At 70.3% G+C, this 42,425-nt stretch carries 40 protein-coding genes and 2 pseudogenes (1 of these 42 running past the window's edge); 28 read left to right on the top strand and 14 right to left on the bottom strand.

The window, feature by feature from the left end:
• Both ACFWV8_RS18400 and ACFWV8_RS18405 read left to right on the top strand, forming a co-directional pair.
• Positions 1–592, top strand: partial view of an RNA polymerase sigma factor gene (locus ACFWV8_RS18400; protein ID WP_384202871.1) — the 3' portion only. The gene continues 137 nt to the left of window position 1, outside the view; 592 of the gene's 729 nt are visible here — the last part of the coding sequence; its start codon lies beyond the left edge, outside the window; it ends in the stop codon at positions 590–592.
• Positions 592–1,791, top strand: a complete 1,200-nt coding sequence (locus tag ACFWV8_RS18405; RefSeq protein WP_384202874.1) for a hypothetical protein — start codon at positions 592–594, stop codon at positions 1,789–1,791. Before ACFWV8_RS18400 ends, ACFWV8_RS18405 begins: the two co-directional genes overlap by 1 nt.
• Before the next feature lie 306 nt (positions 1,792–2,097).
• Here the strand turns inward: ACFWV8_RS18405 and ACFWV8_RS18410 are convergent, their stop codons facing one another.
• On the bottom strand, positions 2,098–3,060 hold the full coding sequence (locus ACFWV8_RS18410) for a L,D-transpeptidase family protein (RefSeq protein WP_384202877.1): 963 nt from the start codon (positions 3,058–3,060) through the stop codon (positions 2,098–2,100).
• Between the two features lie 292 nt (positions 3,061–3,352).
• On the opposite strand from ACFWV8_RS18410, the gene ACFWV8_RS18415 reads away from it, so the two are divergent.
• Both ACFWV8_RS18415 and ACFWV8_RS18420 read left to right on the top strand, forming a co-directional pair.
• Complete coding sequence (locus ACFWV8_RS18415) at positions 3,353–4,270, top strand: class I SAM-dependent methyltransferase (protein ID WP_384202880.1); 918 nt, start codon at positions 3,353–3,355, stop codon at positions 4,268–4,270.
• Positions 4,271–4,308: 38 nt separating this feature from the next.
• Positions 4,309–5,949, top strand: a complete 1,641-nt coding sequence (locus ACFWV8_RS18420) for a methylmalonyl-CoA mutase (protein WP_384202883.1) — start codon at positions 4,309–4,311, stop codon at positions 5,947–5,949.
• A gap of 17 nt (positions 5,950–5,966) precedes the next feature.
• Here ACFWV8_RS18420 and ACFWV8_RS18425 read toward each other — a convergent pair whose 3' ends face one another.
• The 3 genes from ACFWV8_RS18425 to ACFWV8_RS18435 form a co-directional block, all read right to left on the bottom strand.
• Positions 5,967–6,359, bottom strand: coding sequence for a VOC family protein (locus tag ACFWV8_RS18425; protein WP_384202885.1), 393 nt, complete (start codon positions 6,357–6,359; stop codon positions 5,967–5,969).
• A complete protein-coding gene (locus tag ACFWV8_RS18430) occupies positions 6,356–6,658 on the bottom strand; it encodes an ArsR/SmtB family transcription factor (protein WP_384202888.1) in 303 nt (100 codons plus the stop codon). The genes ACFWV8_RS18425 and ACFWV8_RS18430 overlap by 4 nt, the downstream gene beginning before the upstream one ends.
• A 99-nt stretch (positions 6,659–6,757) precedes the next feature.
• On the bottom strand, positions 6,758–7,174 hold the full coding sequence (locus ACFWV8_RS18435; protein WP_384202891.1) for an ATP-binding protein: 417 nt from the start codon (positions 7,172–7,174) through the stop codon (positions 6,758–6,760).
• Between the two features lie 123 nt (positions 7,175–7,297).
• Between ACFWV8_RS18435 and ACFWV8_RS18440 the strand changes: the two genes are divergently transcribed.
• The 3 genes from ACFWV8_RS18440 to ACFWV8_RS18450 all read left to right on the top strand — a co-directional run bounded on the left by ACFWV8_RS18440 (position 7,298) and on the right by ACFWV8_RS18450 (position 8,623).
• Positions 7,298–8,119: a Scr1 family TA system antitoxin-like transcriptional regulator gene (locus ACFWV8_RS18440; RefSeq protein WP_384202894.1), complete on the top strand. Its 822-nt coding sequence runs from the start codon at positions 7,298–7,300 to the stop codon at positions 8,117–8,119.
• Complete coding sequence (locus ACFWV8_RS18445) at positions 8,106–8,309, top strand: DUF397 domain-containing protein (RefSeq protein WP_384202897.1); 204 nt, start codon at positions 8,106–8,108, stop codon at positions 8,307–8,309. Before ACFWV8_RS18440 ends, ACFWV8_RS18445 begins: the two co-directional genes overlap by 14 nt.
• A gap of 113 nt (positions 8,310–8,422) precedes the next feature.
• Entirely contained in the window at positions 8,423–8,623 is a 201-nt protein-coding gene (locus tag ACFWV8_RS18450; RefSeq protein ID WP_384202900.1) for a DUF397 domain-containing protein, read from the top strand.
• Positions 8,624–8,649: 26 nt separating this feature from the next.
• On the opposite strand, the gene ACFWV8_RS18455 is transcribed toward ACFWV8_RS18450, so the two are convergent.
• Positions 8,650–9,012: a MerR family transcriptional regulator gene (locus ACFWV8_RS18455; RefSeq protein WP_384202903.1), complete on the bottom strand. Its 363-nt coding sequence runs from the start codon at positions 9,010–9,012 to the stop codon at positions 8,650–8,652.
• Between the two features lie 110 nt (positions 9,013–9,122).
• Here ACFWV8_RS18455 and ACFWV8_RS18460 point away from each other — a divergent pair, with 110 nt between their 5' ends.
• Entirely contained in the window at positions 9,123–10,055 is a 933-nt protein-coding gene (locus tag ACFWV8_RS18460) for an NmrA/HSCARG family protein (RefSeq protein ID WP_384202906.1), read from the top strand.
• A gap of 8 nt (positions 10,056–10,063) precedes the next feature.
• Here the strand turns inward: ACFWV8_RS18460 and ACFWV8_RS18465 are convergent, their stop codons facing one another.
• Positions 10,064–10,405 (bottom strand): winged helix-turn-helix transcriptional regulator, encoded by a 342-nt coding sequence (locus tag ACFWV8_RS18465; RefSeq protein ID WP_384202909.1) that lies wholly within the window; start codon positions 10,403–10,405, stop codon positions 10,064–10,066.
• On the opposite strand from ACFWV8_RS18465, the pseudogene ACFWV8_RS18470 reads away from it, so the two are divergent.
• Positions 10,389–11,140 (top strand): annotated as a pseudogene (locus ACFWV8_RS18470) (NADP-dependent oxidoreductase); the annotation flags it as partial. The gene ACFWV8_RS18465 and the pseudogene ACFWV8_RS18470 overlap by 17 nt on opposite strands.
• A gap of 221 nt (positions 11,141–11,361) precedes the next feature.
• Entirely contained in the window at positions 11,362–11,823 is a 462-nt protein-coding gene (locus ACFWV8_RS18475; protein WP_384202912.1) for a hypothetical protein, read from the top strand.
• Positions 11,824–11,861: 38 nt separating this feature from the next.
• Here the strand turns inward: ACFWV8_RS18475 and ACFWV8_RS18480 are convergent, their stop codons facing one another.
• Together ACFWV8_RS18480 and ACFWV8_RS18485 are read right to left on the bottom strand one after the other, a co-directional pair.
• Complete coding sequence (locus ACFWV8_RS18480; RefSeq protein ID WP_384202914.1) at positions 11,862–13,262, bottom strand: CocE/NonD family hydrolase; 1,401 nt, start codon at positions 13,260–13,262, stop codon at positions 11,862–11,864.
• 28 nt (positions 13,263–13,290) lie between these two features.
• Positions 13,291–13,665 (bottom strand): winged helix-turn-helix transcriptional regulator, encoded by a 375-nt coding sequence (locus ACFWV8_RS18485; protein WP_384202916.1) that lies wholly within the window; start codon positions 13,663–13,665, stop codon positions 13,291–13,293.
• Between the two features lie 87 nt (positions 13,666–13,752).
• Between ACFWV8_RS18485 and ACFWV8_RS18490 the strand changes: the two genes are divergently transcribed.
• From ACFWV8_RS18490 to ACFWV8_RS18500, 3 genes are all read left to right on the top strand, one after another.
• Positions 13,753–14,733 (top strand): zinc-dependent alcohol dehydrogenase family protein, encoded by a 981-nt coding sequence (locus ACFWV8_RS18490; RefSeq protein WP_384202919.1) that lies wholly within the window; start codon positions 13,753–13,755, stop codon positions 14,731–14,733.
• Positions 14,734–14,867: 134 nt separating this feature from the next.
• Positions 14,868–16,406: a hypothetical protein gene (locus tag ACFWV8_RS18495; RefSeq protein WP_384202922.1), complete on the top strand. Its 1,539-nt coding sequence runs from the start codon at positions 14,868–14,870 to the stop codon at positions 16,404–16,406.
• Complete coding sequence (locus ACFWV8_RS18500) at positions 16,403–18,784, top strand: glycosyltransferase (protein ID WP_384202925.1); 2,382 nt, start codon at positions 16,403–16,405, stop codon at positions 18,782–18,784. The genes ACFWV8_RS18495 and ACFWV8_RS18500 overlap by 4 nt, the downstream gene beginning before the upstream one ends.
• Before the next feature lie 76 nt (positions 18,785–18,860).
• Here the strand turns inward: ACFWV8_RS18500 and ACFWV8_RS18505 are convergent, their stop codons facing one another.
• The 3 genes from ACFWV8_RS18505 to ACFWV8_RS18515 form a co-directional block, all read right to left on the bottom strand.
• The gene (locus tag ACFWV8_RS18505; protein ID WP_384202928.1) at positions 18,861–19,721 is read right to left on the bottom strand and encodes a hypothetical protein; all 861 of its coding nucleotides are present in this window, start codon (positions 19,719–19,721) and stop codon (positions 18,861–18,863) included.
• Between the two features lie 146 nt (positions 19,722–19,867).
• The gene (locus ACFWV8_RS18510; RefSeq protein WP_384202931.1) at positions 19,868–21,235 is read right to left on the bottom strand and encodes a polysialyltransferase family glycosyltransferase; all 1,368 of its coding nucleotides are present in this window, start codon (positions 21,233–21,235) and stop codon (positions 19,868–19,870) included.
• Positions 21,235–22,215 (bottom strand): glycosyltransferase family 2 protein, encoded by a 981-nt coding sequence (locus ACFWV8_RS18515; RefSeq protein WP_384202934.1) that lies wholly within the window; start codon positions 22,213–22,215, stop codon positions 21,235–21,237. Before ACFWV8_RS18515 ends, ACFWV8_RS18510 begins: the two co-directional genes overlap by 1 nt.
• 187 nt (positions 22,216–22,402) lie before the next feature.
• Between ACFWV8_RS18515 and ACFWV8_RS18520 the strand changes: the two genes are divergently transcribed.
• From ACFWV8_RS18520 to ACFWV8_RS18575, 12 genes and pseudogenes are all read left to right on the top strand, one after another.
• A complete protein-coding gene (locus ACFWV8_RS18520) occupies positions 22,403–23,728 on the top strand; it encodes a DUF6716 putative glycosyltransferase (protein WP_329382630.1) in 1,326 nt (441 codons plus the stop codon).
• 194 nt (positions 23,729–23,922) lie between these two features.
• Positions 23,923–25,140 (top strand): cytidylyltransferase domain-containing protein, encoded by a 1,218-nt coding sequence (locus ACFWV8_RS18525; RefSeq protein WP_384202999.1) that lies wholly within the window; start codon positions 23,923–23,925, stop codon positions 25,138–25,140.
• 10 nt (positions 25,141–25,150) lie between these two features.
• Positions 25,151–26,089 (top strand): N-acetylneuraminate synthase family protein, encoded by a 939-nt coding sequence (locus tag ACFWV8_RS18530; RefSeq protein WP_384202937.1) that lies wholly within the window; start codon positions 25,151–25,153, stop codon positions 26,087–26,089.
• Positions 26,090–26,094: 5 nt separating this feature from the next.
• Positions 26,095–27,162 (top strand): hypothetical protein, encoded by a 1,068-nt coding sequence (locus tag ACFWV8_RS18535; RefSeq protein ID WP_384202940.1) that lies wholly within the window; start codon positions 26,095–26,097, stop codon positions 27,160–27,162.
• A 259-nt stretch (positions 27,163–27,421) separates the two neighbouring features.
• Complete coding sequence (locus tag ACFWV8_RS18540; RefSeq protein WP_384203002.1) at positions 27,422–28,663, top strand: amidohydrolase; 1,242 nt, start codon at positions 27,422–27,424, stop codon at positions 28,661–28,663.
• A 159-nt stretch (positions 28,664–28,822) separates the two neighbouring features.
• Positions 28,823–29,872, top strand: a complete 1,050-nt coding sequence (locus ACFWV8_RS18545; protein WP_384202943.1) for a BMP family protein — start codon at positions 28,823–28,825, stop codon at positions 29,870–29,872.
• Between the two features lie 239 nt (positions 29,873–30,111).
• Positions 30,112–31,641: an ABC transporter ATP-binding protein gene (locus tag ACFWV8_RS18550; protein ID WP_329392282.1), complete on the top strand. Its 1,530-nt coding sequence runs from the start codon at positions 30,112–30,114 to the stop codon at positions 31,639–31,641.
• Entirely contained in the window at positions 31,638–32,834 is a 1,197-nt protein-coding gene (locus ACFWV8_RS18555; RefSeq protein ID WP_384202946.1) for an ABC transporter permease, read from the top strand. The genes ACFWV8_RS18550 and ACFWV8_RS18555 overlap by 4 nt, the downstream gene beginning before the upstream one ends.
• Positions 32,831–34,102, top strand: a complete 1,272-nt coding sequence (locus ACFWV8_RS18560; protein WP_384202949.1) for an ABC transporter permease — start codon at positions 32,831–32,833, stop codon at positions 34,100–34,102. Before ACFWV8_RS18555 ends, ACFWV8_RS18560 begins: the two co-directional genes overlap by 4 nt.
• Entirely contained in the window at positions 34,099–34,506 is a 408-nt protein-coding gene (locus ACFWV8_RS18565; protein ID WP_329382616.1) for a cytidine deaminase, read from the top strand. The genes ACFWV8_RS18560 and ACFWV8_RS18565 overlap by 4 nt, the downstream gene beginning before the upstream one ends.
• 30 nt (positions 34,507–34,536) lie before the next feature.
• On the top strand, positions 34,537–35,814 hold the full coding sequence (locus ACFWV8_RS18570) for a thymidine phosphorylase (protein ID WP_384202952.1): 1,278 nt from the start codon (positions 34,537–34,539) through the stop codon (positions 35,812–35,814).
• 88 nt (positions 35,815–35,902) lie between these two features.
• Positions 35,903–36,109 (top strand): annotated as a pseudogene (locus tag ACFWV8_RS18575) (hypothetical protein); the annotation flags it as partial.
• A gap of 122 nt (positions 36,110–36,231) precedes the next feature.
• Here the strand turns inward: ACFWV8_RS18575 and ACFWV8_RS18580 are convergent.
• Both ACFWV8_RS18580 and ACFWV8_RS18585 read right to left on the bottom strand, forming a co-directional pair.
• A complete protein-coding gene (locus tag ACFWV8_RS18580) occupies positions 36,232–37,230 on the bottom strand; it encodes a sigma-70 family RNA polymerase sigma factor (protein WP_384202955.1) in 999 nt (332 codons plus the stop codon).
• Between the two features lie 111 nt (positions 37,231–37,341).
• The gene (locus ACFWV8_RS18585; RefSeq protein ID WP_384202958.1) at positions 37,342–38,646 is read right to left on the bottom strand and encodes an MFS transporter; all 1,305 of its coding nucleotides are present in this window, start codon (positions 38,644–38,646) and stop codon (positions 37,342–37,344) included.
• Positions 38,647–38,708: 62 nt separating this feature from the next.
• On the opposite strand from ACFWV8_RS18585, the gene ACFWV8_RS18590 reads away from it, so the two are divergent.
• Positions 38,709–39,716 (top strand): LysR family transcriptional regulator, encoded by a 1,008-nt coding sequence (locus tag ACFWV8_RS18590; RefSeq protein WP_384202961.1) that lies wholly within the window; start codon positions 38,709–38,711, stop codon positions 39,714–39,716.
• Between the two features lie 29 nt (positions 39,717–39,745).
• Here the strand turns inward: ACFWV8_RS18590 and ACFWV8_RS18595 are convergent, their stop codons facing one another.
• A complete protein-coding gene (locus tag ACFWV8_RS18595) occupies positions 39,746–40,426 on the bottom strand; it encodes an alpha/beta hydrolase (protein WP_384203004.1) in 681 nt (226 codons plus the stop codon).
• A 241-nt stretch (positions 40,427–40,667) separates the two neighbouring features.
• Between ACFWV8_RS18595 and ACFWV8_RS18600 the strand changes: the two genes are divergently transcribed.
• Complete coding sequence (locus ACFWV8_RS18600) at positions 40,668–41,813, top strand: adenosine deaminase (protein ID WP_384202964.1); 1,146 nt, start codon at positions 40,668–40,670, stop codon at positions 41,811–41,813.
• A gap of 138 nt (positions 41,814–41,951) precedes the next feature.
• Positions 41,952–42,281: an ATP-binding protein gene (locus ACFWV8_RS18605; protein ID WP_384202967.1), complete on the top strand. Its 330-nt coding sequence runs from the start codon at positions 41,952–41,954 to the stop codon at positions 42,279–42,281.
• Positions 42,282–42,425: the final 144 nt, after the last annotated feature.

The following is a 42,425-nucleotide window of genomic DNA, read 5'->3' on the forward strand; positions in this document are numbered from 1 at the left end:
TGCCGAGGACGTGGCTTCTGAGGCCTGGCTCCAGATAGCCCGCGACCTTGAACGCTTCAGAGGCGATGCCGACCGCTTCCGCGGCTGGACCGCGCGGATAGCCCGTAACCGCGCCCTCGACCACATACGGATGCGCGGCAGGCGCCCGGCGGCCGGCAGTGACGAGACGGAGCTGGCCGGCAAGCCCGCCGATTCGGACACCGCCGACGAGGCGATGGAGGCCCTCTCCACCGGCACGACCATGGCGCTGATCGCCCAACTGCCGCAGGACCAGGCGGAAGCCGTTGTGCTGCGGGTCGTGGTCGGGCTCGACGCGAAGAGCGCGGCCCGGACGCTCGGCAAGCGGCCCGGCGCCGTACGGACGGCGGCGCACCGCGGGCTCAAGCGGCTCGCCGAGTTGCTGGGCGCCGACAGCCCGGTACCGCTGGAGGACCCCGAGGTCCCCGACGGCCCCGACCGTGCCACCCCGCACGGCGGTAAGGTCACCGGTCTGGAGCTCGGATCCGTACCGCCGCAGCGCGGCCGTCATCAGGACGCTCCCGAGCCCGCCGGTGTGACGCATTCGCCCCCGGGGACGCAGAAGGACATGTGATGGCGCACGAGCGTGAGACGTGGCTCAACCACGGCGTCGCGGAGCTTCTGCTGCGCGGGCGGCCGGTCGAGACCGCCGACGAACACGCCCAGGCGCAGGCCGACCGGCTGGCCGGGGTGCTGGCGGAAGCCGTGGACGGGGGCGCAGACGCGGGCTCGGGCGAACTGCCCGGTGAGGCCGCCGCGCTGGCCGCGTTCCGGCAGGCCGTCGGGACGGCGGGACGGACCGTTTCGCGAAGCAAGGGCGTCGTCGCCGCCTCCGCCGCCGATGCCGACGGGATCGGGACCGTACGCCTCGGGCCCGAGCCGCGGCGGGTACGGCTGCCCAGCTTCGGACGCCCGATCCGGCTGGGTGTGGCCGCGGCCATGGCCGGATGCGCGCTCAGCGGGGTGGCCGCGGGAGCCGGATATCTGTACGCGCCGTCCGCCGGTGAGAGTTCCCCCCGGCCGTCGAACTCCGCCTCGGGAGCCGTGACTCCGGAACCCCTGGTGTCCGAATCCCCGAGCCCCGGTGTCAGCCGGCCGCCGCCCCTTCCGGGCGAGTCGCCGGAGAGCGACGCGGGCTCGGTCGTGCCCGGAGCCACGGGCTCCCACTCGACGGCGGGTGCGGGCGGCGGCCCGAAGGGCGGCCAGGACAAGGACGAGAGCGGCAAGGGGCGGACGTCCGGCGACGGCTGGAAGAGCGGAGACGGCGAGAAGTGGTACGCCAAGCTCGTCCAGGCCTGCCAGGAGTACCGCAACGGCACGATCGCCGTGGGAAAGAAGAAGCAGCTGGAGGAAGCGGCCAGAGGGCCGGCGGGTGTCAAGCGCTTCTGTGACGGGTTGCTGAGCGGCAGCTCGGGCGGCGACGGTCATTACGGGGGCGTTCCCGGCGACGACGGCGGCGGCACCGGTGGCGATGACGGTGACGACGGTGGTGGTGGCAGCGGCGGTGGTGACGGGCCGCAGCACGGCGGCCCCGCCGACGGCGGCGGTACCGATGGCGGTATCGGCGGCGGCAGCGACGGTGGTACGGACATCGGTGGTACGGACGTTGGTGGCACCGATGGCGGTGGTACCGACGGTGGTTCCGGACCGCCGCCGACCGACTGGCCCGGCGGCGACTCCGGAGACTCCGGCGAGACTGTCGCACCGTCGTCCCAGCCCCCGGTGACGCCGGACGACGGCACGAACTCCGGTACGGACCAAGCGACCCCGTAGGCACGCCCGGAGGCCCCCTACACATGGCCGGTTCCCGTCATCCGCTCGCGAAACCCATTCCGGTCATCGCGCCCGCATCCACTCGAACCGCCCGCGTTTTCCTCGATTTTCGGCCAGGATCGGCCCCCGAGACACCGGTGTGACGTTTTTCTGCCCCGTGGCGCAGTAAAGAGTGAGCCGACTGGTCATCGGCCGCGTCTGAGCCGGGGTTCCCCCCGTACCTTCGGCTCGACGCACAATTGGCGCGGGCGGGATACGTTCCCCCGGTCCCGCCCGCGCCTCTCCCCTCGGCTCCGCCCGTCACCCTCACCAGTAGACGACGACCTTGTCGCCGGTCCGGACCTGGTCGAAGAGCGACGCGAGCTTCTTCTCGTCCCGTACGTTGACGCATCCGTGCGAAGCCCCGCTGTAGCCCCTGGCCGCGAAGTCCGCCGAGTAGTGCACCGCCTGGCCGCCGCTGAAGAACATCGCGTACGGCATCGGGGTGTCGTAGATCGTCGAGACATGGTGCCGGGACTTCCAGCCCACCTTGAACGTGCCCTCGCGGGTCGGCGTGTACTGCGAGCCGAACCGGACGTCCATCGTCGACATCACCTTGCCGTCGATCATCCAGGACAGCGACCGGCTCGTCTTGCTGATGCACATCACCCGGCCCGTCATACACCTCGGGTCCGGCTTGGGCGCCGGCTTCTCCACGGCCGGCGGGCGCAGCTCGGCAGCAGTCGGCTTCCTTGTCATCCCGAGCAGCCGCTCCCAGGTGACGGTGTCGGTCGTGCCGCTGCGCGGCAGCCCGCGCTTGGCCTGGAACGACGTCACGGCGGACGCGGTGACCGAGCCGTAGTAGCCGGTGGGGGCGCGGTTGAAGTGGGCGATCTGCCGGAGCCTGGCCTGGAGTTCACGTACCTGGTCGCCCTCGGCGCCGCTCGCCAGAACGATCTTCGGCTTCGGCGGCGCGGGCTTCGGCGGCGCGGGCTTCTCGCTCGCGCTCTTCGACGGCTCGGCGGACGGGGTGACCGGCGGTTTCGACGCGGCGGCCGGCTTCGCCGAGGGGCTGCTCGACGCGGGCCCCGCGGGCTCGATCGTGACGCCGCTGCCGCTGCCCGGCTTGTCGTCGGCGGCACCCGCCGGATCGGTCACCGCCTGGGCCGAGCAGCCCACGGTGACAGCGAGCACGGCACCGGTGGCGAGCGCGGCGCGCAGCGCGGCCGTGCGCGGTCGGCGCGGGCCTGTCCGCGCCGGAGTCCCGGGCCGCGTTGATGGTCTGGGCACGTGTGGTCCCCCTGTCTGCCACTGAGCTGTCCGATGGCGAGTATCTCCGAGCCGGCTGTGCCGGCATGCATCTACTGAGACAACTCAGAGCCCGTTCCGGTTGCCCTGATGACCTCGCCCTCGCGGAAAACTTACCGGCAGATGAATTTCACATTGCCGGTCCGCGAAAGAAAAGCATGTCTCGACCGATGAGCCTTCCTGACCGACGCGGTCGCGCGCAACCATGCGAAACCGGAAATGACCAACCGGAGTCCAGGAGAGCGCGCCCCGACCACCGAAGGTTCATATCGCCATGACGACCGTTCACGACGACAAGCCGCGTCCGGGCGAACTCGCCGACGTACGAGGCTGGTTCCCCAATCTCGACCAGCTGATTTTCGGCACACTGCTCGACCGCCAGGAGGAACACGGAGAGCCGGGTGATCTGCTCGAACTCGGTGTCTTCATGGGCAAGAGCGCGATCTTCCTCGGGCATCATCTGCGTGACGGCGACCGCTTCACCGTCTGTGATCTCTTCGAGTCCGACGCCCTGGACGCCGCGAACAACGCCGAGACGTCCCGGTCCTACCGGACGCTGACGCGCGAGGGCTTCGAACGGAACTACCTCTCCTTCCACGACACACTCCCGCGTGTGCTCCACGGACCCAGTTCCGTCGTCCCCGGCGAGGTCGAGCCGCGCTCGTGCCGGTTCGTCCACATCGACGCCTCGCATCTGTACGAGCACGTCCGCGGCGACATCGTCGCGGCCCGCGAGATCCTGCTGCCCGGCGGCATCGTCGTCCTGGACGACTTCCGCTCCGAGCACACCCCGGGCGTCGCCCTCGCCACCTGGGAGGCGGTGCTCGACGGCGATCTGCGCCCGATCTGTCTGACCACCCAGAAGCTGTACGCCACCTGGGGCGACCCCGAGCCGCTGCGCAAGGCCATGATCGCCCTGGCCGACAGCCGCACCGACTGCGACGTCAGCGTCCAGGACGCCGCGGGCCACCAGCTCGTACGGCTGAAGTCGCGTGGCATGGAGGCGCCGCCGTTCCCCCGCTCGAAGTACTACGAGGAGCCTCCGGCGCCCGAGCCCGACCCCCGGCCCGCCCGGCGGTCGCCGCGGGCGCGGGCGCGCCGCGTCGCCATCGACCTCCTGCCGCCGCTGGTGACACGCGCGGTGATGCGCTCGCGTGCACGGCGACGCGAGTCGGTCGCGCGCAAGATGTAGCGGGAGGGGGATGCAGAGCGAGCGATGGAGGCGGAGCGATGGCACCCGAGCCCGGCGACGGCGGCAGCAGCGGCGGCAGCGGCGGCGGCGACGAGGGCGCGATCCGGCGGACGGAGAGCGGCGTGCCCGTCGAGCCGGTCTACGGCCCCGGCGCGCTGGCCGGCTGGGACCCGGCCGAGCGGCTCGGCGAGCCGGGCTCGTACCCGTACACCCGGGGTGTCTACCCGTCGATGTACACCGGCCGGCCGTGGACGATGCGCCAGTACGCGGGCTTCGGCACCGCCGTCGAGTCCAACGCCCGCTACCGGCAGCTGATCGAACACGGCACGACCGGCCTCTCCGTCGCTTTCGACCTGCCGACCCAGATGGGCCACGACAGCGACGCGCCGATCGCGAGCGGCGAGGTCGGCAAGGTCGGCGTCGCGATCGACTCCATCGACGACATGCGGGTCCTCTTCGACGGCATTCCGCTGGACCGGGTCTCCACGTCGATGACGATCAACGCGCCCGCCGCGCTTCTGCTCCTCCTCTACCAACTGGTCGCGGAGGAGCAGGGCGTACCGGCCGCCGCGCTCACGGGCACCGTGCAGAACGACGTACTCAAGGAGTACATCGCCCGCGGCACGTACATCTTCCCGCCGAAACCCTCACTGCGGCTGATCGCGGACATTTTCCAGTACTGCCGGACGGAGATTCCCCGCTGGAACACGATCTCGATCTCCGGCTATCACATGGCGGAGGCGGGGGCGACGCCCGCGCAGGAGGTCGCGTTCACGCTGGCGGACGGTATCGAATACGTACGTACGGCCGTGGCCGCCGGAATGGACGTGGACGACTTCGCGCCCCGGCTCTCGTTCTTCTTCGTCGCCCGTACGACGATTCTCGAAGAAGTGGCCAAATTCCGTGCCGCGCGGCGTATTTGGGCGCGGGTGATGCGCGAGGAATTCGGTGCGCGGAATCCCAGGTCCCTGATGCTCCGCTTCCACACCCAGACGGCGGGTGTGCAACTCACCGCGCAGCAGCCCGAGGTCAACCTCGTACGGGTGGCGGTGCAGGGACTGGCCGCCGTCCTCGGCGGTACGCAGTCCCTGCACACGAACTCCTTCGACGAGGCCATCGCGCTCCCGACGGACAAGTCGGCGCGGCTCGCGCTGCGTACGCAGCAGGTGCTCGCGTACGAGACGGATGTCACCGCGACCGTCGACCCGTTCGCCGGTTCGTACGCCGTCGAGAGGATGACGGACGACCTGGAGGAGGCGGCACTGGCGCTGATGACCCGCGTCGAGGACCTCGGCGGCGCGGTCGAGGCCATCGAACGCGGCTTCCAGAAGGGCGAGATCGAGCGGAGCGCGTACGCCGTCGCGCGCGAGCAGGACAGCGGTGAACGCGTTGTGGTCGGGGTCAACCGCTACCGGCTTGACGAGGAGGACCCGTACGAACCGCTGCGCGTCGACCCGGCGATCGAGGCCCAACAGGCGGCGCGCCTGGCCACGTTGCGCGCGGAGCGCGACGCTGGCGAGGTGGCAGCGGCGCTGGCCGGGCTGCGGCGGGCGGCGGAGAGCACGGACAATGTGCTCCCTCCGATGAAGCGCGCGCTGAAGGCGCGGGCGACGGTGGGGGAGGTGTGCGACGCGCTGCGGGAGGTGTGGGGCGCGTACGTCCCGCCGGAGACGCTCTGACGCGCGGGGCCGGCTTCCTACGCGGGCACCGACGCGATCTGGATCAGGTTGCCGCAGGTGTCGTCGAAGACCGCGGTGGTGACGGGGCCCATCTCCAGGGGCTCCTGGGTGAAGCGCACACCGAGGCCCGTCAGACGCTCGTACTCCGCAGCCACGTCGTCCACCGCGAACTGGGCGAGCGGGATGCCGTCCGAGATGAGCGCGTCGCGGTACGGCTTGACGGCCGGGTGGCCCGAGGGCTCCAGGAGGAGTTCGGTGCCCCCGGGCTCGTCCGGCGAGACGACGGTCAGCCAGCGGTCCGTCTCGCCCACGGGGACGTCGTGCTTCTTCACGAAGCCGAGGATCTCGGTGTAGAAGCGCAGGGCTTTGGCCTGGTCGTCTACGAAGACGCTGGTGAGATGGATCTTCATGGTGCGTTCTCCTTCGGTGCGGACGCGCTGGGCGCGGGCCATCGCTCGGCGATCTGCCGCAGCGGGGCCGTGTTCAGGTCATGGAATTTGTAGCGGCCTTCCCGCCTGGTCTCGACAAGACCGGCGGACTCCAGCACGGTGAGGTGCTGGGAGACCGCCTGGCGCGACATGCCGAGGCGGTGCTTCATGCTCAGTCGGGAGCAGATCTCGAAGAGAGTCTGTCCGGACTTGTCCATGAGCTCGTCAAGAATGATGCGGCGGGTCGGGTCGGCCAGCGCTTTGAAGAGGTCGTCGGCCACGCCCACAGCATAGGCAAGTTGTTACTTGCCTATCAAGCTCCCTGGCGCGTTGTTCCTGGGTTTCGCGGCGAAGCTGTCGCTGAGTGGCGCGTAGCGAAGTCAGCGGAGTTCGGGAAGCGAGAGCTCGGCCCAGACGGATTTCCCGGGCCCGTTACGGTCCTTGACTCCCCAGCTGTCAGCGAGCGCGGCGACGAGCGTGAGCCCCCTGCCGCCGGGCGCCTCCAGATCCGGTTCGCGGACCTCGGGCCAGTCGGACGACGCGTCGTGCACCTCGATGCGGAGCGTGTCGGACAACCGCAGGTACCAGGTCTCGATCTCCCGCCCCGGCGAAACGCGGGCGTGCCGCCCGGCGTTGGTCAGCAGCTCGGACAGCACGAGCACGGCGGCCTCTTCGAGCGGCGCGAGCCCCCACCCGGCGAGAGCCTTCCGCAACTCCCACCGCGCGAGCCCGACGCAGCGCGGATGCCGGCTCCAACGCAGCACCACGGAATCCCCGTGGTCGGGGTTCAACAGCATGGGGAAGCCACCTCCTAGGTTGCACTCTGTGACATTTCACTTACAGAGTGGGGTGCCGAGGGCTACCGTGGAAGGGGTTCGATCTTGACAACGCACAGTTCAAGGCCAGGAGTTGATCGCGTGATGGAGCAACGGGTGCCGCGCAGTCCTCGGGAGAAGTACGGGGAGGAATTGAAGCTGCGGCGTATCGCGGCGGGCATGACGCAGGAGGCTGTGGCCCGGGAGATGATGTGCTCCCCAACGCTGATCAGCCACTTCGAGGCGGGGCGACGCCTCCCGAGCCCGGCGGACGCGAAGCGGATCGACCAGGCGCTGGGGACGGATGGGTTCTTCGCGAGGTGGCTGGAGGACCTGGACGCGAAGTTCGCCCAGTTCTACTCCGCTGTGGCGGAGTTGGAGAAGCAAGCAGTGGAGATCCGTCATTGGGCTCTCACACTGGTACCCGGCCTGTTGCAGACCGAGCCATACGCGCGTGCGGTGTTCCGCTCGTACGACCCCAACTACCGCACGGACGACGTTGACCGGAAGGTAGTCAACCGGATGGAGAGGGCCCGAATCCTTGAAGGAGTCTCAGGCCCCGTACTTTGGACGCTGCTGGACGAAGCCGTGCTCCGACGTCACGTCGGAGGGGCGGCCACGATGGCCGCTCAACTGAACAAGATCGTTGGCATGGCCGAGACGGGACGGCTGAGGCTGCATGTGCTGCCCTTCGGAGCAGGGGAACACGCCTTGATGGAAAGCTCGCTCGAACTAATGAGCTTTGAGGACGCCGCTCCGATTGCGTACGTTGAGGGTCTGAACACCGGGAACCTGATGGACGATCCAGCCCTGGTGAGCAAATCCCAGGCGGCGTACGATCTGGCGCTGAGTGACGCGTTGCCTCACAGAGAATCACTGGCCCTGTTCCGGGCCGTAGCGGAGGAATACGAACATGGTCAACAGTGAGAGCTTCGCGGGGTGGCGTAAGTCGAGCTACAGCGGCGGCAGTAACGGCAGTTGCCTCGAAGTTGCTGACGGCCACCCCGTCATCCCCGTTCGGGACTCCAAGTTCCCGCAGGGTCCCGCGCTTGTCTTCGCCAGCCATGGCTGGACGTCCTTCGTCTCGGCGATCAAGACCGGGTCGCTCGACCACTGACGAAGCGACTGTCTACCTACCGTCGTCCCGAAGTCCGACGCGAATTTGGCTCGTTGGGTGGCGGTAGGGCGGCCTACGGTTTGTGTTCCGTACCGTAGCGAAGGGATCCGAACGTGGTCAGCGGTGAGCGGTTCACAAGTTGGCGCAAGTCCAGCTACAGCGGCGGCGGCAACGGCGACTGCCTGGAGGTCGCCGACGGCCACCCCGTCGTCCCCGTCCGGGACTCCAAGTTTCCGCAGGGTCCCGCGCTTGTCTTCCCGATCCCCGGCTGGTCCTCCTTCGTCTCGGCCGTCAAGACGGGGGCCCTTGCCTGAGCTTGGGGAGCGAGCCGCCGCGTGCCTCAGGATGAACTTCCCGTTCCGTCCTGATGGCGCGCCTCGGTGATGCAGTCGTGCAGCCGCCTGCGCACGGCCCGCAGGTCCGTCATCTGCCGGTCGAGGCGGTCGCGTTCGGCCGCGAGCAACTCCAGCAGTTCCGGTGAAGCCCCACCGGAGTCGGCGAACGGCAGTACCTCGCGAATGGTTCTGCTGGGCAGGCCCACGGAGTAGAGCCGCTGGATCAGCCTGACCCGTTCGACGGCAGCGGCCGGATACTGGCGCTGGCCACCCGGGTTCCGGGAGGAGTGCAGTAGGTCCTGCTGCTCGTAGTAGCGCAGCGCCCTGACGCTGACGCCCGCCTTCGCGGCGACCTCTCCGATTCGCACCCCGACCTCCTGGCTCGGCTCCATGTCCCGCTTGCACCTGACGTCGGCGTCAGGTTTTAGCGTAGCGGAGACCGGTACGAACCATCCCATCCGGACTCTGGAGCAGGCCTATGACCAGCACGTCTCCGACGCACCCCTCAACCAGCGTCAACAAAACCGTCGTCGTCCTGGGTGCCACGGGGCAGCAGGGAGGAGCGGTCGCCGCGGCGCTGCGGGCGGATGGCTGGGGGGTGCGCGCGGTCGTGCGGGACCCGTCCGGCAACCGGGCCCGCGCCCTCGCCGCCACTGGCGTCGAAACCGTCCGGGGTGACCTCGGAGATCGGGAGTCGCTCCGCGCGGCTTTCTCCGGCGCCCACGGTGTCTTCAGTGTCCAGCCGAACTCCGGCCAGACCGGGGCCGAGGTGACCAACGAGGACGAGGTCCGCTTCGGCGCGGCGGTGGCCGAGATCGCCGAGCGCTGCGGGGTCGCCCACCTCGTCTACAGCTCGGCGGTCACCGCGGGCTCGACAACGGGCGTGGACCATCTCGACACCAAGAGCCGTATCGAGGCCCATGTCCGGAATCTGGACATCGCCGGCACCATCATTCGGCCGGCGACGTTCATGGAGCTCCTGGTGACCCCTGAAATGGGCCTCGACCGGGGGCATCTGTCCTTCCTCATGCGCCCCGACCGGGCTATGCAGTTCATCGCGGTGCGCGACATCGGCAGCATCGTCGCAACGGTCTTCGGCTCACCCGATCGTTACGCCGGCCGCACCATGGAGATCGCCGGTGACGCTCTCACCGGCGAGGCCCTGGCCGAGGATCTGACCCGGGCCGCTGGCCGCCCGATCAGCTACAGCCGCCTGCCGACACAGGACGAGGTCCTCGGCAAGCTGGCGGCACTCGTGGACGACGGCAGACTGGCGGGAAACGCGAACCTCGACGCGCTGCGCGCGGAGTTCCCCTTCCTGCTGCGCTTCGACCGCTGGCTGGCGGGCCCTGGTGCGAGCCTCCTCGATGAGACGCTCCGCTCCTCTGACACGGGCGTCGCTCCGCGCTGACCAGGGCCTCAGTCGCTGTGGGCGACCGGCTCGGGATCGGCGTCGAGTGCGTCGAGTGCGTCGAGTACGGCGTCGCCGTTCGCCCTCGCCCACTTGGTCAGCATGTGGATCGGATCGATCAACGTCGCCCCGAGCGGGGTGAGTTCGTACTCGACGCGGGGCGGCACCTCGGCGTAGGCGTGGCGGCGGATGAGTCCGTGCGCCTGGAGCCGTCGGAGCGTCTGGGTGAGCATCTTGCGGGAGATGCCGCCGATCAGGTCGATCAACTCGCCATGGCGCACCGGGCCCTTGCTGAGGCCGTAGAGCACGACCGCCGTCCACTTGTCGGAGAGCATCCTCGGCTGGGACATCAGCGGCGTGGTCGAGGAGGCGCCGCAGACGTGGCGGTTCAGGCCCGGCGACGAGGTGTTCGGGATGCCGCTGTTCCCGCGGGCGGCGAGCGCGTACGCCGAGGTCGTGTCGGCGCCGGCGTTGCACCTGGCGCACAAGCCGGCGTCGCTGTCGCACGTCGAGGCGTCAGCGCTGCCGGTCGTCGGGCTGACGGCGTGGCAGGGCCTCGTGGATCTCGGTGGCGTGACCGAGGGCGACCGTGTCCTGGTCCACGGGGGTGGGGGCGGCGTCGGCCATGTCGCGATCCAGATCGCGAAAGCGCTGGGCGCGTACGTGATCACGACGGCCGGTGGGAGCAAGCGGAGGTTTGTCGAGGAGTTCGGCGCGGACGAGGTGATCGACTACACGGCGGTCGACTTCACCGAGGCGGTCCGCGACATCGACGTCGTGCTCGACACGATCGGCGGCGACACCGTCGAGCGGTCGCTCGAAGTGCTCTGCCCGGTCGGGCACTTGGTGACGGCGGTCGCGGAGGAGAATTCGGAGCTCGCCGCCACGTACGAGGCGGCCGGCATGCGCTTCAGCGGCATCGCGGTCGACCCCGATCCGGTCGCTCTGTGAGGTCTGGTCGAACTCGTCGAACGGGGCAGACTCCGGGCCACGTGCAGGAGACGTTCCCGTTCGAGCGAGTCGCCGACGCGCACAGGCTGCTCGACGGCGGCCACCTCCAGGGCAAGCTCGTCCTCACCGTCTGATCCCGTTGTGGGGACAGAACTCGTTCAACGCACCTCGTACTCCCCTATCGGTCACCAACAGAACGCGAAGGGCTCTCATCCGGACCAGTGCGTACCGGGAGATGCGACACGTCGACCCGGTCGACTCGGCTGCGGACGTAGCCATCGCCGCACCTTTCCTGGCGGGAGGACCTTCAGGAACAGCTCCACCGGGACATGCCAGATCTGACAGGCTCCGTCGCGTGATCGACGCTTCGAACGACGTCTACATCGGCCTTGTGCTCCTGCTGAGCCTGATCGGCGTCGTTGTGACGCCAGGGCTTGCCGTCCTCGGGGTGGTGTTGCTGTTCCGCACCGGCGACAGGCGGACCACGCACACCGTCGTCAAGGGCGTCGCCGCCTTGGCTTGGGCTTGCGTGGCCGGAATGTACACCTGGGGTGTGCTCCACTTCCTGGTGCTGGATGAAAGCCGGCAAACGCAGGAATGTGAAGAGAAGCTGGGGCCGGAGCGTGCCGAGCTCGTCGAGGGGCAGGGGTTTCAATTTGTTCCCTTGCGTTTCGAGTGTCGCATCACGAGCGGGCAGACATACCAAGCCGTCGTGCCCGGATACGTGAATCCGGCGACGGGGGTCTTCGGAGTAGCCGCAGCCGGCTTGACGTTCGCCGCGCGTTCCCGGAATCAGCGCGAGGAGACGAAGAAGTGACGAGCGTCAAGACGGGAACACTTGCCTGAGCGGGAACGTCAGGTCGTCGGCGGTCCCGGGATCGTGACGTACGACTCCGGCCCCAGTTGGACCTTTCCGTGGGCTTCGTGGTTGGTGGCGTAGCGCCTGTGCGGGGCCCGGACGCGGAGCGCGAAGCGGTCGCCCGGGTCCGTCGTGCGGGAGATGAACGGGAAGGTCAGCTCGACGGGGCGGGACAGGTCGCGGTGGCTGGCGCGGAACACCGTCTCGCCGAGGAGCGTCGCGTCGTCCCGTAGCAGGTAGAGGCCCACCAGCAGGTCGAAGTCCGGCAGGTCCGAGGTGAGCGTGAGGGCGGCGCGGGGGCGGCCCGAGACGTCGTGCGCCGGGGCGATGACCAGATACGCGTCCTCGTCCAACTTCTCGCGGAAACCGTCCGGTTCGTCGCCGACCAGCGTGGGGTCCAGGGTCAGTGTGGTCTCCGGGAGGCGCAGCGGGGTCGACGGGCCCTGGGGGAGTGAGGGGGCGTGCCGCCATCCCTCGCCGATGTGGAAGTACGCGACCCGGTCGGCGAGGAAGGCGGGGGACGGGCCCCGGCCGAGGACCCAGTCGTACCAGTCGGCGTGCAGGGCGCGCAGATCGATCTCGCTGTCCTCGGCGAAGGTCAGCCCGCCGAAGGAACGGGCCGCCGACCGCGTACCGGCGTGGTCCCACGGGCCCATGACGAGGTGGGTGGCAGGGTGCCGCTCCTCGTAGGTCAGCGCGCCGAGTTGGTCGTCGTCGTACTGGCCGGTGATCGCCAGCACGGGTACGCCGACGGGCTCGTACGGGACGTACGACGCCCAGTACGCGTCGTACGTGGGGTGGTCGAGCCACTCCTGGAACGCGGGCAGCCGTTCTCCGACGGACGCGACGTCCAGATCCCGGAAGGGGCGGTCGCCGTGATCGCGGTGGATGTCCCGCCAGTACCGGTCGTCGCTCCACGGCCCGGTGTTCATCCGCCGCCCCCGGTTGAAGGCGAGCCACTGCACGGCGTACGCGGTCGGGACGCCACCGGCCATGGGGAAGTCGACCCCCGGATACACCGACGCCACGGGCGCGACGGCACGCAGGGCGGGCGGCCGGGTGGAGGCGACGGCCCACTGCGCGAATCCGCTGTACGACCCGCCGTAGGTGACGACGTCGCCCGTGCTCCACGGCCGGCCGGCGAGCCAGGCCACGGCGTCATGACCGTCGGCCCCGTCGTCGGCGAAGGGCTTGAAGACCCCGTCGGAGTCGCCGCGCCCACGCGAGTCGAGGCTGACGAAGTGAAAGCCCCGCCCGGCGAAGAACCGCCCGTCCCGGTGATACCGATCGGCCCCGTACGGCGTCATGACGAGCACCACCGGACCGGATTCGGCGGCAGGATGGTGAATCCCGCGCAGTACGGTCCCGTCCCTGGTCGGCACATCGATGAATCTCATGTAACTCCAACTGCCCCCGGGCCAGGGTTTATTCCCTGCCCCCGCCCGGCCCCGCCTCCGCCGCCTCCTGGAAGTCCGCGATGGCCCCGCCGTGGTCCCTCGCCCAGGTCGTCAGGACCTCGATGGGTTCCACGAGGGTTCGGCCGAGGTCGGTGAGGTGGTACTCGACCCGGCGTGGCGGTTCCGTGTGGCGTTCGACCAGACCGTACTGCTGGAGCCGACGCAGTGTCTGGGTGAGGACCTTGCGCGAGATGCCGCCGATGAGGTCGGCGAGCTCACCGTGCCTGCGGGGCTGGTGGCTGAGCCCGAAGAGCACGAGCACGGCCCATTTGTCGGAGATGATCTCGACCGCCAGGCGCGTGGGGCAGTCGGCGAGGAAGCCTGATCCAGCCACGTTCTGCATGGGAATCGAAGGTACCAAAAGGTAACCCGCCGCTCCGTAACGTCTTCCGCGAGCAAGAGAACCAGCACCGGACACGGAGGAGTCACCATGCCACGAGTCGTCGTATACGACGAGTTCGGCGGGCCGGATGTCATGCACATCGCCGAGGGGCCGGTTGTGGAGCCCACCGTCGGCGAGGTACGGGTCAGGATCGAAGCGTTCGCCGTCAACCCGCTCGACCGGATGATGCGTTCCGGTAACTCGCCCGCGCCCGTACCCCTGCCCCACGCTCGCCTCGGCGTCGAGGGAACCGGTGTCATCGACGCGCTGGGCCCCGGGGCCACCGGGCTGAAGATCGGCGATCCGGTCATCCTCACGGCCGTTCCGGACGCGAGCGTCAGGGGCAGCTACGCCGAGTACACCACCCTCCCCGCGAGCCAGGTCGTCGCCCGGCCGGCCGGGCTCGGGATCACGGAGGCGGCGGCGGTCTGGGTCGCGTACTCCACCGCCTACGGCGCGCTCGTGGAGAAGGCGGGAATGCGACCCGGCGACCACGTCCTCATCAGTGCCGCGTCCGGCGGCGTCGGCCGGGCGGCGATGCGGATCGCCCATCAGATCGGCGCCGTGCCCATCGCCGTCACCCGGCACAGCGCCAAGACGGACGACCTGCTCGCCGCCGGCGCCGCGGCGGTCGTCGCCACCGACAAGATGGACGTCGCCGAGGCCGTCCACCGCCACACCGGCGGGGCCGGCGCCGACATCGTCCTCGACCTTGTCATGGGCCCCGGCCAGCAGGATCTCCTGAAGGCGGCCCGCCCCGGCGGGACACTGGTCGCCGCGGGCTTCCTGGACCCCCGGCCCACCCCCTTCCCGAGCGGCCCGCCCCTCACGATCTTCAGCTACCGGAGCTTCGAGCACACCCTCGACCCCGTCGTGGTGAAACGCATGGCGGCCTTCCTGAACGCGGGTGTACGCCTTGGCGCACTGCGCCCCGCCATCGACAAGGTGTTCGCCCTTGACGACGTCGTCGAGGCGCACCGCCACCTTGAGAAGGGGCTCCACACCGGGAAGATCGTCGTCACGACCTGACGCCCGCGCGACCATTGATCGGGCTCCACTCGTTCCTCCTGGCTTCGCAGTCAGTTCACCTTCCCGTCGCGCGGGTTTCCTAGCCTGTCGCCGACCCGCAACCTGACGGCGGGCAGACAGACGCTGGGAGCACCATGACGAAGGTCCGCAACCGATGGCTCAGGCCGCGCGACGGGGACAGCCCGGCCGGGCCGCCCGACGGGGCCGGGCCGGCCCCGGGGCGGGGGGACCGGATCACATCGACGGAGCTGGACGTGTGCCTGCGGGCCTGCGCCGCGCACAGCGGGAAGATGGTCGGCAGCCTCGACCGCAAGCGCGGTGAGCTCGCCGAGAAGCTGCGCCTCGTGCTCGCGGCCCACGCCACCGGTTCCGGCGAGAGCGCCCAGGCCGCACCCGCCGGTACGCCGCTGATCCGGCGGGCGGCCAAGAAAGTCGTCGCCGGGCCGACCGGCTCGCTCAGCGGTGAGCTGCTGGACGCGCTGCTGGCCGTCGGCAACAAGTCGCTGGAGACCGGGTACGACGACGAGCTGAAGCTCGCGCTGCTCATCAGCGACGCCGTGCTGACCCAGCGCAAGAACTCGCGGGCCGGCTGGCGGCTGCGCGCCCGCACGCTGGAGGCCATGGGCGACGAGCCCGCGACCATCGCCGCGTACCAGCGCTATCTCGACCTGACCGAGGAGGACGGCTTCGGTGTCGCCCCCCGGATCGCCGGCCTGCACACCGCCGGCGAGCAGCAGGACGAGATCCTGCGGCTGCTCGAACGCGGCTGCCCGGGAGCCTCGGTGTACGCGGACGGCCCCGCCACCGACGTCTGGGCCGACGGTGTCGCGCTCCACGACGCGGGCGACCTCGCCGGCGCCGAGGCGCGGCTGATCGGCGCGCTGCTCGCGATGCGCGGCGAGGGCAGCCCGGTGACGGACCTTCAGGTCTCCATCGGGCAGTACCTCGACCTGCGCCTGAGCCGTGCCGACGCCCTCACCACCGACGGCGACGTACGCCAACTGGCCGAGCTCTACGGCGAGATGCGCCGCAACCGGCAGCGCGGCCCGGTCCCCGACCCCACCTTCGGCGACGTCCAGTGGCTCACCCTGGGCGAGTTCCGCAACCAGGTCGCGGGCAAGTCCATCTGCTTGATCGCCAACTCGCAGAGCGTCGGCCGCAGTTCGCTCGGCGCCGAGATCGACTCGTACGACCTGGTGGTCCGCTTCAACTCGTACAAGATCGACGCGGCGGCCACCGGCAGGCGCACCGACATCCACGCCTCGATCCACAAGCACGGCTTCAACTGGGAGAAGAAGGTCACCACCCGGCTGATCTTCGGCGGCCTCAGCGGCGACTGGAAGAACTCGCTGCGCAACCGGCTCGTCCCCGGCGCGCAGGACTACGTCAACGACGAGTCCCTGCGCTGGCCGCTGCGGAACATCGGCCGCGTCGGCAACGACGAGTGGCCCGCGATCCCGACCAGCGGCTTCAACATGCTCTGGCTGCTGGACTTCCTGGACGCCAGCCCGAAGCTGGACCTGTTCGGCTTCGACTTCTACGAGAGCGGCGCGTACCGCATCAAGGAAGCGATGCGCATGCCCATCACGTCCGTGCACGAGTACACCAGCGAAAAGGCGTGGGTCATGGAACGCGCCCAGAGCGTGACCGACACGAGGATCTCCCTGCGATGACCGCCACCCCCCATGCCCCGGCCGGGGCGGCATCGGCCGCTGCCGCGCCGCTGTCCGCCAACGCCCTGACCGGCAAACGACGTCTGGCGTTCGCGTCCTTCGTCGACGAGAACTATCTGCCCGGTTTCCTGGCGCTGCTGCGCAGCCTCGCGCTCTCCAACCCCGGTGTGTGCGAGGACTTCATCGTCCTCCACGACGATCTGCGGCCCCAGTCGGTCGCCTCGATCCGGGCACTGCACCCCCGGGTCCGGTTCCACCGTGTCGACGCCGCGCGCTACGACAGCTACGAGAAGGGCGACCAGGACAACTACCTGGTCCGCAAGGCGTACTTCATCCTCGACGTCTTCCGGCTCCGCGACTACGACACGATCATCACCCTCGACACCGACATGGTGGTCCTCGGTGATCTGTCCGAACTGCTCCAGCTGCGCGAGGGTCTCGCCGCCGTTCCGCAGTTCTTCTACGGGCAGCACAAGCTCAACAGCGGACTGCTGGTCATCCAGCGCGAGTATCTGAGCGACGAGTTCTGCGCGCGGATCGACGCCACCGGACGCAGCGGCGACTACGAGCTCGACAAGCACGACCAGGGCATCCTCAACTCGGTGCTCGACGGCGACTTCGTCCATCTCGACTCGCGCTACAACTTCGTCAAGCGGCGGCTCTCCGGCGACAAGCCCGTCCCCGACGACACCGCGATCCTGCACTTCACCGGGCGCCACAAGCCGTGGCAGGGCGGCGAGTCCGGCTACACGCAGGCCGAGGACCGCTGGCGGGAGTCCGAGCTGACGAACGCGGAGTTCTACGCCGCGTACATGGGACTCTCCGGCACCATGCACCACGATCTCGTCGTCAAGTACGGCACCGAGCACGTCGCGCGCACCGGTGACGTCGAGAGCGCCCGCAAGGTCGCGCACGCGCACATCAACGCCGGCGGGTTCCAGGAAGCCGCCGACATCCTCGGCAGCGTGCACATCCCGGTCGACGACACCTGGCCGCACGAGGTGCTTGGCCACGCCCTGATGAGCGTCTCCCGCTACGAGGAGGCCAAGGTCCAGCTGCACCTCGCGGCGGGCTCGCCCGTCCGCGCCGCCACCTCCTTCGGGCGGCTCGCGCAGATCGCCTGGATCCACGGCGACGACTCGGCGGCGCACGCGTACGCCATGCGGGGTCTGGCCGTCGACCCCACGCACCGGCCCAACCGGCTGATGCGGCTGCGCACTCAGGGCCATGATCTGCCGGCCCCCCGCGAGGGCATGCCCGACGACCAACTCGCCCATGTGGCCTTCTACATGCCGCAGCAGGGCAACGCGGGCGACAAACTGCTGCCGGAGTCCGTACGGCTCGCGGTCGGCACCAGCACCGGTGCGAACGGCGGCGCCGACACCGAGACCGGCCCGCGCCGCTGGCACTCGATCCACGCCCACCGGCTCTTCGACAAGGCGGCGCTGGAGCGCGTCAACGCACGTCGCGGTCTGGTCATCGGCGGCGGCGGACTCTTCATCCCGGACACGGCGCCCAACGGCAACAGCGCCTGGCAGTGGAACGTCCCCGACGAGAACCTGAACGGCATCGACGTACCGATCGTGGTGTACGCGGTCGGCTTCAACGCCTTCGACGGCCAGTCCTACCGCGCCGGGCGCTTCAACTCCTCGCTGCGCCAACTGGTCGAGCGCAGCGCCTTCTTCGCGCTCCGCAACCACGGCTCGATCGAGAAGGTCCGCGCGCTGCTGCCGGCCTCGCTCCAGGACAAGGTGCGCTTCCAGCCGTGCCCGACGACGGTCACCCGGCAACTGGTCGACGGCTGGTCGGACCCGGCCCCCGGGCAGCGCGAGAACACCGTCATGATCAACGCCGCCTACGACCGGGCGGGGCTGCGCTTCGGCCACGACTACGCGCACTTCCTCGCCGAGATGGCGAAGGCGGTACGGGCGCTGGACAAGCACGCCGAGGTCCAGTGTGTGGCGCACTCGCTCGACGACGAGAAGATCGCCTTCGACCTGCGGCGCGAGCACGACGTGTCGCTGCCGGTCATCCCGATGTACGACTTCGACAACGACGCGATCAGGGACACCTACGCCCGTACGAAGCTGGTCATCGGTATGCGCGGCCACGCGGGGATGATCCCGTTCGGCTGCGGCACCCCGATCATCTCGCTGATCTCGCACCCGAAGATGGCGTACTTCCTCAGCGACATCGACCGCCCGGAGTGGGGAGTCTCGGTCCATGACAAGAACCTCGGCGCGGTGCTGACCGAGCGGGCGCTGGGGCTGCTGAGCGACCACGCCGCGTCGGTCGCCGATGTGCACGGCCGGCAGCAGGAGCTGTGGAAGGTGACGCAGTCGAACGCGGCGGACCTGCGGGCGATCCTGGGAGCCTGATCCCCGGGGACGTGGACAACGCGAAGGGGGCGGGCCGCCGAAAGCGGCCCGCCCCCTTCGCGCTGTCGTCCCGCCGTCAGTAGTGGACCTGCGTGGGGAACGTGGCCGTGGGGGTGAAGAGCGACGCGTAGCCCTCCTCGTAGTGTCTCCGGTGCCGGCCCGACCGGTTCGCGTCGACGGTCTGGGGGGACGCCGGGGTCAGCATGCCGTTGTCGGCCAGGGCCTGTACGCGCAGCAGCAACGCCCGTACGTCCAGCCCCAGTTCACCGGCCACCGTCTGGAGGTCGAGCCCGGACTGCCAGCTCCAGAGCAGCACCGAGTCCATGCTCGACGACCAGACCACCGGGTTGCTCTCGGCCTCGGACATATGGAACAGGGAGGAGTCGGCGTCCTGGTGGTGAGGCATCTCGTGGAGCGGCGAGGCCTCGGTGCGCGGATGCGGCAGATGGACCTCCGCGGGACCGCCCAGGGGCGCCTGGTGCTGGTGATATGCGTGTGATGTCTCGGTCGCCTGAGGTGGCTGGGCCGGCGGGGAGACCTGTGATGTCTGCGTGGTGAAAGGTTCCTCCACGGGCTGCGCGGGCGGTGGCGGCTGGGGCGCCGGCTGAGGGGCCGGCGCCGCCGCGGGGGCGACCTGCGCCTGCGGGATCGGCTGTGTACTGGCCTGTGGGAAGCGGTCGAGCAGCTCCTCGGCGACGCTGCGCGCGTTGGTCTTGCCGACCGTGCGCCGCGCCAGCCGTACCTCGCGCTCGTTCAGCCCCATCAGATCCGCGACCGCTCCGTCGTTGCCGACGGTGACGGCGAACGCGGCGAGCGTACGGCTCCGCTCGGCCTGTGCCTCGTCCAGCACGGCCTGGGCCTGCTTCACCTGTTCGTCGCTGGCGCAGAAGGCCTCGGCGAGGACGCTGTTCCGATCCCAGAGTTCACGTGGTTCCACGTGGCTATCAACGCCGTTACGGCGGTGAGGAAAGCGAATTTCCTTCAATTACCGCCAGATGGATCAAAAAATTCACTATCGTCCGAATGGATGGCAGATTAACGGTTAGCGGATGAACGCATGGGAGAAGCCGCCCGGAACGCCCGTCAGGCGCGCAGTCTCAGGACCGCCCTGCGCAGCCGCCTCGCCCTGCGCACCACCCGCTGCGCAGCCGCGTTCTGCGGGATCCGTACGAGCTGCGGGCCGACCGCCCCCGGCAGTCCGAGCGTGGTGAGCCGGCGCCGCTTGAAGTACCGCAGCGTGTGCGGGTCCAGTCGGCCGGCCAGGAACTTCTCGGCCGCCGGGCGCAGTTCGGGGTGCATCTGCGGCTGCATCACAAAGCCGACGGCCGCGACCAGCTCGGCGGGCTCCGGCTCCGGGCTGTACGTACCGTCGTCGTCCAGCGGCGGGACCAGGGCGTCCACGAGCGTCACTGGCACCCGGTTGCTGTTCTGGTACGGCGAGAGCCGGTCGAGCAGCATGTCCGTGCCCGTGCGGGCCACCGGGAGGCCGTAGAACGCCGACGCCGTGAACAGCGCCGTGGAGAAACAGCCCACGACCAGCGCCGGCTTGAGCCGCTGGTACAGCACCTCGGCGAGCACCGGGCTGTCCAGCACGGTCAGTTCGGCGCCGAGCCTCGTCGCCTCCTCCTCCAGCCGCCGGGACCAGATCGCCGGCGCGGTGGGGTGGGGCTTGAACACCACGTTCTTGTGGCCGAGTTCGACCACGCCGCGCACCATCCTCAGGTGCAGTTCCTCCTCCTCGCGCTCGGTGATGATGCCCAGAGTGGAGAGGTACTGCCCGAGCAGCAGCGCGGGGGCCACGGCCGGGGTCTCGAAGTCCCGTGCGGCGTCCGCAAGTTGGTCCAGCACCCGCAGGAAGTCCGACGTCGGCACCGTCTCGGCGGGAACGCCGAACTCGGTGAGCAGCAGCGGTTTGAGGCCGGGCACCAGATCGAGATGGAGCAGCCTGCGGATCCGCGCGCCGACCTGGAGGTCGAGCCGGTTACGGGTGGGGCCGTAGCTCATCAGCCCGTCCGCGTACACCTCGATCCGGGCGGCCGTGAAGATCTCGGCGAGCGTCAGCGCGGGGCTGACCTGGATCGATTCGAGGACCAGCTCCACCGTGTCGTCGCCAAGGCCCCAGGCGAGCCGCAGATGGCGCTCCCAGATCGGCAGGTCGTCCTCGCGGGGGACCCAGCCGCCGGGGTGGAACGGCGCGATGGTCTCGTTCCACGACAGGATGTCGTCGAAGCGGTGGCGCAGGCGCGCGAAACCGGGCATCTCATGCACGGCCGGGGTCAGTTCGGGCGTACCCGCGTTGTTGCTCACGACCAGGACGGTCCGGTCGGCGGCCGGGAAGAGCCCGGCGTCGGTGGCGGCGGTGAGCGTGGCGGCGCCGTAGAGGGTGGAGGCGTAGAAGACCCGCGTCGTACGGGAGCCGGAGCCGAAGGCGCCGGAGAGGGAACCGGTCATCAGGCCGCCGCCTTCCCGTTCGCGCCCTGGCGCCTGCGCAGCCTGCGCAACTGGGTCGAGCGGTCCAGGTCCATCGAGTTCAGCGCTTCTTTCAGTACGCCCTGCGGCAGCCGTCTCATGGCGGCGGCGCTCATCGTGCGCAACTTCCGTGCCACGGCCGGTTCGAACCGGTCCTTCGCCGCCAAGTGGTGGGAAATGATGGCCAGATAGGTCCGTACGGCCTTCAGCAGGAACCGCTCGCCCTCCGGGTCGGCCGCCGTCTCCTCGATGACCTGGTCGAAGGCGCGGATGAAGTCCAGCTGCCGTACGTCGCCGATCTGGGTGAGCGACGAGGCGACGCCGCGCCGGTAGAAGAGCCCCAGCAGCCCCACGGCGGCGAAGGAATCGGCCTCCCGGTGCAGCCGCCAGATCCACGGCCGGTCCTCGGCGGTCCGCAGCCCGTCGGTGAAGTGCAGCAGCCCCCGGTCGGCGAGGCGGCGGTGGTACACGCCGGCCCAGGCGTACGCGTAGTCCACGGATGTCGTCTTGTCGGCGGGCAGGATCGTCTCGCGCGGCTTCAGGACCTCGCCGCGGGGGCCGACCGGCACCCGGTGCACGGTGCGGACCCGGCCGGTGAACTGGACATGGTCGGTGCGCACGAAGTCGCAGCCCAAGCCCTCGATGGCGGCCAGCAGTCGCTCGAAGTAGCCCGGCGCCACCCAGTCGTCGCCGTCGAGGTAGGTGATGTACTCCCCGCGCGCCGCTTCGAGACCGGTGTTGCGCGCGGTGGCCAGTCCGCCGTTCTTCTCGTGTCTCAGCAGGACGGCGCCGGGGAGATCTCGCTCCGCCCGCCGCAGAAGTTCAGGGGTCCCGTCGGTCGAGCAGTCGTCGACGAGGAGGAACTCGAAATCTTCCCGTTTGTTCGCCGAGAGGCTTCGAAGGGTTTCTGGGACGTATGTCTGCACGTTGTAGAACGGCACGACGACAGAGAGCTTGACCACCCGGGTGACGGTAGGCGGCGGCTCGTCTTTCGTTCCGACATCCGCGGGTACGCCGGGTGAACGAAGCATGGCGGGATGGTTAACCTGCGCCGTTCCTGGGCCATTTCGCTCGCTGTCGACCCTCTGTTAACCCTTTATTGCTGTTCCGTTGGGCCGCCAAACGGAATGCCTTCCTAACGTCCAACACGTGCCATCACGTACCAGCAACGCGGTCCGGGTCGCTGTGCTCGCCGACTCCGACACACGGTGGAAGTGGGGCGCGCTGACCGCGCGCCGCATCACGCCCGAAGGCCGCGACATCGAGCTCAGCGGGTTCCTGCTGCGCGGACGAGCGACCCCCACCGCCCGCCAGCTTGAGGAGGTGGGGGCCGAGGCCGACGCGCTGCGCGAGATGACCGGCACGGACTTCCTGGACCTGCTGCGCGCGGAGTCGTACGACGTCGTCGTCCTCGCCCTCGTCGGCGGTGCCGTACAGGCGATGCTGCACGGGATATCCGCCCTCGGCCTGCCCCAGCGGCCGGCGCTGGTCACCGGCTACGTGGGCGTCGTCTACGAGAAGCTGTCCGACGGGCTCCTGCTGCGCCACGGCGCGGACATCGTCCTCGCCAACTCCCGCCACGACGCGCAGCGTTTCCGCGCCGTCTACGAGGGCGTGGGCGCCGGGTCCGACTCGGTGACCGAGGCCGCGCTGCCCTTCCTCGGCGGCGCCCGGTACACCCCCGAAGAGGGCCGGGACACGGTCGTCTTCGCGGCCCAGCCGTCCGTCCCGCTGACCCGGTCCGACCGCATGTATCTGCTGCGGCGCCTGGTCGAGCACGCGAGACTCCACCCCCGCCGTGAGGTCCTGCTCAAACTGCGCAGCCGCGTGGGGGAGCAGACCACGCACGTCGAGGAGTACCCGTACCAGCGCCTCGCCGAGAAGCTGCCCGGCGGTCTGCCGCCCAACTTCCGCCTGGTGTACGGGAACATGGGCGAGGTCCTGGACGGCACCGACCTGCTGGTCACCGTCTCCTCCACGGCGGCGCTGGAGTCCCTGCACCGCCGGATCCCCACCGCGATCCTCACCGACCTCGGCATCCGCGAACCGCTCGGCAACCACCACTTCATCGGCTCCGGCTGCCTCGCATCCTGGGACCAGCTCGACGGCGGGCAGCGGCCCAAGGCCGACCCCGTCTGGGCGGACCGGCAGGGCGTCGCCGCCGACGGTTCGTACGCTTCCGCCTTCGACCTGGCCCGTGAGCGCGTCGCGAAGCTGCTCGCCGACAGCGATCTGCCGCCGATCACCCCGTACTACACGGCGACCACCGCGCCCGGCTATCTGCCAGGCCTCCTCGCCCGCTACCACCTGGCGCCCGACGGCAACCCGCTGTCGGCGTCCAACCGTACGGCGGCGGCCGGTGCCACCGGCGTGCGCCGCGTCGTCCGCGACACCGTGCGCGCCGCCGCCCGCGGTGCCTACCGCCACGGGGTCCAGCGCGTGGCCCCGGTGATCCGCCGGATGGGCGAGCTGTGAGCGCGGACCGGCCGGGCCCCCGCGGCGTCCCCGTGCCCCGCGTACGCCGCAGCCCTCTGCCGGCCGACGTACTCGCCGGTTACGGCTGGTCCGGCTGGACCACCGAGACCCCGAACGCCGCGTCGGGGGAGCGCCCGTCGGGCCGGACCGACGCGGAGAACCAGCAGGACGCAGTGAACCAAGGAGAACCGTCCATGTCCGTCCTCGCCGTGATCCCCGCCCGCGGTGGATCCAAGGGCGTCCCCGCCAAGAACCTCGCCCAGGTCGGCGGCGTACCACTCGTCGTACGGGCCGTGCGCGCCTGCCGCGCCGCCCGGCTGGTGACCGACGTCGTCGTCTCCACGGACGACGCGGCCATCGCCGACGCAGCCCGTGCCGCCGGGGCCGAGGTCGTGCTGCGGCCCGCCGCCATCGCGGGCGACACCGCCACCAGCGAGGCCGCCGTCCTGCACGCCATGGACGCGTACGGCGCGATGCGCGGCGCCGCGCACCAGGCCGATGTGGTCCTGCTCGTGCAGTGCACCAGCCCCTTCATCACCCCGGGCGACCTCGACGGCGTCGTGTCCGCCGTGACGGAGAAGGGCGCGGACAGCGCGCTGACCGTCGCCCCGACCCACGGCTTCATCTGGCGCTCCGAGAGCGACGGCTTCGGCGTCAACCACGACAAGTCGAACCGTCCCCGCAGGCAGGACCGCCCCCAGGAGTACCTGGAGACGGGCGCCGCCTACGCGATGCGCGCCGAGGGTTTCCGCGAGGCCGGCCACCGCTTCTTCGGGCGCACCGAGCTGGTGAGCACCGACCCCGAGCGGGTGCTGGAGATCGACGACCCGCACGACCTGGAGCGCGCCCGCGCCCTCTCGCCGCTCCTGGACACCCCCGTGCTCCCCGGCCGCGCCGACATCGACGCGGTCGTCCTGGACTTCGACGGCACCCAGACGGACGACCGGGTGCTCGTCGATTCGGAGGGCCGCGAGACCGTCGCCGTACACCGCGGTGACGGCCTCGGCATCGCCGCCCTCCGCCGCGCCGGCCTGGAACTGCTCATCCTCTCCACCGAGCAGAACCCGGTCGTCGCCGCACGCGCCCGCAAGCTGCGCGTGCCGGTGCTCCACGGCATCGACCGCAAGGACCTCGCACTGAAGCAGTGGTGCGACGAGCACGGAGTCACACCCGAGCGGGTGCTGTACGTCGGCAACGACGTCAACGACCTTCCGTGCTTCGCGCTCGCCGGCTGGCCGGTGGCCGTCGCGAGCGCACACGACGCCGTACGCGCGGCGGCGCGTGCCGTCACCACGACCCCCGGCGGCGCCGGCGCGATCCGTGAGATCGCCACCTGGCTCCTCGGACCCGGTCTGGACGTCAACACCCCCACCGCCCCCCATGGCACCTCCGCCGACATCTCGACCAGTTAAGGACCCTCTGATGAGCCTGCTGAGCACCAACTCCCGCCTGCGTACCCTCGGAACCCGTACCGCGGGTCCCGGCCGCCCCGTCTACGTGACCGGTGAGATCGGCATCAACCACAACGGTGACATCGACAACGCGCTCGCGCTGATCGACGTCGCCGCCGAGGCCGGCTGTGACGCCGTCAAGTTCCAGAAGCGCACCCCGGAGATCTGCACCCCGCGCGATCAGTGGGACATCGAGCGGGACACCCCCTGGGGCCGGATGACGTACATCGACTACCGGCACCGCGTCGAGTTCGGCGAGGACGAGTACGCGACGATCGACGCGCACTGCAAGAAGCGCGGCATCGACTGGTTCGCCTCGCCGTGGGACACCGAGGCCGTCGCCTTCCTGGAGAAGTTCGACGTGCCGGCCCACAAGGTCGCCTCCGCGTCGCTCACCGACGACGAGCTGCTGCGCGCCCTGCGCGCCACCGGCCGCACCGTCATCCTCTCCACGGGCATGTCGACGCCGAAGCAGATCCGGCACGCGGTCGAGGTGCTCGGCAGCGAGAACATCCTTCTCTGCCACGCCACTTCGACGTACCCGGCCAAGGCCGAGGAGCTGAACCTGCGGGTCATCAACACCCTCCAGTCCGAGTTCCCGAACGTGCCGATCGGCTACAGCGGCCACGAGACCGGTCTCCAGACGACCCTCGCCGCCGTCGCCCTCGGCGCCGCGTTCGTCGAGCGTCACATCACCCTCGACCGCGCCATGTGGGGCTCCGACCAGGCCGCGTCCGTGGAGCCGCAGGGCCTCACCCGCCTCGTCCGCGACATCCGCACCATCGAGGCGTCCCTCGGTGACGGTGTCAAGAAGGTCTACGAGTCGGAACTCGGCCCGATGAAGAAGCTCCGCCGGGTCGCCGGCGTCATCGCCGAGTCCGCGGACGGCGCGAAGCCCGTGGCGGTCTGAGGGCCATGAGCCGTCCCTCCGGGCGCGCCCCGTCGCCTCGCGCCATCGCATTCGTGGAGAGCCCGGTCCAGCTCCTGAACGTGCTGGAGTGGGCGCGCGCGAGCGCGACCGGTGCGGAACTCACCGTGATCGTTCTGTCGCCCACCGACCCCATGTCGCGCGGCCAGCTCAGGCGGATGGCCGAGCTGGCCCGTGACGCTGGCTTCACGGTGCGCTGGCAGGAGGCCCGCGGCGGCGCGAGCGCGCCGCTGCGGACGATACGGGAGCTGGCTCCGCTGCTGCGCAAGGCGGAGCGCATCGTCATCGGGGACCCTTTCTCCCGATACGTACAGCTCATGCTGACCCTCGTCAGCAGCAAGGAGCTGACCGTCGTGGACGACGGGACGGCGACGATGGAGTTCATCGCGCAGCTCGTCCACGGTGAACCGCTGGTGCGCTGGCACCGGCGGGGCGGCAGGCGCGGGCCGCGCGAGCTGGCGCTCGCGCCGGTCTCCGCCGTGGCGCGGCGCCGGCTCACGCCGTCGCGCACCCGCAACGTCGAGGTGTTCACCTCGATGCCCGTGGAGGCACCGCCGGGCATCACGGTGACGGCCAACACCTTCGAGTGGACCAAGGCGACCTTCGGGCCGCCGCGGATCGCGAAGGGCGCCGACATGGTCGGCACCTCGCTCGTCGAGACGGGCGTGGTCGACCTGGAGCAGTACGTGACGGCGGTCGGCTCGCTCGCCCGCACGCACGGCGCGACGCGGTACTTCGCGCACCGCAGGGAGAGCGTGGAGAAGCTGCACCGCCTCGCCACGGAGACGGGTCTGGAGATCGTCAGGCCCGATCTGCCGCTGGAGCTGATCGCACGGCGCGGCCCGATCGGGTCGACCGTGCTGAGCTTCCCTTCGACGGTCGTGCACACGCTGCCGCTCGCGCTCGCCGGTACGGGCGTGCGGGTGGCCGTGTGGGACATCGCACCGGAGTGGCTGAAGGACAACGCGTCGCCGCGTGCGCACGGCTTCCTGTCCGGCGTCACGGGCACGGCGAGGGACGTACACAGGCTGCCGAGGCTGCCCGCCTCCGCGTGAGGTGGCGGGCAGCCGCAGCCAAGGCCCCTGGCCGAGCCGCAGCCAAGGCCCCGAGCGCGCACCCCGGAATCCCGCCGTCCGGTAATCGACGGTCGTCACTTTCTGTCGTCACTCCGCGACGGAGGCGCGAGCTTACCCATCGGGACAGGCGGCTATTCGCCCGCCGCCCGTTTTTCTTACGCCTTTCGGGCTGAAGTTTTGTTGATCGTCGGGCAGTTGCCCCCCGAAGGGGCCTACCCTTCAACAGGTGAACCAGTTGATGTCCCGTGAGTCCCAGGCCGACCTTTCCGGTGAGCCCAGCGCCGTCGCGCTGCCCGGCACGCTGTCCGAAAACCTGCGTACCGAGCTGATCGCCTTCCGCCGCGACATGCACATGCACCCGGAGCTCGGCAACCAGGAGTTCCGTACCACCGCCGCGCTGAAGCACCGCCTGGAGCGGGCCGGCCTCACGCCGCGGGTACTGACCACCGGCACCGGACTCTTCTGTGACATCGGCACCCGCGAAGGCGCCACGGGCGTACGCCCCATGCTCGCCCTGCGCGCGGACATTGATGCCCTGCCCATCCCGGACACCAAGGCGGGCGTGGCCTACCGCTCCACCGTGCCCGACCGCGCGCACGCCTGCGGCCACGACGTCCACACCACCGCCGTCCTCGGCGCCGGTCTGGTCCTGGCCGAACTCGACCGCGAGGGCCTGCTGCCCCAGCCGGTGCGGCTGATCTTCCAGCCCGCCGAGGAGGTCCTGCCCGGCGGCGCGCTCGACGCGATCGAGTCCGGCGTCCTGGAGGGCGTCGGCAGGATCATCGCGGTGCACTGCGACCCGCGCGTGGACGTCGGCACCATCGGCCTGCGCACCGGCCCGATCACCTCCGCCTGCGACCGGCTTGAGGTCGCCCTCGACGGCCCAGGCGGCCACACCGCCCGCCCGCATCTGACCACCGACCTGGTCACCGCCGCCGCGAAGGTCGCGACCGAGGTGCCCGCGCTGCTGGCCCGCCGCGTCGACGCCCGCTCCGGGCTCGCCCTCACCTGGGGCCGTATCGCCGCGGGCCACGCCTGCAACGTCATCCCGCAGCACGCCGAGCTCTCCGGCACCGTCCGCTGCCTGGACCTGAAGTCCTGGCGCGAGGCGCCGGACCTGGTGCACGCCGCGATCGACGAGATCTCCGCGCTCTACCACGCCAAGTCGCAGATCAACTATGTGCGCGGGGTGCCGCCTGTCGTCAACGACCTGGTGATGGCGGAGCTGCTGCGCGACGCCCAGACCGCGCGCCGCGGCGCGCAGTCGATCGAGGACACCGAGCAGAGCCTCGGCGGCGAGGACTTCTCCTGGTATCTGGAGCAGGTCCCCGGCGCGATGGCACGCCTCGGCGTACGGACACCGGGCGACACCGCCCGGCGCGATCTGCACCGGGGGGATTTCGACGCGGACGAAAGGGCGATTCAGGTCGGCGTGGAGCTTTTCACCGCCGCCGCGCTGATCGACGGCGACCGTTCGTAACCGGGGGTGCCTCTCCCCGTAATCGGACGTCCCACCTCCTGTTCGCGACGATCCGATAACGGCTTCCGTACGGGGCTTTATCTGACATCTACGCGCGTTACGATCGCGGCGAAACCAGCGCCGTGAAGAGGCGCTTAGGTCGCTTTGAAGGAGCCTCCCTTGCGCCGGATCACCAGGATCGCAACCGTGGGCGTCGCGTCCGCGGCGCTCGCGCTCACCGCCACCGCGTGTGGCAACACCTCCTCGTCGGACGCCGCGTCCGACTCGAAGGAGAAAAGCGTCGCCATCGCGTACGACATCGGTGGCCGGGGTGACCAGTCCTTCAACGACGCCGCCTACGCGGGTCTGGCGAAGGCCGAGAAGGAGCTAAAGGTCAAGGGCAACGACGCCGAGCCCTCCGACGGCGAGGCCGACGCGGACAAGATCCAGCGTCTGACCGAGCTGGCCCGTTCCGGCAACAACCCGGTCATCGGTGTTGGTTTCGCGTACGCGCCGGCCATCAAGAAGGTCGCCCCGAAGTTCCCGAAGACGACCTTCGGCATAATCGACGACTCGTCGGTGACCGGCGACAACATCGCCAACATGGTCTTCAACGAGGAGCAGGGCTCCTACCTCGCCGGTGTCGCGGCGGCCAAGGCCACCAAGTCCAAGACGGTCGGCTTCATCGGCGGCGTCGAGACCCCGCTGATAAAGAAGTTCGAGGCGGGCTACGCGCAGGGCGTCAAGGACACCGACCCCTCGGTGAAGGTGCTCTCGCAGTACCTGACCCAGCCGCCGAACTTCGACGGCTTCTCCAAGCCCGACCTCGGCAAGGCCGCGGCCCAGGGCCAGCTCGACAAGAAGGCCGACGTGATCTACGCGGCGGCCGGTCTGGCCGGCTCCGGCTCGATCGAGGCGGTCTCGGCCGCGGGCAAGTGGAGCATCGGCGTCGACTCCGACCAGTACCAGCAGGCCGGTCTCGCCCAGTACAAGGACAGCATCCTGACCTCCGCCACCAAGGACGTCTCCGACGCGGTCTACAACCTGATCAAGTCGGTCGCGGACGGCAAGCCGGAGAACGGTGAGATCCGCTACGGCCTGGACAAGGACGGCGTCGGCCTCACCGACACCAACCCGGCCTACGTCAAGCTGACCGAGGTGACCGCCGCCGTGGACAAGGCCAAGCAGGAGATCATCGACGGCACGATCACCGTCAAGACCGCTCCGTAACCAGTGTGGTGCACGGGGCCCGGAGCGACGGCGGCAGCTGCCGCCGCTCCGGGCCCCGGTCACGACAGCGGGTGTGGTTCCTCCGCAAGATCTACCCTCACGATTCGGCAGCGCTACGCGTGTAGACGCCCCTCCGGCGCGATAGCTTCACCCCCGCCCTGCCCTCCGCCCAGCCCCAGCTCCTTTCCGGCCAAGGAGAGTGCGTCATCAACGCGTCCAGCAGTCCCCCCGCCGTAGAACTGCACGGCATCACCAAGCGGTTTCCCGGCGTCGTCGCCAACCACGACATCGGCATCGCCGTCGACAAGGGCACCGTGCACGCCCTCGTCGGTGAGAACGGTGCCGGCAAGTCGACCCTGATGAAGATCCTCTACGGCATGCAGAAGCCGGACGAGGGGACCATCACCGTCGACGGCACGCAGGTCACCTTCAACAGCCCGGCCGACGCCATCGCGCGCGGCATCGGCATGGTGCACCAGCACTTCATGCTGGCCGACAACCTCACGGTCCTGGAGAACGTCGTACTCGGGGCCGAGAAGCTGCACGGCATCGGCCAGGGGGCGCGGGACAAGATCGACGAGATCTCCGGCGCGTACGGTCTCGGCGTCCGTCCCGACGCCCTCGTCGAGGAACTCGGCGTCGCCGACCGCCAGCGCGTGGAGATCCTCAAGGTCCTCTACCGGGGCGCCCGCATACTCATCCTGGACGAGCCCACCGCGGTGCTCGTCCCGCAGGAGGTCGACGCGCTCTTCGACAACCTGCGTGAGCTCAAGGCCGAGGGCCTCACCGTCATCTTCATCTCGCACAAGCTGGGCGAGGTGCTCTCCGTCGCCGACGACATCACCGTCATCCGGCGCGGTACGACCGTCGGCACGGCCGACCCCGCGAACACCACCACCAAGCAGCTCGCCGAGCTGATGGTCGGCACCGAACTCCCCTCGCCCGAGACCCGCGAGTCGACCGTCACCGGCATACCGGTGCTCGACGTCGCGGACCTGCGGCTCACCGCCACCGACTCCGACGGTGTCGTACGCGAGGTGCTCGCCGAGATCGGCTTCACCATCCACCGCGGTGAGGTCCTGGGCATCGCGGGCGTCGAGGGCAACGGGCAGACCGAGCTGATCGAGACGCTGATGGGCCTGCGCGACCCCGACGGCGGTGTGATCACCCTCGGCACGGCCGACATCTCGCACGCGCCGACCCGCGAGCGCCGCGAGAGCGGCATCGGCTACATCCCCGAGGACCGGCACCGGCACGGGCTGCTGCTGGAGGCGCCCCTGTGGGAGAACCGCATCCTCGGCCATGTCACCGAGCGCCCCAACAGCCGGCGCGGACTCCTCGACCCCAAGGCCGCCAGGACCGACACCCGGCGCATCGTGGTCGAGTACGACGTCCGCACCCCCGGTATCGACGTCACGGCCGCGTCCCTGTCCGGCGGCAACCAGCAGAAGCTGATCGTCGGCCGCGAGATGAGCCACAGCCCGAAGCTGCTGATCGCCGCCCATCCGACGCGAGGCGTCGACGTCGGCGCGCAGGCCCAGATCTGGGACCAGATCAAGGCCGCGCGCCGCGACGGACTCGCGGTGCTGCTGATCTCCGCGGACCTGGACGAGCTGATCGGGCTCTCCGACACCCTGCGCGTGATGTACCGCGGCAGGCTCGTCGCCGACGCGGACCCCGCGACCATCACCCCGGAGGAGCTGGGCACCGCCATGACCGGCGCGGCCGGCGGTCATCTGAAGGCAGCCCCGGAGGACGAGGCCCGATGAAGAAGTTCGACAAGGACCGGCTGATCCTGGGCCTGGCAGGCCCGGTGCTCGCGCTGGTCGTCGCCATCGCCCTCACCACGGTGGTGCTGCTCGTCTCGGGCACCAACCCGTGGGAGCCGTACCGCATCATGTTCGAGTCGGCGAGCTACGTCGACGTACAGGTCCTGATCGTCAACCAGGCCGGTACGTACTACCTCGCCGCGCTCGCCGTCGCCGTGGGCTTCCGGATGAACCTCTTCAACATCGGGGTCGACGGCCAGTACCGGCTCGCCGCGATGATGGCCGCGCTCGTCGGCGCCAGCGTGAGCCTGCCGGGACCGCTCCAGATCGCCCTCATCGTCGTCACGGCGATGCTCGTCGGCGCCTTCTGGTCCGGGATCGCGGGCATCCTCAAGACCACGCGCGGGGTGAGCGAGGTCGTCTCGACGATCATGCTCAACTCGATCGCGACCAGCCTCGTCGCCTGGCTGATCCTGCCGAAGAACTTCGGCGAGCAGCCGCCCGGCTCCAATAACCTGACCACCGGCGAGATCCCGGAGTCCGGCTGGTTCCCCGGGCTGTCCATGGGCGCCGAGGCCGGCGAGATCTACGGCTTCACCTTCGTCGCCGCGCTCTGCGGAGTCATCTACTGGTTCGTCCTCGGCCGCACCCGCTTCGGCTTCGACCTGCGCGCCACCGGCGCCAGCGAGAGCGCCGCGCAGGCGTCCGGCGTCGACGCCAAGAAGATGGTCCTCACGTCGATGCTGATCTCCGGCGGGATCGCCGGTCTGGTCGGTATGCCGACGCTGCTCGGCGACACCCACACGTACAGCCTCGACTTCCCCACCGGTATCGGCTTCACCGGCATCACCATCGCGCTGCTGGGCCGTAACCACCCGCTGGGGATCGCGTTCAGCGCGCTGCTGATCGCGTTCCTCGACAAGTCGTCCGCCTCTCTCGACCAGTTCGGGTACGAGAAGGAGATCGCGACGATCATGCAGGGCCTGATCGTGATCTCGGTCGTGGTCAGCTACGAACTGGTCCGCAGGTACGGGCTCCGCCGCCAGCAGCAGAAGGTCGGCGAGGAACTGGCGGCGGGCGGCGCGATCCGGACCGAGGCCGATCCGGGACCGGGTGCCGGGCCGGAGTCCGGGACGGGCTCCGATACCGATTCCGGTGCCGATGACAAGAACGACAAGGGGGCTGTCCTGTGAGCACCAGCACCAGCACGGTGACCGCGGCGAGCGCGGCTCCCAAGAAGGGCGGCGGGCGGCGCAAGCTCACCCTGCCCGTGATCCTGCTGATCATCGCCGGCGGTCTTGCCCTGATCTCCCTGGTCCGGCTCATCAGCGGCGCCGAGGACATCACCTCCGTAGGACAGGTCGCCGGCGCGCTCGAACTCGCCGTACCCATCGGCCTCGCCGGACTCGGCGGCCTGTGGGCCGAGCGCGCGGGCGTCATCAACATCGGCCTCGAAGGGATGCTGGTCCTCGGCACCTGGTTCGGCGCCTGGGCCGGCTTCCAGTGGGGCCCCTGGGTCGGTGTGCTGTTCGGCATCCTCGGCGGGGCGCTCGGCGGTCTGCTGCACGCGATCGTCACCGTCACCTTCGGCGTGAACCACATCGTCTCCGGTGTGGCGATCAACATCCTCGCCGTCGGCGCGACCCGCTACCTCTCCAACTTCACCTTCGCCAACGAGCCGGGCGGCTCCTCCAAGCAGTCCCCACGCATCGACTCGATCACCGAGATCACCATTCCGGGACTCTCCGACGGGCTGGTGGATCTCCAGCAGAAACACTGGTTCCTGATCTCGGACCTGGCCGGAGTGCTCGGCGGTCTGGTGACGGGCCTGTCCCTGCTGACGATCGTCGCCCTGCTGCTGATCCCCGGCACCTGGTGGATCCTGTGGCGTACGTCCTTCGGGCTGCGGCTGCGCTCCTGCGGCGAGAACCCGATAGCCGCCGAGACGCTCGGCGTGAACGTCTACAAGTACAAGTACATAGCCGTCACCGTCTCCGGCGGCCTCGCGGGCCTCGGCGGCGCGTTCCTGGCGATCGTCGCGACCGGCATCTACCAGGAGAACCAGACCGGCGGGCGCGGCTACATCGGTCTCGCCGCGATGATCTTCGGCAACTGGATGCCGGGCGGCATGGCGCTGGGCGCCGGCCTGTTCGGTTTCACCGACAGCCTCAAGCTGCGCGGCGGCGCCGAGAACGTGCACGCGATGCTGCTCCTGCTGGCGATCCTGCTGGTGCTCGTCGTGGGCTGGCAGCTCTACAAGCGCCGGTACGTCTCGGCCGTGATCTCGGCGGCCGTCTCGGCGCTGCTGTTCGTCTGGTACGCCCTGACGGACCAGGTGCCGAGCCAGTTCGTCGACGCCGCACCGTATGTCACGACACTGCTCGTCCTCGCCCTGTCCGCGCAACGGCTGCGGATGCCCAAGGCGAACGGCATGACCTATCGAAGAGGCCAAGGCACATGACGAACGACCACGCAGGCGGGGGCATGGACTGGGAGACCCTGCGCGCGGCGGCCCGGGACGCCATGTCCCGTGCCTACGCGCCGTATTCGGGCTATCCCGTCGGCGCCGCCGCCCTCGTGGACGACGGCAGGACCGTCACCGGCTGCAACGTCGAGAACGCCTCCTACGGCGTCGGGCTCTGCGCCGAGTGCGGGCTGGTCTCCCAGCTCCACGCGACGGGCGGCGGCCGGCTCACGCACTTCACCTGCGTGGACGGCGCGGGCGATGTGCTCGTGCCGTGCGGCCGGTGCCGTCAGCTGCTCTCCGAATCCGGCGGCCCCGGCCTGCTGCTGGAGACCCCCGCCGGGATCCTCCCGCTCTCGGAGATGCTGCCCCAGGCCTTCGGCCGGCAGCACCTCGGATAACCCCCACTCGCCCCCGGCCTGAGGAAAACCATGGACGTCATCTCCGTCATCCGTACCAAGCGGGACCGCGGCGAGCTGAGCCCCGAGCAGATCGACTGGGTCATCGACGCCTACACGCGCGGCGCTGTCGCCGACGAGCAGATGTCGGCCCTCGCGATGGCGATCCTGCTGAACGGCATGAACCGCACGGAGATCGCCCACTGGACCGCCGCCATGATCGCCTCAGGCGAGCGCATGGACTTCTCCTCGCTCTCCCGCCCCACCGCCGACAAACACTCCACGGGCGGCGTCGGCGACAAGATCACCCTGCCGCTCGCCCCGCTGGTGGCCGCCTGCGGCGCGGCCGTTCCGCAGCTCAGCGGACGCGGCCTCGGCCACACCGGCGGCACCCTCGACAAGCTGGAGTCCATCCCCGGCTGGCGCGCCGGCGTCTCCAACGCGGAGATGCTCAAGGTGCTGGACTCGGTCGGCGCCGTGATCTGCGCCGCCGGTGACGGGCTGGCCCCCGCCGACAAGAAGCTGTACGCGCTGCGCGATGTCACCGGCACCGTCGAGGCGATCCCGCTCATCGCCTCCTCGATCATGTCGAAGAAGATCGCCGAGGGCACCGGCTCACTCGTCCTGGACGTCAAGGTCGGCTCCGGCGCCTTCATGAAGACGGTCGAGGACGCGCGCGAGCTGGCCGCGACGATGGTCGGCCTCGGCACCGACCACGGCGTACGGACCGTGGCGCTGCTCACCGACATGGCGACCCCGCTCGGGCTGACCGCGGGCAACGCCCTGGAGGTACGCGAGTCGGTGGAGGTCCTCGCGGGCGGCGGCCCGGCCGATGTGGTCGAGCTGACGCTGGCCCTGGCGCGCGAGATGCTCGACGCCGCCGGGCTGCCTGACACCGACCCGGCCAAGGCGCTGGCCGACGGCTCGGCCATGGACGTCTGGCGCCGGATGATCGCGGCGCAGGGCGGTGACCCGGACGCGTCCCTCCCGGTGGCGCGCGAGCACCAGGTGGTCACCGCGCCGTCCTCCGGTGTGCTGACCCGGCTTGACGCGTACGACGTCGGCGTCGCCGCCTGGCGCCTGGGCGCGGGCCGGGCCCGCAAGGAGGACGCGGTCCAGGCGGGAGCGGGCGTGGAGCTGCACGCCAAGCCGGGCGACCCGGTGACGGCGGGGCAGCCGCTGCTCACGCTGCACACCGACACCGCGGAAAAGTTCGACTACGCGCTCGAAGCGCTGACGGCGGCGTACGACATCGCCCCGGCGGGAACCGCGTTCACCGCGCCCCCGATCGTGCTGGACCGGATCGCCTGAGGGACCGCGCGTCCGGCGGACGGCATCCGCACGGGCCGTGTCCGGGCCGATGCGATGAGTTCGGGCCCCCGCACCGGTCTCAACGGGTGTGGAAGCCACCAGCACGATCCTCCTCGCCCTGCGCGGACCGATCACCGCGGCCGATGTCCCGGGGCTCTGCGACCAGTTGGCCGCGCGGCTCAAGGACAGCGACGCCACCGACGCGGTCTGCGACGTCGGCGCGCTCGGCAGGCCGACCGTGGCCACCGTGAACGCCCTGGCCCGGCTGCAACTGGTCGCCTGCGGGCACGGCTGCCGGATGAGGCTGCGGGGCGCGGGGCCCGAGCTGCTCCTGCTGCTGGAACTCGTCGGCCTGACGGACGTCCTCCGGCCCGACGAGCCACGCGGCGGCCCGGTGGAGACGGGTCCGGATCCCCCTCACAGGCGCTGGTTGTGGTCCTTCTCCAGCCGTGACGGCAGGTCGAACAGCGGGAACCAACGCTCGGTGTCCAGGAACGAGTTGATCCCCGTGACCTTGCCGTCCCTGATCTCGATGACCATGAGCGCCCACGGTGTGTACCCGTCGCCGTCCGCGCTCGGGTGGTAGTGCGCGAAGGCGGGCGTGCCGTTGGCGACGGTGGGCACCAGCTTGGAACCGCGGCAGACCTCGCCGACACCGAGCATCCAGCCCACGATGTTCTCGTGCCCGCGCAGCCACAGGTCGTACGGGGGCATGGAGAGCGTCGCGTCCTCATGGAGGAGCGCGGTCAGCGCCTTCATGTCGTAGCCCTCGAACGCGGCCACATAGCGCTCCAGGAGCGCCTTCTGATCCTCGTCCAGCGGGTCCGACGCGTCGGTCGACGCAGGCTGCGACTCGGCGATCGTCGCGCGGGCCCGCTGGAGCGCGCTGTTGACCGAGGCGACCGTCGTCTCCAGCAGCTCGGCGACCTCGCTCGCCTTCCACGCCAGCACCTCGCGCAGGATCAGCACGGCCCGCTGCTTCGGCGGCAGATGCTGGAGCGCGGCGACGAAGGCGAGCCGGATCGTCTCCCGCTCCACCGCCGTCTCGGCGGGGTCGATCACGGAGGGCAGCACCCGGCCGTCGGGGACCGGCTCCAGCCAGGTGACCTCCGGACGTGAGTTCAGCTTCGCCTGGGACACCGGGGTCGCCTCGTTAAGATCCATCGGCCTGGCCCGTCGATTGCCCGCGTTCAGCATGTCCAGGCACACGTTCGTCGCGATGCGGTAGAGCCATGAGCGCAGCGACGACCGGCCCTCGAACTTCTCGAAGCTGCGCCAGGCGCGCACCATCGTGTCCTGCACGGCGTCCTCGGCCTCGAAGGCGGAGCCCAGCATCCGGTAGCAGTACCCGGTCAGCTCGCTCCGGTGCTTCTCCAGCCGTGCGTCAAGATCCTCTGTCGTTGCCAGATCACTCATCGGGTCACCCCAGTCGCCCCATTTGGAACCAGTCCCCGGAAGCTACCGCAGCCCACTGACAATCGCCCCGCCACGGCGAGAACCGCCTGGTCCGGCGCGGGCGCCCGCGCCCTAGCGCCCCGACGCCACCGCGAGGGCCCGCCGCTCCTGACGGGCCGCGTGCGTCCCGTACAGCGTCACCGAGACCACACCGAGCACCGCGAGCAGCCCGAGCGCCACCGTCGCCCCCCAGCCGCCCGCGTGGAACGCCACGGCGCCCAGCGTGCCGCCCGCGCTGCTGCCCACGTAGTACGCGCTCTGGTAGAGCGCCGACGCCTGCGCGCGGCCCGTCTTCGCCGCCCGGCTCACGGCCGACGAGGCGACCGCGTGGCCCGCGAAGAAGCCCGCCGTGATCAGGACCAGGCCGAGCAGTACGGCGCCGAGCGAGTCGGCGAGCGACAGCAGCAGACCCGCCGCGGTCGTGCCGACCGCCAGATACAGGGCGCCGCGCCGGCCGAGCCGACCCACCAGCTTCCCGGCGGCGGCCGACGAGACCGTACCGACGAGATAGACCAGGAAGATCGAACCGATCACGCCCTGCGGGAGGTTGAACGGCTCCGCCACGAGCCGGAATCCGATCGCCGTGTAGACGGCGCCGAACACGGTCATGAACAGCGCGCCGATCGCGTACAGCCTGCGCAGCAGCGGATCGGCGAGATGACGGCCGACGGTCCTCGCCAGTTCGAGCGGGTTCAGCGTCGCCGGCGTGAAGTTGCGGGCCCTCGGGAGCAGTACGCGGAAGACCGCCGCGCACACCAGGGCGATCAGCCCGACCACCAAGAGCGCGGCGCGCCAGCCCCACATCTGGCTGATCCAGCCGGCCACGATCCGGCCGCTCATGCCGCCGATGCTGTTGCCCGCGACGAACAGCCCGATCGCGCCGACCAGCGCCCTGGGCCGTACCTCCTCGGCGAGATACGCCATCGCGGACGCCGGCAGCCCGGCCAGCGCCGCGCCCTGGACCGCGCGCAGCGCGATCAGCCACTCCAGGCTCGGCGCGAACGGCACGAGCAGTCCGACGGCCACCGCGACCGTCAGCGACACGGTCATCAGGGTGCGCCGGCCGAAGCGTTCGGACAGCGCGCTGAGCGGCAGTACGAAGAGGGCGAGCGCGCCCGTGGCTGCCGACACCGTCCAACTGGCCCGGCCCGCGCTCACCCCGAGGTCGGCGGAGATGGCGGGCAGCAGCGCCTGCGTGGAGTAGAGCAGCGCGAAGGCCGCGACCCCCGCGGCGAAGAGGCCGAAGCTCATCCGGCGGTAGCCGGGGCGGCCGGGAGTCAGGGGATCGTGGCTCAGGGGACCGGCGGTCGAAGGTGTGACGGACTCGGAGGCGAGGGCGCCCGTCGCGACGGGCGCCTCTGTACTGAGGTGGGGCATACGACGAACGTACGGACTCCGATCTGATGCGTCCAATGCATGGAATCGCCATAATCGTTCCCATGGCGCATCAACGCAGGTCCGGACCCCGGCTGTCATCAAGCAGTTACGCGCAAGACATCACCCCGTCGAACCCGGCCGCCCCGCCCACCGCCGAACTCGACCCCGAGTCCTGGTCCGCGCTGCTCGCGCCCCGGCTCGCCCAGTTCGCGGGCGTCGCACGCCACGAGCACGTCACCCGCGCCGCGCACGAGATGAACGTCCCGCAGTCCACGCTCTCGCGCGCGATGGTCAGGCTCGAACAGGACCTGGGAGTCGCCCTGTTCGCCCGCAAGGGCCGTACCGTCTCACTCACCCCCGCCGGCCGCGCCTTCCTCACCTCCGTAGAAGGCGCGCTCGCCGAGGTGGAAAGGGCGGCCGAATTCGTACGCGCCGACGCCGACCCCGCGTCGGGCAAGGTCGCCTTCGGCTTTCTGCACACCATGGGCTCCGAAACCGTCCCCGAGCTGATCCGCGCCTTCCGCGCGGACCATCCCCGCGTCCGCTTCCAGCTCGTCCAGAACTACGGCGAGGCGATGATCGAACGCCTCCGCGCGGGCGAGCTCGACCTCTGCCTCACCTCCCCGATCCCCGAGGCCCCCGACCTGGTGGCCCGCCGCCTGGACGAGCAGCGGCTGCGTCTCGTCGTCCCGGACGACCACCGGCTGGCCGGCCGCAGACGCATCCGTCTCGCCGAGGCGTCCGACGAGACGTTCGTGACCCTCGAACCGGGTTACGGGCTGCGCCGTATCACCGACGACCTCTGCGAGGCGGCCGGGTTCCGCCCCCGCGTCGCCTTCGAGGGCGAGGAGGCCGAGACCCTGCGCGGACTGGTCGCGGCGGGCCTCGGCGTCGCGCTGCTGCCGCCCCCGGCGGTGGCGCGCCCCGGCGTCGTGGAGCTGACCGTCACCGCGCCCCGCGCCGTACGCGAGGTCGGCGTCGCCTGGCTCGACGGCCACCCCGACACCCCGCCGGTGGCGGCCTTCAAGCGTTTCCTGCTCTCCCGCCGGGGCCATCTGCTCCCCGACTGACGCCAGTTCGGGCCCCCGCGCCGCCGGTACTACGGCCGCAGCGACCGCCCGAAGCCCGCCGCGAGCGGCATCCGCAGCCCCAGCGGCGGCGGCGCGGCAAGCGCGTCCGCGACGGGCCGCGAGTATGTCCGCGTGAGCAGCGCCCCCACGACGAAGTCCGCCGCCAGCGCCAGGACTTCACCGTGATGCTGGCGAAGCGCGTGCCCGTCCGAGTGGACCTCGAAGCGGCAGGTGTGCCGGTTGGCCTTCCTGGCCCGCTCCGCCAGCCGGAAGGACAGCTCGGGGTCGCTGCGCTCGTCGTCGGTGCCGTGCACGATCAGCACCTGCCTGCCCGCGAGTTGGGTCACCGGCTCAGGCTCGTCGCCCGCCGTCGCGTCCGGCAGCCAGGGCGCCATCGCGAGCACCGAGCTGACGGCCGGGTGTCCGGCGGCCCGCAGCGCGGCCCGGCCGCCCATGCCGTGCCCGGCCAGACAGACCGGTACGTCGCCGTAGCGCCGTACGACCTCCTCCGCCGCCCACCCGGCGTCCGCCGAGAGCTGCGCGTCGGCGCCGTTCCAGCCGCGCGAGCGGTAGCGGACCATGTGCACCCGCAGGCCCTCGCGCGCGCCCGCGCGGGCCAGCCTCCGCGCCAGCGGCAGCATCGACGCGTAGGCGACGGCGGACGGCCCACGTGCGGATACGAGTTCGCCCGGCGGCAGTACGAGAACCACCCCGCCGACCTCCCGTGGCGAGGCCGGCGCGGAGACCGCCCGCCCCAGCCGGGCCTGTGACTCCGTACGACGCCCGCGCATCCGCGCGCCGCGGCCCGGCACGCGCCCGCCGGGGCCGGGAACCTCGTGCTGTCCCATAGCAGAACAGTCTCAGAAGGTGAGGTGTACGTCGCCCCTACGCACGGTCACTGTTGGGTATCGGCAACCCGTCTTCTACGCGCGTAGGAGATAGGCTGCGAAGATGACGAGCCAGACCTACCGACCGCTTACGTCCGACCAGATCCGCCGCGCCCCCAAGGTGCTCCTCCACGACCATCTCGACGGGGGCCTGCGTCCGGGCACGATCGTCGAACTCGCCCGTGAGACGGGCTACGAGGGCCTGCCCGAGACGGAGCCCGACAAGCTCGGCCTCTGGTTCCGGGAAGCGGCCGACTCCGGCTCGCTGGAGCGGTATCTGGAGACGTTCGCGCACACCTGCGCCGTCATGCAGACCCGCGACGCCCTCGTCCGGGTCGCCGCCGAGTGCGCCGAGGACCTGGCGTCGGACGGCGTCGTCTACGCGGAGGTGCGGTACGCCCCCGAGCAGCACCTGGAGGGCGGCCTCAGCCTCGAAGAGGTCGTGGAGGCCGTCAACGAGGGCTTCAAGGAGGGCGAGCGCCGGGCCCGTCAGGCCGGCCGCCGTATCCGCGTCGGCGCCCTGCTGACCGCGATGCGGCACGCGGCCCGCGCCCTGGAGATCGCCGAACTGGCCAACCGCTACCGGGACTCGGGCGTCGTCGGCTTCGACATCGCGGGCGCGGAGGCGGGCTTCCCGCCCACCCGTCACCTCGACGCGTTCGAGTTCCTGAAGCGCGAGAACAACCACTTCACCATCCACGCGGGCGAGGCGTTCGGCCTCCCGTCGATCTGGCAGGCCCTCCAGTGGTGCGGCGCCGACCGGCTCGGCCACGGCGTGCGCATCATCGACGACATCGAGGTCGCCGACGACGGCTCGGTGACGCTCGGGCGGCTCGCCTCCTACGTACGCGACAAGCGCATCCCGCTGGAGCTCTGCCCGAGCTCCAACCTCCAGACCGGCGCCGCCGCTTCGATCGCCGAACACCCCATCGGCCTGCTACGCGAACTGCATTTCCGGGCGACCGTGAACACCGACAACCGCCTCATGAGCGGCACGAGCATGAGCCGTGAATTCGAGCTGCTGGTCGAGGCGTTCGACTACACGCTCGACGACATGCAGTGGTTCTCGGTCAATGCGATGAAATCAGCATTCATTCCTTTCGATGAAAGACTGGCCATGATCAACGACGTGATCAAGCCCGGATACGCCGAGTTGAAATCTGAATGGCTGTTCACGCAAACCGCCACGACCAGCGATTCTCTCGGCTGAGCGGGGAGAAATGAGCCGTGAAGAAGCGGGCCGGGACACGGAGTCCGGCCCGCTTCGAGGTGTTTGCGGGCGGTGCGCGGCGATGGCTAACTTGCGGAGCCGCTCACATTCCCCATTCCCCAAGGGACGACATCTCCTATGAAGCAGTCCGCTGCCAAGACACTCGGCGTCGCCGCTCTCGGTGCCGCCTTCGCCGCCACCGCCGCCGGTACCGCGTCCGCCGCCGCGCCCGCCGCCCCGGACACCGGGTCCGCCCTGGACAGCGTCACCAAGAACCTGCCGACGGAATCCCTCACCAGCGGTCTCCCCGACGGCACCACCGAGGGCCTGACCGCCGCCCGCAACGGGGTCGGCAGCGGCCTCGGTACGGTCCAGCAGGCCGCCCCCACGGCGCTCTCCGCCCTCACCGCCACCCCCCTCACGGGCCTGCTGGGCGGTCTCCCGGTCGGCACGCCGCCCCTCGGCTAGGACAGCCGGCCGTACGCGGAGAGGCGGGGGCCCCGACCGGGGAACGGGGGGGGGGCCCCCCGCGCAAGTTTAGGGGGCTGGAACACGCCGGGGGGGGCCGCGGGGTGGGGTGGGGGGGGGGAGCCCCCCCGCCCCGGGGGGGGC

The organism is Streptomyces sp. NPDC058665, assembly GCF_042714995.1.
In the GTDB taxonomy this organism is placed as follows: Bacteria; Actinomycetota; Actinomycetes; order Streptomycetales; family Streptomycetaceae; genus Streptomyces.

What these genes read in the sequence shown, in the direction of transcription:
- ACFWV8_RS18465 (WP_384202909.1), bottom strand. Translation starts at nt 10,405, where the DNA reads ATGTCCCAGCCGAGGATGCTCTCCGACAAGTGGACGGCGGTCGTGCTC.
- ACFWV8_RS18600 (WP_384202964.1), top strand. Translation starts at nt 40,668, where the DNA reads ATGACGAGCCAGACCTACCGACCGCTTACGTCCGACCAGATCCGCCGC.
- ACFWV8_RS18435 (WP_384202891.1), bottom strand. Translation starts at nt 7,174, where the DNA reads ATGCTGTTGAACCCCGACCACGGGGATTCCGTGGTGCTGCGTTGGAGC.
- ACFWV8_RS18460 (WP_384202906.1), top strand. Translation starts at nt 9,123, where the DNA reads ATGACCAGCACGTCTCCGACGCACCCCTCAACCAGCGTCAACAAAACC.
- ACFWV8_RS18485 (WP_384202916.1), bottom strand. Translation starts at nt 13,665, where the DNA reads ATGCAGAACGTGGCTGGATCAGGCTTCCTCGCCGACTGCCCCACGCGC.
- ACFWV8_RS18580 (WP_384202955.1), bottom strand. Translation starts at nt 37,230, where the DNA reads ATGAGTGATCTGGCAACGACAGAGGATCTTGACGCACGGCTGGAGAAG.
- ACFWV8_RS18590 (WP_384202961.1), top strand. Translation starts at nt 38,709, where the DNA reads ATGGCGCATCAACGCAGGTCCGGACCCCGGCTGTCATCAAGCAGTTAC.
- ACFWV8_RS18535 (WP_384202940.1), top strand. Translation starts at nt 26,095, where the DNA reads ATGAGCCGTCCCTCCGGGCGCGCCCCGTCGCCTCGCGCCATCGCATTC.
- ACFWV8_RS18565 (WP_329382616.1), top strand. Translation starts at nt 34,099, where the DNA reads ATGACGAACGACCACGCAGGCGGGGGCATGGACTGGGAGACCCTGCGC.
- ACFWV8_RS18585 (WP_384202958.1), bottom strand. Translation starts at nt 38,646, where the DNA reads ATGCCCCACCTCAGTACAGAGGCGCCCGTCGCGACGGGCGCCCTCGCC.
- ACFWV8_RS18440 (WP_384202894.1), top strand. Translation starts at nt 7,298, where the DNA reads ATGGAGCAACGGGTGCCGCGCAGTCCTCGGGAGAAGTACGGGGAGGAA.
- ACFWV8_RS18510 (WP_384202931.1), bottom strand. Translation starts at nt 21,235, where the DNA reads ATGACCGGTTCCCTCTCCGGCGCCTTCGGCTCCGGCTCCCGTACGACG.
- ACFWV8_RS18525 (WP_384202999.1), top strand. Translation starts at nt 23,923, where the DNA reads ATGTCCGTCCTCGCCGTGATCCCCGCCCGCGGTGGATCCAAGGGCGTC.
- ACFWV8_RS18415 (WP_384202880.1), top strand. Translation starts at nt 3,353, where the DNA reads ATGACGACCGTTCACGACGACAAGCCGCGTCCGGGCGAACTCGCCGAC.
- ACFWV8_RS18480 (WP_384202914.1), bottom strand. Translation starts at nt 13,262, where the DNA reads ATGAGATTCATCGATGTGCCGACCAGGGACGGGACCGTACTGCGCGGG.
- ACFWV8_RS18490 (WP_384202919.1), top strand. Translation starts at nt 13,753, where the DNA reads ATGCCACGAGTCGTCGTATACGACGAGTTCGGCGGGCCGGATGTCATG.
- ACFWV8_RS18570 (WP_384202952.1), top strand. Translation starts at nt 34,537, where the DNA reads ATGGACGTCATCTCCGTCATCCGTACCAAGCGGGACCGCGGCGAGCTG.
- ACFWV8_RS18445 (WP_384202897.1), top strand. Translation starts at nt 8,106, where the DNA reads ATGGTCAACAGTGAGAGCTTCGCGGGGTGGCGTAAGTCGAGCTACAGC.
- ACFWV8_RS18420 (WP_384202883.1), top strand. Translation starts at nt 4,309, where the DNA reads ATGGCACCCGAGCCCGGCGACGGCGGCAGCAGCGGCGGCAGCGGCGGC.
- ACFWV8_RS18405 (WP_384202874.1), top strand. Translation starts at nt 592, where the DNA reads ATGGCGCACGAGCGTGAGACGTGGCTCAACCACGGCGTCGCGGAGCTT.
- ACFWV8_RS18500 (WP_384202925.1), top strand. Translation starts at nt 16,403, where the DNA reads ATGACCGCCACCCCCCATGCCCCGGCCGGGGCGGCATCGGCCGCTGCC.
- ACFWV8_RS18555 (WP_384202946.1), top strand. Translation starts at nt 31,638, where the DNA reads ATGAAGAAGTTCGACAAGGACCGGCTGATCCTGGGCCTGGCAGGCCCG.
- ACFWV8_RS18425 (WP_384202885.1), bottom strand. Translation starts at nt 6,359, where the DNA reads ATGAAGATCCATCTCACCAGCGTCTTCGTAGACGACCAGGCCAAAGCC.
- ACFWV8_RS18495 (WP_384202922.1), top strand. Translation starts at nt 14,868, where the DNA reads ATGACGAAGGTCCGCAACCGATGGCTCAGGCCGCGCGACGGGGACAGC.
- ACFWV8_RS18605 (WP_384202967.1), top strand. Translation starts at nt 41,952, where the DNA reads ATGAAGCAGTCCGCTGCCAAGACACTCGGCGTCGCCGCTCTCGGTGCC.
- ACFWV8_RS18540 (WP_384203002.1), top strand. Translation starts at nt 27,422, where the DNA reads ATGTCCCGTGAGTCCCAGGCCGACCTTTCCGGTGAGCCCAGCGCCGTC.
- ACFWV8_RS18530 (WP_384202937.1), top strand. Translation starts at nt 25,151, where the DNA reads ATGAGCCTGCTGAGCACCAACTCCCGCCTGCGTACCCTCGGAACCCGT.